The sequence below is a fragment of the Asaia sp. W19 genome, from assembly GCF_003994335.1.
Classification (GTDB): Bacteria; Pseudomonadota; Alphaproteobacteria; order Acetobacterales; family Acetobacteraceae; genus Asaia.
In genome coordinates, this window is sequence record NZ_PNQZ01000015.1 from 1 (window position 1) to 47,041 (window position 47,041).

61 protein-coding genes and 1 pseudogene are annotated in these 47,041 nt (G+C 58.6%); 42 read left to right on the top strand and 20 right to left on the bottom strand.

Annotated features, from left to right (window positions below; translation table 11 throughout):
• The 10 genes from C0V97_RS03520 to C0V97_RS03565 all read right to left on the bottom strand — a co-directional run.
• Positions 1-519 (bottom strand): 3'-5' exonuclease (locus C0V97_RS03520; RefSeq protein ID WP_233581952.1); only part of this gene is annotated, 519 nt, incomplete at its 3' end.
• Entirely contained in the window at positions 516-1,247 is a 732-nt protein-coding gene (locus C0V97_RS03525; protein WP_158625323.1) for a recombinase RecT, read from the bottom strand. The genes C0V97_RS03525 and C0V97_RS03520, both read right to left, overlap by 4 nt.
• A 50-nt stretch (positions 1,248-1,297) precedes the next feature.
• Positions 1,298-2,233: a YqaJ viral recombinase family protein gene (locus tag C0V97_RS03530; RefSeq protein ID WP_127100782.1), complete on the bottom strand. Its 936-nt coding sequence runs from the start codon at positions 2,231-2,233 to the stop codon at positions 1,298-1,300.
• Positions 2,230-2,541 carry a hypothetical protein gene (locus C0V97_RS03535; RefSeq protein WP_127100784.1) on the bottom strand — a complete coding sequence of 104 codons (312 nt, stop codon included), beginning with the start codon at positions 2,539-2,541 and terminating at the stop codon, positions 2,230-2,232. Before C0V97_RS03535 ends, C0V97_RS03530 begins: the two co-directional genes overlap by 4 nt.
• A 169-nt stretch (positions 2,542-2,710) precedes the next feature.
• Entirely contained in the window at positions 2,711-2,944 is a 234-nt protein-coding gene (locus C0V97_RS03540; protein ID WP_127100786.1) for a hypothetical protein, read from the bottom strand.
• Positions 2,944-3,222: a hypothetical protein gene (locus C0V97_RS03545; protein WP_127100788.1), complete on the bottom strand. Its 279-nt coding sequence runs from the start codon at positions 3,220-3,222 to the stop codon at positions 2,944-2,946. The genes C0V97_RS03540 and C0V97_RS03545 overlap by 1 nt, the downstream gene beginning before the upstream one ends.
• An 80-nt stretch (positions 3,223-3,302) precedes the next feature.
• Positions 3,303-3,494: a hypothetical protein gene (locus C0V97_RS03550; protein ID WP_127100790.1), complete on the bottom strand. Its 192-nt coding sequence runs from the start codon at positions 3,492-3,494 to the stop codon at positions 3,303-3,305.
• On the bottom strand, positions 3,491-3,823 hold the full coding sequence (locus C0V97_RS03555; protein ID WP_127100792.1) for a hypothetical protein: 333 nt from the start codon (positions 3,821-3,823) through the stop codon (positions 3,491-3,493). The genes C0V97_RS03550 and C0V97_RS03555 overlap by 4 nt, the downstream gene beginning before the upstream one ends.
• 120 nt (positions 3,824-3,943) lie before the next feature.
• Positions 3,944-4,741, bottom strand: coding sequence for a DUF1828 domain-containing protein (locus C0V97_RS03560; RefSeq protein ID WP_127100794.1), 798 nt, complete (start codon positions 4,739-4,741; stop codon positions 3,944-3,946).
• A 580-nt stretch (positions 4,742-5,321) separates the two neighbouring features.
• Positions 5,322-6,071, bottom strand: coding sequence for a S24 family peptidase (locus C0V97_RS03565; protein WP_127100796.1), 750 nt, complete (start codon positions 6,069-6,071; stop codon positions 5,322-5,324).
• An 84-nt stretch (positions 6,072-6,155) separates the two neighbouring features.
• Between C0V97_RS03565 and C0V97_RS18855 the strand changes: the two genes are divergently transcribed.
• The 3 genes from C0V97_RS18855 to C0V97_RS03570 all read left to right on the top strand — a co-directional run bounded on the left by C0V97_RS18855 (position 6,156) and on the right by C0V97_RS03570 (position 7,651).
• A complete protein-coding gene (locus C0V97_RS18855; RefSeq protein WP_370264958.1) occupies positions 6,156-6,377 on the top strand; it encodes a carph-isopro domain-containing protein in 222 nt (73 codons plus the stop codon).
• Positions 6,378-6,480: 103 nt separating this feature from the next.
• A complete protein-coding gene (locus tag C0V97_RS18265) occupies positions 6,481-6,963 on the top strand; it encodes a hypothetical protein (RefSeq protein ID WP_158625324.1) in 483 nt (160 codons plus the stop codon).
• A gap of 100 nt (positions 6,964-7,063) precedes the next feature.
• Positions 7,064-7,651: a sigma factor-like helix-turn-helix DNA-binding protein gene (locus C0V97_RS03570; protein WP_158625325.1), complete on the top strand. Its 588-nt coding sequence runs from the start codon at positions 7,064-7,066 to the stop codon at positions 7,649-7,651.
• Between the two features lie 5 nt (positions 7,652-7,656).
• On the opposite strand, the gene C0V97_RS03575 is transcribed toward C0V97_RS03570, so the two are convergent.
• The gene (locus C0V97_RS03575; RefSeq protein ID WP_127100800.1) at positions 7,657-7,872 is read right to left on the bottom strand and encodes a hypothetical protein; all 216 of its coding nucleotides are present in this window, start codon (positions 7,870-7,872) and stop codon (positions 7,657-7,659) included.
• 114 nt (positions 7,873-7,986) lie between these two features.
• On the opposite strand from C0V97_RS03575, the gene C0V97_RS18270 reads away from it, so the two are divergent.
• The 7 genes from C0V97_RS18270 (at position 7,987) to C0V97_RS03610 (ending at position 11,224) form a co-directional block, all read left to right on the top strand.
• Complete coding sequence (locus C0V97_RS18270; protein WP_158625326.1) at positions 7,987-8,316, top strand: hypothetical protein; 330 nt, start codon at positions 7,987-7,989, stop codon at positions 8,314-8,316.
• Between the two features lie 109 nt (positions 8,317-8,425).
• Positions 8,426-8,644 (top strand): hypothetical protein, encoded by a 219-nt coding sequence (locus C0V97_RS03585; protein WP_062164661.1) that lies wholly within the window; start codon positions 8,426-8,428, stop codon positions 8,642-8,644.
• Entirely contained in the window at positions 8,637-8,909 is a 273-nt protein-coding gene (locus tag C0V97_RS03590) for a DUF2312 domain-containing protein (protein WP_062164662.1), read from the top strand. The genes C0V97_RS03585 and C0V97_RS03590 overlap by 8 nt, the downstream gene beginning before the upstream one ends.
• Positions 8,903-9,112, top strand: a complete 210-nt coding sequence (locus tag C0V97_RS03595) for a hypothetical protein (protein ID WP_127100804.1) — start codon at positions 8,903-8,905, stop codon at positions 9,110-9,112. The genes C0V97_RS03590 and C0V97_RS03595 overlap by 7 nt, the downstream gene beginning before the upstream one ends.
• Before the next feature lie 83 nt (positions 9,113-9,195).
• Positions 9,196-9,522 (top strand): hypothetical protein, encoded by a 327-nt coding sequence (locus C0V97_RS03600; protein WP_233581953.1) that lies wholly within the window; start codon positions 9,196-9,198, stop codon positions 9,520-9,522.
• Positions 9,519-10,388 (top strand): helix-turn-helix domain-containing protein, encoded by an 870-nt coding sequence (locus tag C0V97_RS03605; RefSeq protein ID WP_127100808.1) that lies wholly within the window; start codon positions 9,519-9,521, stop codon positions 10,386-10,388. The genes C0V97_RS03600 and C0V97_RS03605 overlap by 4 nt, the downstream gene beginning before the upstream one ends.
• Positions 10,385-11,224 (top strand): hypothetical protein, encoded by an 840-nt coding sequence (locus C0V97_RS03610; RefSeq protein WP_127100810.1) that lies wholly within the window; start codon positions 10,385-10,387, stop codon positions 11,222-11,224. Before C0V97_RS03605 ends, C0V97_RS03610 begins: the two co-directional genes overlap by 4 nt.
• A 525-nt stretch (positions 11,225-11,749) precedes the next feature.
• On the opposite strand, the gene C0V97_RS03615 is transcribed toward C0V97_RS03610, so the two are convergent.
• Both C0V97_RS03615 and C0V97_RS03620 read right to left on the bottom strand, forming a co-directional pair.
• Positions 11,750-11,989: a hypothetical protein gene (locus C0V97_RS03615; protein ID WP_127100812.1), complete on the bottom strand. Its 240-nt coding sequence runs from the start codon at positions 11,987-11,989 to the stop codon at positions 11,750-11,752.
• A 1,108-nt stretch (positions 11,990-13,097) separates the two neighbouring features.
• Positions 13,098-13,778, bottom strand: a complete 681-nt coding sequence (locus C0V97_RS03620; RefSeq protein ID WP_127100814.1) for a hypothetical protein — start codon at positions 13,776-13,778, stop codon at positions 13,098-13,100.
• A gap of 296 nt (positions 13,779-14,074) precedes the next feature.
• On the opposite strand from C0V97_RS03620, the gene C0V97_RS03625 reads away from it, so the two are divergent.
• From C0V97_RS03625 to C0V97_RS03700, 16 genes are all read left to right on the top strand, one after another.
• On the top strand, positions 14,075-14,548 hold the full coding sequence (locus C0V97_RS03625; RefSeq protein WP_127100816.1) for a hypothetical protein: 474 nt from the start codon (positions 14,075-14,077) through the stop codon (positions 14,546-14,548).
• Positions 14,549-14,999: 451 nt separating this feature from the next.
• Complete coding sequence (locus C0V97_RS03630; protein WP_199751610.1) at positions 15,000-15,461, top strand: hypothetical protein; 462 nt, start codon at positions 15,000-15,002, stop codon at positions 15,459-15,461.
• Between the two features lie 3 nt (positions 15,462-15,464).
• The gene (locus C0V97_RS03635; protein ID WP_127100818.1) at positions 15,465-16,772 is read left to right on the top strand and encodes a phage terminase large subunit; all 1,308 of its coding nucleotides are present in this window, start codon (positions 15,465-15,467) and stop codon (positions 16,770-16,772) included.
• Positions 16,773-16,781: 9 nt separating this feature from the next.
• Complete coding sequence (locus C0V97_RS03640; protein ID WP_127100820.1) at positions 16,782-18,272, top strand: portal protein; 1,491 nt, start codon at positions 16,782-16,784, stop codon at positions 18,270-18,272.
• A gap of 34 nt (positions 18,273-18,306) precedes the next feature.
• The gene (locus C0V97_RS03645; RefSeq protein WP_127100822.1) at positions 18,307-18,885 is read left to right on the top strand and encodes a phage scaffolding protein; all 579 of its coding nucleotides are present in this window, start codon (positions 18,307-18,309) and stop codon (positions 18,883-18,885) included.
• Between the two features lie 88 nt (positions 18,886-18,973).
• Positions 18,974-20,332 (top strand): DUF4043 domain-containing protein, encoded by a 1,359-nt coding sequence (locus C0V97_RS03650; protein ID WP_127100824.1) that lies wholly within the window; start codon positions 18,974-18,976, stop codon positions 20,330-20,332.
• The gene (locus C0V97_RS03655; RefSeq protein ID WP_233581954.1) at positions 20,332-20,559 is read left to right on the top strand and encodes a hypothetical protein; all 228 of its coding nucleotides are present in this window, start codon (positions 20,332-20,334) and stop codon (positions 20,557-20,559) included. Before C0V97_RS03650 ends, C0V97_RS03655 begins: the two co-directional genes overlap by 1 nt.
• Positions 20,544-20,966 carry a hypothetical protein gene (locus C0V97_RS03660; RefSeq protein WP_233581955.1) on the top strand — a complete coding sequence of 141 codons (423 nt, stop codon included), beginning with the start codon at positions 20,544-20,546 and terminating at the stop codon, positions 20,964-20,966. Before C0V97_RS03655 ends, C0V97_RS03660 begins: the two co-directional genes overlap by 16 nt.
• A gap of 8 nt (positions 20,967-20,974) precedes the next feature.
• Positions 20,975-21,370, top strand: coding sequence for a hypothetical protein (locus tag C0V97_RS03665; RefSeq protein WP_127100826.1), 396 nt, complete (start codon positions 20,975-20,977; stop codon positions 21,368-21,370).
• A 5-nt stretch (positions 21,371-21,375) separates the two neighbouring features.
• Positions 21,376-22,077, top strand: a complete 702-nt coding sequence (locus C0V97_RS03670) for a hypothetical protein (protein ID WP_127100828.1) — start codon at positions 21,376-21,378, stop codon at positions 22,075-22,077.
• 1 nt (position 22,078) lies between these two features.
• On the top strand, positions 22,079-22,969 hold the full coding sequence (locus C0V97_RS03675; protein WP_127100830.1) for a hypothetical protein: 891 nt from the start codon (positions 22,079-22,081) through the stop codon (positions 22,967-22,969).
• A 64-nt stretch (positions 22,970-23,033) separates the two neighbouring features.
• Complete coding sequence (locus C0V97_RS03680) at positions 23,034-23,309, top strand: hypothetical protein (protein WP_127100832.1); 276 nt, start codon at positions 23,034-23,036, stop codon at positions 23,307-23,309.
• Positions 23,310-23,312: 3 nt separating this feature from the next.
• Positions 23,313-24,839, top strand: a complete 1,527-nt coding sequence (locus C0V97_RS03685; protein ID WP_127100835.1) for a phage tail protein — start codon at positions 23,313-23,315, stop codon at positions 24,837-24,839.
• Complete coding sequence (locus tag C0V97_RS03690) at positions 24,839-25,267, top strand: hypothetical protein (RefSeq protein ID WP_233581956.1); 429 nt, start codon at positions 24,839-24,841, stop codon at positions 25,265-25,267. The genes C0V97_RS03685 and C0V97_RS03690 overlap by 1 nt, the downstream gene beginning before the upstream one ends.
• Positions 25,264-25,602, top strand: a complete 339-nt coding sequence (locus C0V97_RS03695) for a hypothetical protein (protein ID WP_127100837.1) — start codon at positions 25,264-25,266, stop codon at positions 25,600-25,602. Before C0V97_RS03690 ends, C0V97_RS03695 begins: the two co-directional genes overlap by 4 nt.
• A 132-nt stretch (positions 25,603-25,734) precedes the next feature.
• On the top strand, positions 25,735-26,220 hold the full coding sequence (locus C0V97_RS03700) for a hypothetical protein (protein WP_199751612.1): 486 nt from the start codon (positions 25,735-25,737) through the stop codon (positions 26,218-26,220).
• A gap of 21 nt (positions 26,221-26,241) precedes the next feature.
• Here the strand turns inward: C0V97_RS03700 and C0V97_RS03705 are convergent, their stop codons facing one another.
• Positions 26,242-26,421: a hypothetical protein gene (locus C0V97_RS03705; protein ID WP_127100839.1), complete on the bottom strand. Its 180-nt coding sequence runs from the start codon at positions 26,419-26,421 to the stop codon at positions 26,242-26,244.
• Positions 26,422-26,656: 235 nt separating this feature from the next.
• On the opposite strand from C0V97_RS03705, the gene C0V97_RS03710 reads away from it, so the two are divergent.
• Complete coding sequence (locus C0V97_RS03710; RefSeq protein ID WP_127100841.1) at positions 26,657-27,838, top strand: hypothetical protein; 1,182 nt, start codon at positions 26,657-26,659, stop codon at positions 27,836-27,838.
• 70 nt (positions 27,839-27,908) lie between these two features.
• Positions 27,909-29,240: a hypothetical protein gene (locus tag C0V97_RS03715; RefSeq protein ID WP_127100843.1), complete on the top strand. Its 1,332-nt coding sequence runs from the start codon at positions 27,909-27,911 to the stop codon at positions 29,238-29,240.
• 164 nt (positions 29,241-29,404) lie between these two features.
• Here C0V97_RS03715 and C0V97_RS03720 read toward each other — a convergent pair whose 3' ends face one another.
• A complete protein-coding gene (locus C0V97_RS03720) occupies positions 29,405-29,965 on the bottom strand; it encodes an Arc family DNA-binding protein (RefSeq protein WP_127100845.1) in 561 nt (186 codons plus the stop codon).
• 339 nt (positions 29,966-30,304) lie between these two features.
• On the opposite strand from C0V97_RS03720, the gene C0V97_RS03725 reads away from it, so the two are divergent.
• Both C0V97_RS03725 and C0V97_RS03730 read left to right on the top strand, forming a co-directional pair.
• Positions 30,305-30,574: a hypothetical protein gene (locus C0V97_RS03725; protein WP_127100847.1), complete on the top strand. Its 270-nt coding sequence runs from the start codon at positions 30,305-30,307 to the stop codon at positions 30,572-30,574.
• Positions 30,571-31,434 (top strand): phage antirepressor N-terminal domain-containing protein, encoded by an 864-nt coding sequence (locus C0V97_RS03730; protein WP_127100849.1) that lies wholly within the window; start codon positions 30,571-30,573, stop codon positions 31,432-31,434. The genes C0V97_RS03725 and C0V97_RS03730 overlap by 4 nt, the downstream gene beginning before the upstream one ends.
• Before the next feature lie 227 nt (positions 31,435-31,661).
• On the opposite strand, the gene C0V97_RS03735 is transcribed toward C0V97_RS03730, so the two are convergent.
• Together C0V97_RS03735 and C0V97_RS03740 are read right to left on the bottom strand one after the other, a co-directional pair.
• Positions 31,662-33,089, bottom strand: coding sequence for a Hint domain-containing protein (locus C0V97_RS03735; RefSeq protein WP_127100851.1), 1,428 nt, complete (start codon positions 33,087-33,089; stop codon positions 31,662-31,664).
• A 442-nt stretch (positions 33,090-33,531) separates the two neighbouring features.
• On the bottom strand, positions 33,532-33,816 hold the full coding sequence (locus tag C0V97_RS03740) for a hypothetical protein (RefSeq protein ID WP_127100853.1): 285 nt from the start codon (positions 33,814-33,816) through the stop codon (positions 33,532-33,534).
• Between the two features lie 70 nt (positions 33,817-33,886).
• On the opposite strand from C0V97_RS03740, the gene C0V97_RS03745 reads away from it, so the two are divergent.
• On the top strand, positions 33,887-36,031 hold the full coding sequence (locus C0V97_RS03745; RefSeq protein WP_127100855.1) for a hypothetical protein: 2,145 nt from the start codon (positions 33,887-33,889) through the stop codon (positions 36,029-36,031).
• Positions 36,032-36,113: 82 nt separating this feature from the next.
• Here the strand turns inward: C0V97_RS03745 and C0V97_RS03750 are convergent, their stop codons facing one another.
• The 3 genes from C0V97_RS03750 to C0V97_RS03760 form a co-directional block, all read right to left on the bottom strand.
• Positions 36,114-36,794: a DUF4145 domain-containing protein gene (locus C0V97_RS03750; protein ID WP_127100857.1), complete on the bottom strand. Its 681-nt coding sequence runs from the start codon at positions 36,792-36,794 to the stop codon at positions 36,114-36,116.
• Positions 36,795-36,872: 78 nt separating this feature from the next.
• Positions 36,873-37,205, bottom strand: a complete 333-nt coding sequence (locus tag C0V97_RS03755) for a type II toxin-antitoxin system HicB family antitoxin (protein WP_127100859.1) — start codon at positions 37,203-37,205, stop codon at positions 36,873-36,875.
• On the bottom strand, positions 37,202-37,456 hold the full coding sequence (locus C0V97_RS03760; RefSeq protein WP_127100861.1) for a type II toxin-antitoxin system HicA family toxin: 255 nt from the start codon (positions 37,454-37,456) through the stop codon (positions 37,202-37,204). The genes C0V97_RS03755 and C0V97_RS03760 overlap by 4 nt, the downstream gene beginning before the upstream one ends.
• 1,115 nt (positions 37,457-38,571) lie before the next feature.
• Here C0V97_RS03760 and C0V97_RS03765 point away from each other — a divergent pair.
• From C0V97_RS03765 to C0V97_RS03815, 11 genes and pseudogenes are all read left to right on the top strand, one after another.
• Entirely contained in the window at positions 38,572-39,021 is a 450-nt protein-coding gene (locus C0V97_RS03765; protein WP_127100863.1) for a Panacea domain-containing protein, read from the top strand.
• 510 nt (positions 39,022-39,531) lie between these two features.
• Positions 39,532-39,915, top strand: a complete 384-nt coding sequence (locus tag C0V97_RS03770) for a hypothetical protein (protein WP_127100865.1) — start codon at positions 39,532-39,534, stop codon at positions 39,913-39,915.
• Positions 39,916-40,039: 124 nt separating this feature from the next.
• Entirely contained in the window at positions 40,040-40,396 is a 357-nt protein-coding gene (locus tag C0V97_RS03775; protein ID WP_127100867.1) for a hypothetical protein, read from the top strand.
• 42 nt (positions 40,397-40,438) lie between these two features.
• Entirely contained in the window at positions 40,439-41,359 is a 921-nt protein-coding gene (locus tag C0V97_RS03780) for a hypothetical protein (RefSeq protein WP_127100869.1), read from the top strand.
• Between the two features lie 11 nt (positions 41,360-41,370).
• The gene (locus C0V97_RS03785; RefSeq protein WP_127100871.1) at positions 41,371-41,577 is read left to right on the top strand and encodes a hypothetical protein; all 207 of its coding nucleotides are present in this window, start codon (positions 41,371-41,373) and stop codon (positions 41,575-41,577) included.
• Complete coding sequence (locus C0V97_RS03790) at positions 41,574-42,746, top strand: hypothetical protein (RefSeq protein ID WP_127100873.1); 1,173 nt, start codon at positions 41,574-41,576, stop codon at positions 42,744-42,746. The genes C0V97_RS03785 and C0V97_RS03790 overlap by 4 nt, the downstream gene beginning before the upstream one ends.
• Positions 42,739-43,398 (top strand): phage baseplate assembly protein V, encoded by a 660-nt coding sequence (locus C0V97_RS03795; RefSeq protein ID WP_127100875.1) that lies wholly within the window; start codon positions 42,739-42,741, stop codon positions 43,396-43,398. The genes C0V97_RS03790 and C0V97_RS03795 overlap by 8 nt, the downstream gene beginning before the upstream one ends.
• Positions 43,395-43,757, top strand: coding sequence for a phage tail protein (locus tag C0V97_RS03800; RefSeq protein WP_127100877.1), 363 nt, complete (start codon positions 43,395-43,397; stop codon positions 43,755-43,757). The genes C0V97_RS03795 and C0V97_RS03800 overlap by 4 nt, the downstream gene beginning before the upstream one ends.
• Before the next feature lie 97 nt (positions 43,758-43,854).
• Entirely contained in the window at positions 43,855-44,979 is a 1,125-nt protein-coding gene (locus C0V97_RS03805) for a baseplate J/gp47 family protein (RefSeq protein ID WP_127100879.1), read from the top strand.
• The gene (locus C0V97_RS03810) at positions 44,972-45,601 is read left to right on the top strand and encodes a hypothetical protein (protein ID WP_127100881.1); all 630 of its coding nucleotides are present in this window, start codon (positions 44,972-44,974) and stop codon (positions 45,599-45,601) included. Before C0V97_RS03805 ends, C0V97_RS03810 begins: the two co-directional genes overlap by 8 nt.
• 14 nt (positions 45,602-45,615) lie before the next feature.
• Positions 45,616-47,041 (top strand): annotated as a pseudogene (locus C0V97_RS03815) (hypothetical protein); the annotation flags it as partial.

Genomic DNA, 47,041 nt, shown 5'->3' on the forward strand with positions numbered 1-47,041 from the left:
AGCGCCGTCCAGTTCTTCGCCATAGAAATGGCGGATGCATTCGGCCAGGCTCGGCGCTTTGGGCTTGTCGCCATACCCTGCAGCAATCATTCGCTCGGTCGGGGGCAGGTTCACGATCGGTGAGGCGTTCATCATCGTGCAGGCCTGCCGCTCGGGCAGCTTCCAACCACGCCCAGCGCGCGCGAACATCGTGCCGACAATCTGCCGGTCAAACTTGATGTTGTGCGCTACGATCGTATCGGCAGCGCAGCACAGATCATACATCGCCCCGGCTGCGACCACTTCGCGGATACCGTATCGGCTCGCCTTCTCTGTCGTGATGCCGTGCACCCTGGCTGCGCCTTCAGGGATCACCCATCCGTCAGGCTTGATGATGACGCTCAACTGCGCCTGCTCTTCGCCTCGCTCATCCGTCAGGATGGCCGCAAGCTGAACGACATGCGGCTGGTCCTCGTGGTTGGTGGGGAGGCCATAGTTCGGCAGCCCCGTGGTTTCGGTGTCGAAGAAGAGGATACTCACGCTGCTGATCCTTCCAATTCGCGGGTTTCCTCGAGTACAACTCCATCGTCATCATGCTCGAGCGCGTCGAGCTTGGAAGGCGCTTCCGCCTCAACCCGGATCGTCGGCGCAGCGACATCCTGTGCATCGTTCTCGTCGTCCCGGCGCATAAGGTCCTCGGCCTCGGTATCCATCGGCAACCACTTGGAGAGACGACGAAACACTGTCTTGCGGGCCATCTCGTCCCACCACTGAACCCAAGGCCCGCTCTTGCCGGCGCGGCTGACTGCGCGAACCTTTTCGATCGCGGCTACATCCATGACCTCGAACTGCGGGTCACTGCCGTCTTTGAACTTGGCTACAGCATAGGCGCCGATTGCCTTTCCGCGATCGCCGGGAAAAAGCGGACGGTGCTCGATGCTCGCATCTATGCCCTGGTGCCAGATGAAGTGATCGTTCTCGTAGATGACATGTGCCTGAATGCTTGCGATCTCACCGCTGTTGCGGATGCGCTTCTGAATACCGGCCAGCATCGGCATATACTGGACCTGCTGCCCAAACATCACGAGCGCGGCTTCGCGCCCATCTGGGATCAGTCCGTCCGCCGCACACTTCAGGCACGATGCGAGCAAAGATTTGCGGTCGGCGTTCATCAACCCCTGATTTTGCTGCACAACGGTCATCACGACGCGCTGAAATTTCTCAGGCTTGATGTGCGACGGAAGCGCGTTGCGAAACTCGCCCGTCATGCTCGTAATCTGGGTACGCAGCTTCTCAGTGGGGGTTGCGAGGGCATTGCTCATGCGTTTGCTTCCTTGATCTCGTAGCGGCGCGCTTCCTTCCGGCCCGGGATCATTTCTCCCGGCAGGGCAGCGCGCGGCGCCTTTTCTGGTGTGACTACGGTGCTGATGAAAAAGCCTTGGCTCCTGGCCTTCTTGGCCGTGCCCAGCTTCTCAATCAGGCGATTTTTGAAGCCCTGCTCTTCGCGTTCGATCTCCTTGCGCTTGGCCGCTGCGTGGAGCAGGCCTGAGCAGATCTCCGGCAGTTCGTTGTCGCCTTCCATGTCCGCAATCTCGTCGCGAACGGGCGAATTCATGGCGCGAAGGATCGCTCCCGTCTGGGTCGAATTATCGACCGGCGGCTCATTGCCCTCATCTATCGATTTCCAGAATGCTGCGACCTTTTGCCGGATTTTGGCAATCAGCTTGGTACGCGCCTCATAGCGGTAGATGCGCAGGTCATTCCCGCCGATCAACTCCCCGACCGCACCCCAGGTAAATCCCGAGCAGGCAAGCTGGTGCTGAAGCTGCAACAGGATATGCAGCGGCGGCTCACCATCGACCCATGACTGCTTATGCACTCGGTAATCGACGTTCTTGATCTCAAGAGCGCCCGGTGTGGATCGCCCTTCTTCGCCGCCCTCAATGACAAAATCGAGCGTAGCACCCAGCCCGCGACACGACAGATCGGTGAAATGGCCACCTTTGCGGATCTTCCAGCCTTCCTGTTCGGCGCAACCATACGCGATTGCCTCTTCCAGGCGGGTGCCCCAGCGCGTGCGCGGATTATCGACTTCCGGAGCGGGTGCACGACCGGATTTGACGAGCCAGAGTCCATGCAGGCCCAGTGCGTAATCAGGCTGCGCGTCGAACAGGGCTGCGATCTCGGAGCCTCCGACATGCCTTGCGCGCAGGGCGTGCCATTCCTCGCCGGTGATTGTGAGGACTTCGCTCACGCCCCCTCTCCCTTCGCCTTGGCGAGCACGCTAACGGCGCGCGTCAGGAGATCGCGATCCTCCGGGGACATCGTGAAGATGTCATGCCCGAAGCGTTCGACCATCGCATCCAGAACCTCGGCCAGTTCCGGCGAGGCGGCGATCAGGCGGGCATCTTCTGGCGTAGCCTCCATTCCGTATCCGTCATACGGAACTATCGGTGTGGTGTCAGACGGGCCGTCAATCGTGAAAAGCCACTCTTTTGCTTGTTCGGATTGTGGGTAAACCATATTGACCACCCAAGGCCCCGGCGTCCATTTCCCGCTCATGAGCGTTCCCCCCACAATTCAGAAATCATCCGTCGATCGGCCTCAGTCCGCTGAGCCTCCCACTGCTGGATGAGGCTCTTGCGGAGCGGGGTCGCATCGAGCCCCCAGGCTTCGTTGCGTAGGTGCTTGAGGACTGCATTCGCCCTGGCGAGGTCGTGCTGCGCGGGCGTCATTGTGCGGCCTCCTGCACAACCGGCACACTTGCCGTTACCCCGAAGCTCTCCACTGACCAGCGCAACGACTTGGCCGCAGATCGGTCTCCGTACGCTTGGCGTATCAGGGTATCGGCTGCGTCTTTGTCAGTATCCTGCAATGCCTCTGCGGCTTTGATGTGCAGCTCGGCGGAGGCCATGAGCCTGTCATGCACGTCCATCAGGAACGGCGCGTAAATCCCGTTGCCCATCACCCTGCCCTCTGCTCGAGAACGGCACGGTTCGGCAGCGCCTCACCAAGGCGACAGAACAGGCAATCGAGCTCGTCCGTATCGAACGCGCCCCGGTCATTCACGCGGGACAGCTTGGCGTTCACCTGCTGCTCTGTACGCGTGATCAGTTCGCGGATCTCGTCTGCGATCTCTGCGTCCTGGCTGACCGCCGCCTGATAGTTGCTCATCGCATTGGCGCGATGATACGGGCTGCGGATATCGCTGCTCCGGAACTGCATTCCGTCTGGATATGCCATCTTCTCTCTCCATCACTGGAAACACTGGCCGGAAACCCGGCTTGTTCGGCCCCGGCGTACCGGGGTCGCGTCAAGCGGGGTCAGAGACAGCGGTTCAGGTGCTCGATGATCTCGGCGACTGTGAACGAGGCAATCTCTTCGTCCTCGCTCACGAGGTCTTCCAGGTAGGAACAGGTGTGCTTTGCGCGATCGACCGATACGCTCTCGTATTCGTCGCGGGATGCCTCTTCGAATGCGTCATTGAAGGCGTCGGCTTTATCGTTGGCCATCATTTCGCCCCCTGCGCTTCGGCGATCAGGGCATCGTTTGGCGCAGCGAAGCGCGGGCGAAAATGGCCGGTTAGCTTTCCCGTTTCGCGGTCGAGATGCTTCCTGATCCCAGCAATGTCATGGAGAAGATCATAGCCATCCGCTGCAGCCATGTCTGAAAGCCGAAGTGGCGTTCCGTTCGCATGGGTGGCAGCGATATCCATAATGATATCTAGAGGATCAGGGGAATTTTCCCCTGTTCCAAATTCGAGGATCAGGTCAATCGCCTTACCCGCGATGACGTTGATCGTCGTCTGATCTGCGAATGATATATCGAAGCTTACGGTTGCCATCTGGCTTCCCCATCGGTGGTGATGGGGTCAATGCGCGTCGTTTCCGCACGTTGGTCAAGCGTTTTTTCCGCACATCGCGCACAAAAAGAAACCCGGCTGGGCCGGGCTTCGGGAGTGTAGCTAAGCAGCTACCGGCAATTCCGCCAAGCGCACAATGCGGTCGAGGGCCGCTTCTTCATCTTGTCGGTATACAATAAGCCCTTCGATCCTGTTTAGCGCCCTCGCCACCTTGCGATTTGCAAAGCTGAGTCCATCGCCTGTGTCGCTGACGGCAGCTATCTTAGCAGCCCGCTCTCCGCGTATCCTCATTTCTTGAGCCAGTAGGGTCGCCTCGTTCAACCGCTCGACCGTTTGAGCCAGGAACATGGCGACAGGAATGCCTCCATTATAAGGCTCAAGAAGGATATCCGCCGGGAAATCCATGAGGCTATCGTTAATCGTAGCATTTCGCCTGAGCCTCGCACGGCTCGAGACACGCGCATCAAGGGCGTTGTAAAAGTCCTCGGCGAAGGTGCTCTTGACCCGCTCTTTGCTCCAGAAAGCAACATCTTGCGCCCTGACGAGGGCAGAGAGGAAGCGTGTGATCTCGAGCGGTGAAGGTTCGCTGTCGAGGTCGGGGGTTCTTATTGTCATGGTGCTGTGATCGACGAAGGCATTCCCGGTCGCTAGTACACTCGCCAAGAATTTGGCTCGAGTTCCCCCCAAGGTATCGATGCCAACCGACTCTAGGTCACTGAGGAATGATCCGTCATCAGTGAGATAAGGATTTTCGCGATCCCGAATGAGGTAGCCGGAGACTCTATCGCCGTTCAGGTCTTCAAACAGGCCGCTAAAAGCCAAGCCCGCAGGCACTTCATGGACAGAGAGTTCGGAGCAAAATGCTCGGCATAGCTCCTTCTTGAGGTACTCAGCATTCATACCTCTAGCTCTCCCTGCGATGTGTTACGCGGCGAGATTCTATAGATCTTGCAGGCGGTATTCCAGAACAATGATAATGTCTCGCCTTGAACGGTTCTCCTCCCCCCACGATTGGGGACCTTAAAAAGTTTTTGACCGGTTGGCGCCGACCTTATGGAGTCAGTTCCTGCCTCTGGGATCTCATCCCCGCACGCAGAGTGGATGTGCAACCCAGGATGACTGCCATGGTCTTCAAGTCTACTCATAAGCGTTAGACCCCCTGCAACTTCCATTAGAAGCCATGCCTGATAGTTTCCGACGCGCATGTTCACCCGACATAGAAGGACGTAATCGTTCCCAGTGCTCGCGCAACGCAGGGCACGCCATGTCCAATCAACGCTGGGCAACCTCATTGACCGAGTAAATGGCGTGTAACGGGACGGGGCGGGGTCAATTGACCATGACTGAGCGGCATCGGTATAAAACTTGGGTTCGCCGATTAGCCTCCGCACCCGACCTAATACCTCCATAGCAAAAGCTCCCCATTCATCCTCATATCCTCACCAAACCGCAATGTTCCCGCGCTTGAAATGTTCTCGCGTCACTTCCACAGCCATTTTCCGACCACGCGACCATTGATGTGAATATCAGCAAGATCCACCTCGTCGCTTGGATATGTCGGATTCACGCTGATGATACGCACGCGCTCTGGGGCTGAGTTGGGGACCAGTTGAAGCTGCTTGATCACTACGCCATGCCCATTCCATAGAACATAGACTCCATCATGACTGAGTTGCCGGTGACGGGTATCGACCAGAACTCGTTCGCTGGGGAGGAAATCAGGTTCCATCGAGTTGCCGATCACCCTGACCACTGCCAACCCGGACGTATCCGGAAGATAGTTTTCGAGAAACCCTTTTGGCATTGCCCACGATGCCACAGGGGCATGCCCTTCACCGTCTCCTGCGCTCTCGTCGATTAACGCGCCGGCTCCGGCCTGCGGAGAGATGTCGTATTCATTGACGACTACAGTGCCTTGCATTGCGTGCGTGACGGCCTCTACCCGTTTGGCGCGCTCGATGCCTTCGCGAATTCCCATCTCGCCTGGGAAAACACCAGCAAGTTCCCATACCTCTCGTAGTTCGATAGGCGGTTCACCTCTATCTACAAGCAAAGGCACGGCCTTCTCTACGAAGTCGATCGGAAGGAACGGCTTCTTATAGGTGTCCTCATAGGTTCGATAAGAGGACTGCTTCTCGCCGTATCCCATAGCATCGGCAAAAGCCCTTACAGTCCACCCAGCGCGGTTGCGGAGAGCTTTGAGCTTGAGGCGCGGTAGTTCGTCTGTCATGGGCGCATCGTGCGACAAAAACGCACAGCAGTCAGTGCGGAAATTCCGCTTGCTATATGTGCGGACATGGCGCACATTCCGCACATGACAATCGCTACCGATATCATAACTCGACTAGGTGGCACGCGCGCTGCGGCCAAACTGCTCGATAAGCCGCCCTCGACTGTCCAGTCATGGAAAGGTTCAGGGTTCATTCCTGCTCGCTATCAGGGAGAAATTCTCGAGAAGGCTCGACATGCCGGGATCGAAATAAACGCTGCGGATCTCGTAGGCGCTGACCGCACCCCTACGGAGGCCCGCCCATGAGCCTCCTGCACTTCCTCGAAATCATCATTCCCGCCTGCGCTGCCATTCGCCTGCTCGTCTGGGCGTCCGGCGTGACGCGGGCTGCAAGCTCGGAGGAACGCCCATGAGCATGATCACCCGCATCATTGCCCTGCACTGCACCTGCAAGATCCGCGACGTGACCCGCGAAGGACTATCACGAACCCTGGAATGTGCTTCCGCCTTGGATGAGTGGTTAACGGGTCATCCATCCCTTGGGATTGGCTGGTTGTGCGTCCCCAAGCGGTTCGCCAGGTCCTTTTTTCTTCGGGCCGTCTACGAGGTCTCTCGTATGCCGAAAAAGCTCGGACAGGTAAGCCCGGTCACATCCACTAAAATGGCTAGACGCATGTTTTCCCTCAACCGAGGCGATCGTCGTCATAAGGCGCCAGATCAGAGCCTCTCTCGTGTTCGGCAGTTCACTCATATGGCCTCATCTTCTGGTTGTGCAGATGGTGAAAGCGTGGGGGAGCTTCCGACTCCCTCGCACACTGATGATGCTCTTCTGCTTAACTACGCAGCAAACGTGTCGGTGTTCCGCGACACAAAGGAAGGGGAACGCCCATGAGCGCCCCAGCCGCCAAGCCACCCTTCTCTCTGACCGGCACCGTCTCCGCGCTCGACCTGCAGAGCATTGCAAGCCGCCTCGAACGCAAGGGAGGCCAGAAATGAGCGATACGAAGCCCTGCGCCTATTGCGGCGCCCTCATCATGCGCGAGGATCACATCACGAAATGGAGTTGGCAGAAGCGCCGGTTCTGTCGTGCGTTCTGCGCGGCGCAGGAAACCTCCGGCGATCGTATGGTCACGAAGGATGAGGCTGAGCGCTTCCTCGTTCTGGTGAACAAGGGCGCGTCTCAGACTGCGGCGGCCAAAGAGATCGGGCGGAAACAGTCGAGCCTCCTGAATGCGGCCATCAAGCATGGACTGCTCAACGCACGCATTCCTGCCGCCAACGACCCGTGCAGCACGTCTCCGGAGGAGATGCTTGCGCTTTTCCGGAATGGGCTGTCGTACAGCGAGATTGCTGCGCGCTGCGGCATTTCGGTCAAGGCCGTCTCTGCGAAGGTCAATCGGGCGAAGAAGCGCGAGGTTCCGGCGCCTGGGCAGCCGCGGCTCCCTGTAGAGGTCCCTGCCTCCACCCTCAACACAAGGGGGCCAGAGTCAGCCGGGTCTGATGTAAGCTGGGGCGCGCTCGGGCTTGGAATTCCCTATTTCGAAGCCCTGAAACTGACGCAGAACATGCGCGCCCTCTGACCCCATCAAATGACAACCACGACCCCCACCGCAGCCGCAAACTGCTCAACAAGACGTTGGCGCGTCTGGCCCGTAGCGTGCGGGTGCAGCACCGACCAGAGCCGGGCGGCGCGCAGAATGTCGAGAGCGATCACGGGCGTATCCAACCGCTGCGTGAACCTTCTCGCATCTGCCTCAACCAGTGGCTTGTCGTGCTCGTGGGTGGTGGTGTCGTCGTCCAATTCTGAACTCCCTCAAACTGCTCGTGACAAGGCAGATGATGGAGGAAAAACATGTGCAAGGTTGGGGCATTTCGCTGCCCAAAAATGCCAACTGTTGACCCAAAGTTTCCGCGAATGATGGCTGCGACCATCCCCGTTCGCGATCGGCTGCTCGATGCGATCAAGCGCGAGTTCATGCCCTTTCGCTTTGCAGCAGAAATGCTCGCCCGGGCGTCGAAAAAGTCACCCAGGGCGGCTCGTAACTGGCTGTCAGATCGCAATGCTCCCGATGCGGAAGCACTGATCGAACTGATGGCCTCGTGTTCATCCATAGCCGACGAGGTGGAGCGCCTCGTTGCTGAGCGCCGTGCGGCGCGGGAGCAAGAATTATGCCTTGGTTCAAAATCAAGGTCGGTCGGTTTGGCATCGGTAGAGATGCAGGCCCTCCACCTTCATACCGACTGACGTTTCTGCGGATCGTCTGGAAAGACTGGGATGCCTTTGAGGCTTGGGCGCTGGCTGAGGTCGATCGCTACAAGCGGGCGCTCGAGGCTGCGCGGAAGGAGCTTCAGAAATGACCCAGCCGCTCCCGTTCGCAAACCTGCGAAATTACTTGGCCGATCAGATCGAAATGGAAGGAAGCCTTTCGCGCTGGGCTGACCGGCACGGCTTCCACAAATCGACCGTCTCCGAAGTCCTGAGCCAGAAGCGTGAAATGCCAGACACCATGGCGAACGCGCTTGGCTTTGCTGTCCAGAAAATTGCCATTCCGATGCGAGGCCAGAATGTCTGAGTTCCCGAACGATCACAATTCACGCGCCCAAGAAGGCGGGGTCGCTGCGGATCGTCTGCGCTCCATTATCGAGCGGCATATCCGGCTTGAGGAAGAGGTTAAGGCCCTGCGCGGCGACCAGAAGGACATCATGTCCGAGGCCAAGAGCGCTGGTTACTGCCCCAAGACGATCAAGCAGGTCATTCGCATCATGAATGCGGATCCTAAGGACGTGCAGGAAGCAGAGCATCTGCTCGACACATATCGGAGGGCATTGGGATGCTAGATTTCCTCTTCCCCCGTCTCCGCCGCCTGGAAGCCGAGAACGAGCGCCTGCGCGTCCTGCTCTGGGAGGCCAAGGCTGAACCTGCCCGCACACTGGCCCTGATGGCCGCCAAGGATAAGGAAATCGCCACCCTCAAAGCGGAGAACCGCGTCCTGAAACGGGAGCGGGACCGGGCTGGGAGGTTTGCGCCATGCGAGAAATAACCTTCACCCTCCCCGCGCCCTTCCCGCTGCTCAATCACAGCATTGGGCAGAGCCGTTTTACGCTTACTGGAATGCGCCGGAAGATGGCCCGGTCTGTCGCTATGGCGTCAGCGGGTCTGCGGCCTCCTGAGCCGTTCAGCAAGGCGCATGTCGTGATTGAGCGATACTCCGTGGGTTCGCCGGATAATGACGGCCTCCAAGGCGGTGCAAAGTTCCTGATCGACAGCCTGACGACGCCGCGCCGGCTCAACGTCCGCACTGAGGGCGCTCGTCCGCGCACGAAGAACAAGCGCGGCCTGGGCTTCATCATCGACGACGCGCCGCAGTACGCCGAAATCGAGGTCATCGGCATCAAGTGCAAGCGCGCCGAACAGCGCACGGTCGTGACCATTCGCGAGGTGGTGGGATGAGCATACGCGCCGTCAAATGGGCGTGGTCACTGGGCGTCCCGTCCACGGTCAAACTCGTTCTCGTCGCGCTGGCTGACCATGCGGACGAAGACGGCGATTGCTGGCCTGCGCAGTCTCGTATTGCCGAGATGACCGGTCTGACCGACCGCACCGTTCGCTATGTCATGCACGGATTGCGCGCTTCGGGACTGATCAAAACAGACGGTGGCAAAGGCCGCCGCGGACAAATTTCCCTATCGTTGGATGTGACCGAAATGACGCCAGAGATGACGAAAATCGTCGCGTCGGAATGCGCCTCAACAAGCAAAAAACGGGCCATTTCTGACGGAGCAAATCGGAACGAGATTCCTAAAAATCGGAACGAGATTCCTAACTTCGACCGGAACGAGATTCCTAAAGATAGGAATTTGGTTCCACTCAACCGGAACGAGATTCCTAACCACAGAACCATCAAGAACCATCAAGAACCATCATTACCCCCTAAGCCCCCATCCGATGCTCCGGTGGTCCGCGTGGTGAAGGATGAGAGGGACATGACCTTCCGATCGGCGGGCGGGTCCGAGACGATCCGCATCCCCGACTTCGTGCCTCTGGACGCATGGACCGGATACCTTGAGATGCGCGACCGGAAGAAGGCGCCCCGAACGGCCTATGCCCTGCGGAAGATTATCAACGAACTCGAGCGGTTCCACGTCGCAGGGCATGACATTCGCGGCATCCTCGACACTTCGACCATGAACGGTTGGAAGGGCGTATTCGGGCCGAAGGGGCAGGTAGCAGCGCGACCGGCGTTTGCGAAGCCGAGAGACCCACTGTCGCAGCAAGCCGAGCGGATGCGCGAGAAAATGGCGGGGTGGCGCTCATGACCGATCTGGCAACCTATGCCGGGCAGCGCGTCCCGGCCCTGAGCCATGCGCTCGAGACGGCAATCAGCGGCACGAACGTTTCGTTCTTCGGGCAGCGTGAGACGGCAAGCGAGAGAGAGGCCAGACTGAACGGCGGCGAGCCCGCTCCCGGTATGGTCATTGCGGCTGGCCCTCGAGTGCCGCCGTCCGGTGCGGTGATTGCTGAAGCACGGCGCATTCTTCCCGACCTCGAGCGTGCTCTCGACCCTCTGCCGGCCGATCGGCTGCGCGCTGAGATCGATCGGTTCCTCGACATCCTCAATGCTTCTGTCGCCCGGCCGCAGGAAATGGACGCGCTGGACATGCGCAAGGCCGCACTCGAGGTCGCACTCGAGGGAACGCCCGCCATTGTCTGGACGCCCGCCACGCTGCGAATGGCCCAACGCCGGTTTAAGTTCTTCCCCTCGGTCGCTGAGCTTGCGGAGTTGCTGGACGAGGTGGCTGCGCCTCTGTGCGACAAGGTGGCGCATGTCCGCATCGTGTCGCGTCAGGAGGCTCGAGAGCCGGAACGCCCTCGCCCGACCGATGCCGAGCGCGAGGCCGTGGCTGCGATGATGGCGGCTCGCCGGGCCGAGGTAGCCAAACGCGAAGCCCACGAAGCGAAGATCCGCAAACATGGCACCTACACACCACCCGGCGCTGAGGGTCTGACCGGCTGGGCCCTGCTCGATGCGCTGAAAGCCGATCTGCCGAACCTCGACGGGGATTTGCTGGCCGTGACGCAAGAGCGGGTCGAGGAAATGCAGCGCCGGTTCGAGGCGGCTGAACGGTTCATGACGTGCGAGGTGCAGGCATGAAAAACCCAGCAAATCCGGGCGATTTCAGTACAAACGGGACTCGGGGTGTGGTAGGATCGGGCATGAGCGAAACGACGAATTCCGCTGACTGGCCGATTGGGGTTTCCGTCTCCATCACGCAGACTTGCGGCAAACCGGCGACGGAATTCGAGATGCTGACTTACGCCTGGTACACGCTAGGAGCCAAAATGCGGGCCGCTGAGGGCTGTGTGGGGGATTTTACACCCACTCGGAGCGGAAACGTCGGAACGGCCAGTGAGGCGCATACGTCGAGGATTGTCCAAGGGTGCGGATGTGATCGGTGCCAGTCCTCCCGTCCGGGGTTCCCGGGACCATCAAAACCAGGCTGGCGCTATGGCTGCGAACGGTGCGGCAACAAGCGATGTCCCCACCATGAGTGGCATGGCTTTGAATGCACGGGCAGTAATGAGCCGGGGCAGATCGGGGATGAGCGTAGCGCAAATTGTGAGACGATAAACTCACCGGCTGAAATTGGTACGGGCTGTACGGGGCGCAGATCAGGTTTCAAGCTCTTGCGCCAAAGCATTCATCGTTCTGGTTGAAGCGCCAGACCGAAGTCGGTAGCTCACCCGCATCTTGGGTCACATAACACCAGGTTCCCGTGACTGACGGTTCATCATCATCCAAGGTCAAAGCGCTTCCGCACCATGTCCGCGCAAGAATGAGCGATTGATAGAGCTGCAAGGCCTCCGCAACGGCGTTTAAGGCTTTCAACTCTGCGATCCGGCTCTCGAACTCATCCATGCATCGAGGCTAACGCAAGTACGGTTAATGATCCGTTATGCGAGTGTTAAGTAAATTCGAGCGTAGAGAGATGTTGCGGGGAGGCGCTACTTGTCTCCTCTGGCGCTTGCGCAAAAACGATTCCTTAACCTTTTCGACATCACCTACGGAGTTTAATTCAGCGAGACCTATCATGTCTAGATACAATATTATTGCACTGTCGTTATTATTATCAATCCTTGCAGGTTGTCACAAACAAGACCGGAATATCGCGCAAGTATCTCTACATGAGGCCCATTGTCATGTCGTCGCCCTTGAAAGCTATTGCGAGGAGAACGGCGGCGGTAGGCGATTTGAAATCGCCGACATTCCCGAAGAATTCAGAGACCGGTTCATAACCGCATGTAGCGGTAACTTGCATTGCGACGTAGTCTTGAGCGTACCGCGACTAGAGGCTCGAGACCGCAAGCTCTGCAAGATCGTAGACATTTCTTGGTCCGATGCTCGGGGGGGATCACCATATGAGCATATCTATGGCAAGTGGTTAGCCGCGATACACGTCCCGCAATGGGGAGGCACGAACAAGAAAGTTTGATGAATTGTTATCGAATCGTAATCATGCTCTTTCGCAAAGTTACAATTCGATGTAAGCGCCCACCCATGACGATATCGAAATCAATTTTCGCCGCCACTGCGTGCGCGTGGGTAGCATTTTTCGTGCTGCAATTCCTCGATCTACAAGGAACATGCGCCCTGCAGGATCACGCTCAGTTGGTTGCAGACATCATGGCTGTGTTGTGCATCTTCGTGCTGCTCGGCAAACTCGTCAGGATGCATAAATCGCGGTCAGCTCACTGATTTCCCAACAACTGACGGCTGTAATTTCCTGTGTACCTAGAGGGCGGGGTTGGCGATAATCGGGGTATGGCCATATCCCCCGAAATCGCAGCAACGATCTCCGAAATGTCCAAGCCCAAGCTGGACGAAAGGACGTTCATCGCTCGGTCTGTAGAGCCGCTTGGACCGACACCCGAACGCGAGGCAAAGGCGGACTATTTCGGCGCTTGTGGCAGTCGGAAAATTTAACCACTCCTACGCGATTTCATCCGCAAGAGTGGCGTCGGCTCAACTACTGCACAGGGATTGCCCGTTCCACCTTCGTGGATCTTACCAAGTTTTTGTGTTCGCAAACCATAGTAGGGGTCCCCGTTGATACAGCGCCTGATTCAGACTTTTTATCGGGAAAGAGCAATTCGCTACATTCATGGAATCCAGCAAGAGGCGCAATTATCGCGACGGCGATGGCAAGTAATTGCCGGACTTTGTTGACTGAGGCGGCGAGATACCTCTCGCCACAACTTGGCGTCCTGTCCCTTTCCTCCAGCGACATAAATGGTCTGTTGTGCAACCCTTCGAGTATGCGTTTCAGATAATGTTTCCATGTGGGATGATTCTCCTTCTCCTTCTCCTTCTCCTTCTCCTTCTCCTTCTCCTTCGTGGCAGGCGTGCGCACAGGTTCACCATCGTATGCCAAATTATTATGGAAAACGCAGCTTGAGGTAATTAGTGTAAGAAATAATATTACTATGGTAATGTATATGCAATTTGAAATCCCGTATTCTATCCAGTATTTTTCTATAAAATTTTTGTAGATTAGACATAAAATATAAAAACTATACGCCACCTGTATAAGTACGCGTACAGCCCTCCCAAACTTCATAGAACTTTCGTTTACTTCTAAAAGCTCTCTCATGCCATCGTACCACGCATACAGAGCCGCCGCTGCAATTATAGTTCTGTAGTAATCCATACATAGTCTCCATACCATTGTACTGCTTGATATCACTCAAAAGCAGACCCCAATTTATCCCGTCGCGACTTATTTGATCGCTGGAACCGACCGAAATGATGATACACAAAATATAATAAGGCCCATCACAATTGCCTCCATTTTCTCTGTACCAACTCAGCCTATTTTGATATATTTTAATCATGACGACAGCCCCGAAAATCCACGAAACTGTTGCTCAAATGGCGAGACCGAAAGCGGCCAAGCGCCCGTCGGCTCCGAGACTCGAAACGGGGCTCGTCGCAACGATGGAGCGCGTGGGCAAGGACGATTACCAAGGCCCTATCGGCAAGCGCTCGCGATGCAACCACCTCCTGACCCTGCGTAAGGCCGGCGAGCTCGATGCTGAGGCCGAAACCTTGGCTGAGCGCTGGTTGAGCGATTACCAATTTGGCGTTTATGGCTACACCGACGCCATGCACAATCCGCTGCCGAGCGATTACATTCGCGGCGATGCCATTACTTTCGCCACGTCACGCGGCATCGCCAGTGAACGGGTGGGTTTGGTGCGCGACAACCTGGGGGATGATGCGCACGATATGCTCGTCCGGCTCCTTTCTCTCGACCAGTCTTTCGCCTCGATTGCGCGTGAGAAGTTTCCTGCACGTAGCAAAACGAGCGCCGAGAAGGCCATCCGGGAACGCGCTGTCGTGCTGCTGCAAATTCTGCCAAGCGCCTACAAATCAGCCTGTCGCCTTCAGAAGCAGCGCAAGGAACAGGCGCGCAGATAACGCTGTACAATGGCCATGCAGACGGATAATATCGGATAAATCCCTAAATCTGCGCGGTTCACAATGCTCCCACAATCAACGCGATTGTCGGTGGGCGATATTGTGCAGTTCGGCGCGGTTCGGTTTTTCTTGGTTGGGCTGGGCTCTAATACCGCTGTTCTCTGCGAAATCGTTGGGTCTTCGGCGCCCCATCATAGGGCCGATATCCCCCTGTCCTGGCCTGAGACTTTGCGGATGGGGGTCGCTACGCGCAGTCATATCAGATGCGCGCCACGGCTTTTTCGGAATGCCAGGCGACTTATGAAAATCGGCGCTGGTGATGTAGCTGTTTGGGCACGTGTCAGGGCAGCCGTTCGGATTGAGCTCGACGTGCAGAGACGCGAGGACGAGTGGCTTTTTGCTCGGCGTCTTTGTGGCTGAATTCCCATAAACATAATTGCCTGGAGGTCGCATGGCTGGGCGCAAACGTCCGGCAAAGAGCCGGGCCACCACAAAAACCACAAAGCCAAAGCGCGATGCGCGAGATGTCTTTCTCGACCATCTGCGCAAAACGTCGAATATCTCGGAAGCGGCGCGCGTTGCCGTTCTGGATCGAACAACCGTTTACAGATGGCGCTCGGAAGATCCTGGCTTCGCTGCCGCCTGGGACGACGCAGTTGACGAGGCGACAGACGCTTTAGAGGCGGAAGCCAGACGCCGCGCAGTTGATGGGCACGAAGAATATGTGGTCTCAATGGGCCAGATCGTCCTCGACCCCAATACCGGCGAGCCCTTGAAGCAAAAGCGTTTCAGCGACTCACTGACCGCCTTGCTGCTGCGCGCGCACCGCCCCGAAAAATACCGAGAGCGGCATGACGTGAAGCAGTCGGGATCGGTCGCAATCACCATCACACCGGACGACAGCGCGCTTTGAGGCATGGTCGCAACGCTCAATCCTGCGCAGGCTGAGGCCAACCGGCTCTTGGGCTCGCCTGCAACGCACATCCTGCTGCGTGGCGGGTCGCGTTCGGGAAAGACGTTCCTGCTAGTCCGGGCAATCGTTATCCGCGCCGTTATGGCCCCGGGTTCGCGGCACGGGATTTTCCGACACCGGTTCAACGCTCTCAAACACACGATCATCGGCGATACCTTTCCGAAGGTCATGCGCCTCTGCTTTCCCGATCTGCCATACACGCTGAACAGAACTGACTGGTTCGTGAGCCTGCCGAACGGCTCCGAGATCCTGTTCCACGGTCTCGATAGCTCGGACAGGACCGAGAAGATCCTGGGTCTGGAATTCGCCACGGTCTACCTGAACGAGGCGAGTCAGATCAGCTATGGCGCTCGCAACATGCTCCTGACGCGTCTGGCGCAGAAGACGAAGCTGGTCGCCAAGGAATATATCGACGCCAACCCGCCAACGACCTCGCATTGGCTCTACAGCCTGTTCGAGCGTCGGATAGAGCCGAAAGGCGGTGAGCCCCTGCCCGATCCGGCGTCTTATGCGACGATGCAGATTAACCCGGACGCGAACCGGGACAATCTCTCGCCTGAGTATCTCGCCCAGCTGGAGGCATTGCCGGAGAAGGAGCGCCAACGCTTCCTATTCGGGAATTATCAGACGGCGATTGACGGCGCGCTCTGGACGCTGGATCGGATCAAGCGGGCCCCTGCGGTCACTGATGCCGATCGTGCTGCCATCCTTGCGGATATGCGTCGCATCGTCGTAGCGGTCGATCCCTCCGGCTGTTCGGGTCAGGAAGATTATCGTTCGGACGAAATCGGCATCTCTGTTTGCGGCATTGATCGTGAGGGTTGCGGCCATGTGCTGGCTGACCTGACCTGCCGCGCTGGGCCTGCAGGCTGGGCAAAGGTTGCGCTTGATGCGCTCGATCTTTGGAAAGCCGACCGGATCATCGCCGAACGCAATTTTGGCGGCGCGATGGTCGAGCAGACAATACGATCACTTAGGGCAACCGCGCCGATCAAGATGGTGACGGCTTCTCGCGGCAAATACGCCCGCGCTGAACCGATTGCCGCACTCTACGAGCAAGGCAAGGTCACACATCACGGGCGATTTCCCGATCTCGAGGATCAGATGTGCCAATTCTCGGCCTCTGGTTTCCAAGGCGCTCGCTCGCCTGACCGGGCGGATGCGCTGGTCTGGGCACTGACGGAACTGATGCTCGAAAAACAGAGCGGCCCCGCCGCCTGGGCGCCCGCACCACCTATCTTTGGACGATAAGGTATTCGCATGGACTGGCAGTCTCTCAGGGCGCGCTATGATACCCCACAGGGCTTGCCTGCGCGGGCGGCTTGCCTGCTGGGCTTTGGCCGCGTCCTGGATGGCACGCTCTATGACGTGCTGCCCCATGATTTTTCCGAAGAGCATTCGGGCGCAGGTGAATATATTCCCCTCTCCCGCCGCCGTCCCTCTGTGCGTACCAACCTCTGCCGCACGGTAGTAGATGACAGCGTGTCTCTGCTTTTCGGGGATACTCACTGGCCGAGTTTCAGGGCGACAGACCAGAAGACGAGCGAGGCGCTCAACGCTTTCGCGCGCTGCGTCAGTCTTCGCCCGCTGATGGTCGAGGCTGCAACACGCGGATCGGTCGGCTCTGTAGCGATCCTGGTGGAGGCAATCGACGGCCAATTGGCTCCTACGCTGCTTGACACAGCCTATCTCACGCCTCAATGGGACGCTCTCGGGCGCCTTGTCTCGGTTCGGGAGCGGTACATTGTCTCGGGCAAGGATCTTGCTGCGTCGGGGCATGCGATCCCGAATGACATGCAGGGTGCGAAATATTGGTGGCAGAGGACATGGACGGCGCAGGATTGCGAGATCATGCAACCCCATCCGGTCGCAGATACCAAGGCGCCTGCCGTCGATGACAAGCTATCAAGCAGGCACGGCCTCGGCTTCGTGCCGATCGTCTGGATCAAGAATCTTGGCGGCGCGTCTGGCGACATAGACGGCGCCTGCACATTCGAGCGTGCAATCGATACCGTCATCGAGGCCGATTACCTGCTCTCTCAGGGTGGTCGCGGCCTGCGATACGCGTCCGATCCGACGCTCGTGCTCAAGGCGGGCTCTGACCACTCAGGAGCCCCGGCGCGACAGGGTGGTGCTGCTTCGGCTTTAACCCTGCCGCCTGACGGCGACGCCAAGCTGCTCGAGATCAACGGTGCGGCGGCTGATGCGGTCCTGACCCATTACCGGGAGTTGCGTGCGCTTGTGCTCGAGCAGCTGCACGGCAACCGAGCACATTCTGACAAGCTTTCCGCAGCGCAGTCAGGCCGGGCCATGGAGATGATGTGTCTGCCGCTGATCTGGCTGACAGATCGGCTCAGGCAGTCCTACGGTGAGGGCGGGCTGCTTTGTCTGCTTCGTATGGTCTGTCAGTTTTCCTCGGCTCTGGCTGATGGCGTGCTGATCAATGGCGAGCGATTCAAGGATCTCGATCCTGCTGGTCTCTGCCTGCATTGGCCGCCCTGGTTCGACCCGACTGAGCCCGAATTGCTGGCGCTGGCCCAAGGGCTCGTGACGGCGGTGGATGGCGGGCTGATCGCAAACCAGACTGCCTGCATGATCTACGCCGCCCGGATCGGCGTCGCCGACGCATCCGAGGAGTGGGCGAAAATCAAAGAAGAAATTGCGAATGGAGAGCGCGTGGCCAAGCCCGCCGACACGGTTCGCAAGGATGCCACCACAGGCAAGACGCTCTCGCATCAGGTCGAGGCGTAAACGCGGCTGATGCCGCACCCCGAAAGAGAGACAGATGTCTGAATCGACCGAAATCGACCCGAACACCGTTCGGGAGCTTGAGCGCGCACGCGCCGACCTCAAGACGCTGCGTGCTGAACTCAAGGGCGTCCAGGAAGACGCCGACCGCGCCCGTAAGGAGCGTGATGGCTTCAAGGGCCAGATGGAGAAGCAGCGCGCAGAGCATGACGCCAAGCTGGCCGAAGCCACCGCTGCAAATGACGCTCTTCGCGCCGAGAACGAGACGGCCATGACCGAACTGCGCTCGGCTGGCGACAAGGCCCTGATGCACGCGAAGGCCGAGGCGATTGCGACCCGTTTGGGCGCTCATGACCCGGCTGACGTGGTGCGCCTGCTCGATCTCTCTGCCGTCAAGCGCAGCGAGGATGGCGCGTTTGAGGGGCTGGCCGAAGTCCTCGAGGCCGCCAAGGAGAGCAAGGCCTATCTGTTCGGCGAACCACCCAGAACCGGCGCAGAGCAAGGAACGACCCGTACCGCTCCCGCGCCCCAACCGGGCAAGCCCGAGCCGGTCAACGCTCGCACAATGGCGACGCAGGATTACGAGGCGCGGAAGCGCCAGTTCCTCGCGTCCTGACACTTCCTTTCCCCGCTTGGCTGATGCTGGGCGTGACTGTGCCTGATGGCACGCCCTACCAATTCAACAGACACAGGAACACGCCCCAATGGGTATCGAAAATTTCCCCGCCAATCTGGCGGCGGCCATTCAGCAAGGCTTTCTCGCTCGTGAATTCCAGAACGGGCTGCAATCCAAACTCGGCTTCCGTGCGGTCGCGGATCGCGAGCTCTTCCCGGTTCAGATCGGTGAAACTCTGACGAAGACACGCAAGAGTCTCAAGACACCAGTAACCACGCCGCTGAACCCGGCCGCCAACACCAATTTCGATAACGGCCTTACTCAGGGCGGCTGGAGCGTCGAGCAATACACGCTGACGATCAACCAGTATGGCGACACGATCGACCTCAACATGGTTACGTCTGGCGTCGGCATCGCCAATCAGTTCCTCGCGAACGCCCATACCAATGGCATCCAGGCGATGCAATCGCTTGATCGGCTTGCGCGAAACACGCTGTTTGGCGGCGGCCAGAACGGTGTCGGCGGTTATCTCGGCGGCAACACGCGAGTGACCACCACGCTTGGGGCCGCTGGCAGCACAGTGAAGGTCGACGATATCCGCGGCTTCCAGAATGTGCTGCTGAATGGCCAGGTTGTGCCGGTCAGCGCGACCAATGGCATGACAGTGACGGTCGGATCTGGCGTCTATACCCTGGTCGGTGTTCTGCTTGATGCACCCTCTGTCTCAACTGCGCCGAACGGTATCTCGGGCTCCCTCGTGTTCTCTGCGAATGTCGCTGTATCTGATGGCACCGCAGGTCAGGCGGTTCGCGCCGCAACTGCCCCGCTGGTGCTACGCACGAACGGGCGCGCCACTTCCGCAGCATTCAAGTCTGGCGATACGCTCGGCATTCAGGATGTCAACGCAGCCGTGGCTACGCTGCGCTCGAACAATGTGCCGACAATAGATGGTCTGTATAACTGCTATCTGGACCCGATCCAGAGACAGGCACTGTTCCGTGATCCAGACTTCAAGGAGCTGTATCGCGGCGCTTACAACTCTGATTCCTACCGTGACGGTCAGATCATTGAGCTGCTGGGCACTCGATTCATCGATACGACTGAAGCGCCGCAGCAGGCGTCTCTTGGTGCAGGCCCGATCCACCGTGCATTGATTGTCGGAAAGGGCGCGCTGGTCGAGGGCGATTACCAAAACACGGGCCATTCCGACATTCCCGGCATGGAAGAGGGGCTGATCGAGATGATCGATAGCGTCGCAATGGTGACGCGCGAGCCTCTTGATCGACTGAAGCAGATCATCGCGCAGTCGTGGTACTGGATCGGCGGCTTCGCTTTGCCGACCGATACTACCGCAACGCCGGACATTATTCCGACTGCCACCAACAGCTACCTTAAGCGCGGCATCGTGATTGAGAGCCTCGGAACTGACCAGATCGTTTCAGACTGATGGCACGGCGTCCGCGCAATCTGTCAGAGCATGGGGAGGCGTCGGAAACGGTGCTTCCTCAGTCTCGGGCCATTCGCCTGACCGCGCCGCACGGCTTTATCGAGAGCGTCCATAACAAGGGCGTCTTTCACTGGCCTGCTGGCGAGGTTGTCACCAATCCCGCCACGGTTGCGCTCCTGATCGAGCGTGGCGCGTCCTGGGAGATCATGGAATGTCAGGATCACTGACCCCCATTCCGGCGCCAGCTTTTGTAACAACTCCGTTTACCGGCGATGAGCTGGTCATGTGCCGCCGCTTCATGGGCTATCCAGCTCTTGGCGGCATCAGTTCGGGTGAGCAGTCGTGGCGCTTCTTCGCCGCCTACGGGTTCAACGAGTGGCGTTTCCAGAACATGTCACCCGCCGAACTGGCGCAGGTTCGATCCTACCTGACGAACTGCATCAGCCTCGAGCAGGCGATCTACGGCGCGTCGGATAATCTCGATACCGATCAGGCGGCGGTCTGGAAGCACAACCGGTTCGAGGTCGCCGACCGGGTGGCCCTTTACAATTACTGGCGTCAGCAGCTTTGTGCGTTCTTCGGTGCCCCGGTGGGGCCCGGCGTTTACGGGCAGGCGGGGCGCATCATCGTGTGAGGTCGAGCATGGACTATAAAGACGATCCCATCATCACGAACGCCAATGGCTTCGCCCTTCCCCGCATCGCCTGGGCACTGGTCGAGGATGGTACGGTGCGCGCCGTTGCTCATACCTACGACGATCGCGCAGCGCCGTTCGAAAATGCGCCTGTGGCTGTTGTCGGCAAGGTGCCGCTCACTGGGCGTTGTGCTCTCAAGGTGACTGGCGCTGGGGCCATGATCGGCCATCTGGTTGATCGCAACGGCAATGTGTCGGCGTCTGGCGGACGCGAGGCGGCACTCGGACCAGAGATGGCGGCCTATCACGACGCTTGGCCCGCACCGGTCGCCGCAGCCGCATCCGACGCCGAGCCCGAAGAACTGCCGCCCGAATTGCCGCCGCCTGACCAGCCTGAAGAGTAAGCGCCATGCCACCCATCAACCAGGGCGTATGCCAGACCGCTATGCAGCGCCATGTAGCGCGCGGATACGGGCAGGCAGCAAAGCGCCTTGGGTCAGTGGCGCAGCAATACCGGCCATCCTGTCTGACGATGCCCTGCGAGCCCGAACCTTATGCGCTCGTGATGGCAACATTCAACGATGACCCGGAATTCGCGTTCCGGCGTCCCGTCCAATGGGGCAAGCCGGTCGCGTATGGCCTTTTCGATACGACTGATGTCGCACCGGGCGATGTGTTCGTACTGCCCAACGAGGGTACGTTCTTCATCACCCGGTTCGAGCCTTTCCGACCAGCACAGGCCATTCTGAGCAATGCGACGGTCACTCTATCGGGCGCACCGGGTGCAGGGTCAGGGCCATCCTCAGGAGGCATCTCTTGCCCGCTGGCAGGGTATCAGCCGGGATATGGCGGGGCGACGGCCGGGACTGTGGTTTTGGCCACCGGCTGGCCTGCATGGTTCGGTGAGCCCGGTCGTGGCTATGTGCCTCAGACGGGAACGCCCGGCGCGCTTCCAGCCGCTGCGCTTCTCATGCGGCTACCGGTCATGCCTGACTTCTTCCCGACCGCCTACATGACGGTCGCGACCCAGGCGGGGCAGGCCTACACGATCACCGGCGTTGCTTCCTCGCAATACGGGCATGAATGCCTGATGGTCACACAGCAGGTCTGACATGTCTGATATTTCGAGCGTTGCGACAGGGCTGGCACAGCTTTGCGCGAGCGCGCTCTACCAGAATGGTACGAACGCCGCTTCGCTCTCTGGACGCCGAACGATCATCCAGCGTGGGTGGCTGACCGAGGCTGTCATGTCCGGCATATGCGGGCCTCAGGGCGGGACTGACTATGTGCTCGTCATGCCGGTGCAGGGCGCGTATCGGACCATTCCAGAGCCTCTGGGTTGGCCTTGCGAAACGGGGCCGATCACGGCGCCTACTGTATCGCTGAATGTCCGGGGCAACACAGCGACGGTGTCGATCGCAGCCGGGTCGGTGCCGGGCGGCAATGTTGGGCTTCAGGTTCGCGCCGATGCGAACGCACCCTTCCCCGACCGGCTGGCCGCTGTTCATGCTGTGCAGCCATCAGACACATCTGCAACAATTGCAGCCGCTCTGGCCGCTCTCTTTCCCGGTGCAACGACGCAGGGGCCAACCCTCACCATTCCGCATGCGTTCGGCCTTACGCCAGCCACGGGCGGGACCGGCACGGCAATGCGCATCACCAGGCGTCAGCAGCAACTCTTTCTGGTCACGCTCTGGTCGGGCGCGCCTGAGGGGCGCGATGCGCTCGGCTCGGCCCTCGATGGGGCGCTGTCTGGCGTGACGTGGTTTACAGCCTCGGACGGGGCGCAATGCCAACTCAAATTCGCCGGATCCGCTGACATCGACACGATGCAGGCGCAGAGCCTCTATCGGCGCGATATGCGCTTCAACGTGATTTACGACACCACGCAGACCCAAGCCGCAGCGCAGATGCTCTTTGGCGCGGGTGTGGTGCATGTCCAGACGCCTGATGGCCCTGTGATCCAGACATTCGGGTCTGTCATCCCTGACGGCCTGCAATGACGCCTCCTGAGGGACGGTACTGACGCCCCTCGCCTCTTTCTCACTCACCCTTCGAGGATAATTCATGAGCGGCACAACCACGCTATCGAGCGGGGGCAGCGGGGCTGCGTCTGCCGATCCGGCGGCCAGCACGACCGTATCGGGCGCGACAACTACCAAGCCCGCAGCTGTCAGCCCGGCGCCTGACTACGCTTACATCCCCCGCGAGCCCCTGACCGTGTTCGGCAAGGACTGCCTGGCTTTTGCGCCGATCACCGACGCTGCGACGATCGCTGAAATCGAGGCGACCGGGCAGGTCAATCACTGCACGCGGGTCAGTGCCGCATCCCTTGGAGGCTGATTCATGTCGAGGATCTATCAAAGCGGTCAGTTGAACACGACCGCACTTACTGTGCCCGATCTCTATGTCTCGATCGTGCAGCCGCAAACGCTGCTCAACGGCGTGACATCGGGGCGCGTGGGCATTGTCGGCACGGCCTCATGGGGCCCGGTCAACACGCCCGTCATCATTGGCGGCATGGGCGACTATCTGGCCGCCTTCGGCCCCAAGCAGGCAGCCGCGACCGATCTGGGGCTGGCGGTCAATATCGCCTCGTTGCAAGGCGCCTCTGACTTCCGCTGCGTGCGTGTGACCGATGGAACGGACACGGCGGCCACAGGCACGTTGACGGGCTTGCTGAACCTCACGGCGCGATACACCGGCACATCGGGCAACGCCCTGTCGATGACGGTGCAGAAAACCGCCACTCAGTATCAGGTCACGCTCAGCGCGCCGTTTGCCCAGACTGCCGAGGTCTATTCGGTCGCTATCCAGACCAGCGTTCTGGCCTCGATGCAGGCGATCGTCAGTGCGGTGAATGCTGCGAGCAAGCTGGGCATCCTTGCGGTTGTTGCCTCACCCGGTACGGAGCCTACCTATCCTGCGACAGTCGCCCTCACCGGTGGAACCAATGGCGTAACTCCAGGCACAACCGCCTTCATCGGTTCGGATGGTTCGGTATCCGGTGCCGGAACGGGCATGTACGCCCTGCGCGGTCAGGGTTGCGCCCTGGGCGTGCTGCATGGCCTGACCGACACGAGCTCCTTCTCGACGCAGGCGGCGTTCGGCCTTGGCGAGGGCGTTTACATGGTCGGCAGCATGCCAGCCGGCATGAGCGTTTCCGCCGCGGTCTCGGCTATGGCGGCCTCGGGTGGCGCCTCCTACGCGCTCAAGGTCATGCACGGCGACTGGCTGTGGTGGAACGACGACACGAACGGGCTCATGCTTGCCCCTCCGCAGGCTTTTGCAGCCGGCGTGATCGCCAATTTGGGTCCGCAGAATGCCAGCCTGAACAAGCAGCTTGCGGGCGTTGCCGGAAGCCAGAAGGCAGGCCAGACCAGCGCAGGCGGCACGACGACCTACTCGACGGCAGAGCTCTCCGCCCTGATCGGTGCCGGTCTGGACGTGATTGCCAACCCCGCGCCGGGCGGTGCCTATTGGGCGTGTCGATCGGGCCACAACACCAGCCTGACAGCCACCGTGCAGTCCGACAGCTACACGCGCATGACCAACTACCTTGCCACGACGCTGGCAGGCGGCATGGGTGTTTATGTGGGCGCTGTCGTCAATGACACGCTCTTTTCAGAGATCCGCGCGACCATTCTCGGGCTCTTGTCCGGCATGTTGGGTCAGGGTCAGCTGGCGACGGTCAATGGCGCCCTGCCCTACACCGTGATCTGTGATCGCACGAACAACCCCGTCACCCGCACCGCACTCGGCTACGTCCAGGCCGATATCGCCGTGCAGTACCAGGGGATCAACGAGAAATTCATTCTCAACCTTCAGGGCGGCGCCTCCGTGCAGATCGCCTCGGCTAGCGGGAGCGTCTGATGGCCAACATGTTCAATGTCGGGCGGGATTGTCAGGTTGTCCTGCTCTGGAACGGCACCAAGATCAATATGCCGATTGTCACTGGCTTCCAGAGCCAGCAACAGACCCATCAGGTCAACAGCACTCCTCTCAACTCGCCTCCCATCTTCACGGATATCGAGAACGGCTGGCGCGGTCAGTTCGACGTGGATCGCAGTTCTGCCGATCTGGACAGCCTTATCGCCGCGAAAGAGGCTGCGTTCTGGAACGCGGGCACGATCGGCCAAGGAACCATCTATCAATACATCACCGAAAAGGATGGCTCCACGACGACATGGGAGTACGCGGGTTGCACGGTCAGACTCTCGGATGCCGGTCGCTGGCAATCTGAAAATAAGACCTCCCAGCGCCTCGAATTCAACGCCAGCACAAGGACGAAGATCTCGTGACCGATACCATCAAAGACGCCAAGGGGCGTGAAATCGAAGTGCGTGAGGTTGTCGGAAGCGCCATGTCGCGTCTGGCGCGCCTCAGTGGCGAGGCATTCGGCGCCAATCTCTGGACCACAGCCACGATTGCCCGAGCGAGCGTCGTGGCGATTGATGGCGTTCCCCTGCCGCCGCGCATTTCGTCACTCAACGACATCGACGGCCTGTGGGACAGCGTGGATGCAGAAGCGGCTTCTGCTGCGATCGAGTGGATGCAGGCTCGTCAGGAAAAGGCTGCTGAAGAGGCAAAAAACTCTTCGGCGCCCCAGGCTTCCGAGACCGGCTCTGGCTCGTAAAGAATGGGGTGCCTTACCTCACGGCAACTGAAGAACTGACCGACGCTGAGGTTATGGCCCACGCGATTGCCTTCTCTGAAATGGAGGGCAATCGCTTTGATTGGGACCAGATGCAGTTCGAGAGGCGCGACGATGCGTGATTTCACCCCTGAGGCCTTTGCCGCCTTTCTAGGTGAGGCCGCTCTTGCGGTAGAGCATCGCACCCGGAACGCACTCGAAGAAGCCGCACGCATTGTCGAGCACGAGGCCAAGGCCGAGATTGGGCATTATCAGGAGCAGGCAGGGCCATTCGTGCCATGGGCGGAACTGGCGGATGCGACCAAGGATGATCGTGTTCGCCAAGGCTTCACCGAGAATGACCCTGGCCTGCGCTCCGGCACGATGCGCGACAGTATCAACCACCGGGTTGAGGGCTCCGAGGCCCGTATTGGCTCGGACGATCAGAACCTTGTCTATTTTGAGCTTGGAACTGAGAAGCAGCCGCCCCGCACGGTTCTGGCTGGAGCTCTCATCAGAAAGACCGACGAGGTGGTCGAGACCCTTGGACGGCGCTTTGTTGCCAGCCTCACTGGTGACGGGGTGGCGAATGGGGCTTTGCCGCTGGATGGGGAGCGGTGAGAGATTGGTATGTAACGCACGCTAAGCGTGAAAGCGGGCCGGTATGCCGGGACCGCGATCGTCGCCGTGGATGCACACCTCGTTAACCCCATCCTCCAGCGACAGGAAGGCACCTCCGGCGTACCTGATCGCGTTGTCGAGCAGGTTGTCGATCGCGTCACGAACACTGTCGTCAGCTTCCACCACAACGATCCGCGCCACGCTATCTTCCATATCTTACCGTAGATTGAGATTTTATTGCGATCGTGTCTCGAAAATGACTTAGGGTACCAAGGCGGCACAGGCAAAATACATCTACGCGCTAGAGACCTCCAACCAAGGAAGGAAATGCGGGCAAGTGCGTACTAAAAATCATCGGCAGCTATGGTGTACGATCGCTGGAGTCGCTGGGTGTATCGCCGCTTCTGCATCGGCGCAGTCCATGTCAGGTAGCAGTATGAAGGTGGCAAGCGAGGCCATCACCGAACAGCATGACTTATGTCAGCACGATGCCGGCCGGCTATGGGGGCTGAGCATTTGCGGACCGATCATGCTCGTCGATCCCGAAACGCGAACTCTCTATGCGGACAGGAATACGACTGAGCATGATTTGCGGGCAGAGGGCTCGCTGTTCACCGGGACGCTCCCCCCGGACGTCAGCATCGCCAACACCTCGATCAACTGGGCCGGAATTCGCTGGATAATGGTCTTGCTGCCGCTGCCGTCGGACATGGTCGCGCGTGACACGTTATTGATGCATGAATCGTATCACCGCATCCAGCCCGCCCGCCTCCCTCCGCCGAAGGCAGACCTACCGGATCATCTCGACACGTATGATGGGCGCATGCTCCTTCGCCTCGAATGGCGGGCACTGGCGTTGGCGCTACGAACTGATGGCGACGCACAGCGTTCCGCGATCTGCGACGCGCTCGCTTTCCGAAAGCTCCGTCGCGGTTTGACGAAGGACGCGGCCGAACGGGAGAATGCGTTGGAGATGCTGGAGGGCATCGCCGAATATACCGGCAAGCGTCTCGGCGCCGGCAGCAAGGCGGTACCATCAACGATCGACACCCTCTCAACATACGATCAGCGCGACGGGTATGTGCGGAGTTTCGCCTATGCCTCTGGCCCAGCCTACTGCCTGTTACTGGACCGCCTCTCTCCTGCTTGGCGGGAAAAGGTGCGGCCGGGCAGCGATCTTGGTGAGATGTTGCATCGTGCCATTGGCAACGTCGCTTTGCCGCAGGTGATGTCGATCCGCGATCGTTACGGCTATGCGGACATTCAGCGCCAGGAGACTGCGAAGGCGGACGCTCATGCCCGCCAGGCCGCAGTGTGGCAGTCGGCTCTGGCCGACGGCCCCGTGTTGCGAGTGCCGTTGATTCACATGAAGATCGAGTTCAACCCGCAGACTGTCTTTGCCTTGCCGCCGTCGGGCACAGTCTACCCCACCGCAATCATTCGTGACGATTGGGGCACCCTTACAGTCCGGCAAGGAGTGTTGATTTCGAACGACTGGAAATCGGCATCCGTCGCTGGTCCCTCAACCATTAAGGGCGACGACTATACTGGAGACGGTTGGCTTCTAAAACTTTCGCCCGGTTGGATTTTGTCGAACGGCAGTGTTCGTCATCGATGACGACCACAATTTATTTCTCTCGTGCCGGCAGCTTTTCACCAGTGGGTCTGAACTCGCCCTTGGTTAGGGCGTGCCGGTCGAGGGTGTGGCGGGTAACGTCCAACGCGGCGTGGGCGAGACTGTTGGACGCCGCTTTCTTGTCAGCCTGACTGGTGATGGCGTAGCGGATGGATTCTACCGTTGGATGGGGAGTACCCGTTACTCCTTTCAGACCGAAGGCCTAGGTGGCATTCTCCGCATGAAGAGGGAGAAAGACGTGGGCGCAAAATTCAAGAAGGCTTCGACCATCATACTGGCCAGCATTGCGACCATGCTTGCTGGGCTGTGCATATTTCTGATCGGCCAATCGCTCTGGCCGCAATCCGGGCCGGCGATTTCCGATGAACGTCAGGCCGACGCTGCTCAACCTACACGACCCACTGAATCAGTGCTTGTCCGCCATCACGATGAGGAGGCACCCCAAGCGGCGAGTCCGTCAGTTACCTATGATGTCACCCAAGGATCCGATTACACCGCGCTTTATCGTGGGGTGCCGGACAATTCGTTGATCGTGTGCGCAAAGCGAGAAGATCCGCGCTATCCCTCAGATTTCCAGTCGCAGTTTGACCACGGCAAGATCGTTGTTCCGAAGGGAGCCGTCTTCCTGTGGGGCGGTCATTACTTCGGGCCGCCAGAAGATCCTCGGGATGACAAAAACCTCGCTGAGAATTCCCATCCCCTGTCATGGTCCGGTACCGACGCTGCGGAACAGGCTCGGCGCAACAATATGATCGATATGGATATGTCCGTAGCGGCACCAGGCGCCGCCGTTGTCACCACGGTCCCGCTCACACTCACCGAGGAGCGCCTTTGCGGTTCGGTTGCTGCACGTACACTTCTCTCTAAGGATTGGAAATTTAGGCAGGCGACAGTCACTCAGGCCGATGCGGTCTATTACCAACTCTACGGGATTTTGAGGGGCAACAAGCTTGATACGTCCTTCGATCACGACACCATCCCCATCAAATGGGCGGGATCTGCCGGATCGCTCAATGCTGTAATAAAAGGAACCATTGAGAACCCGTTATCTCTGCCTTCTGACGCCGAGAGCCGAAGTGCGATTGATGCTCAGGCCACCAACCTTCTTGCATCTGGTTTGAGCTCCAAAAGCGCGTGCAAAGACCTACTCGGTTTCATCGACGCGCATCAGGCGAAGACCACCGAAGAACGACATGGCAATCTGGTGTTCCTAATCTCGGTTTCGGTCGAAGCTGGCATCGACCCGGAGGCGATTAGACAGAATGCGCCTGACTTGTTTGCCGAGACCATTGCTCAATGTCATGCCACACCGGAATCATTGATAAATGACGCATCGCGACGGGCCGCCTCGAAGCTGGGCCTGGCGTTCCTCGCGAATCCGTGAGCCGGTAAGATGCCAAATGAGTGTGCGGGCCTGGCGGGATGTATCCCGCTTTGCACCTCGTTAGGATTTTTACGGGCGGAGTTGAGTCGACGCCATGCCTTGGCATCAATTGCTAGCTTCAGGCCAAAAGAGACGAAGACGGTAAGTGGCCAGCGTCAGGCGGATCAGCCGATACGGACCGCCTCACTAGTAAACGTGTACTCAGAGGCCCTACCGCTGGCGTGAGGGCCGTCGTCAACCGTTTCCCACTCAACAAAATACGTACCGTCCGGCAAGACTGAGTGCGTCACAACGCGCACGCTCCGGCCTTTAAATTTGTATTCTGCAGATAGTTGAACTGATTTTTCTTTCCTAATTTTTTCGTAAAGCTCGAGTAGCCCCTGGTATCGCCTAGCTGCTCGACGTTCATCGAGGCGTGCAAATTCTTTCTCAAGATCGCTAGCCTCGTCGGAGGCTAGGGTTGCCGCGCAATGCTCTTTAGCCGCTTGTAGAGAATGCTCGGCCATCTTTAGATTAAATCTTGCGTCATCAACGTCTACGAATACTTGCGGCGCATACTTTTGGAACACTTCTAAAGAATTCTGAGGCTCGAACGTCTCCTCAAGGCGGCGGATTATCTCGGCATTCATCGAATGCGACCGCTCATCAGCGCCGGATTTCAACTGCGCAGTTAATGCCTTCGGTATACGTAGCGTAATCCGGGTATATCTGTCTTCGTCACTCATAAGCTCGATCCTGCTGCAGTGACGGCGATAGCACTATTTTCGTGTCGTATCTAGTTGACACGAGTATGGTGTCGTGCGAGGAAAAGACACGACAATGGTGTCGCGAGATGGGAGGTCCAAATCACTACCCCCTTCAAAGAATGTCCTCGAATGACATTGAGGCTGAGGCCAGATGTGTACGAGGCGTTGCGTAGATCGGCTGCCGCCAGTGTGCGTAGCCTGACTGCGGAGATAAATGAGCTGCTTGGCGCGGCTCTTACGCAAAAAGAAAAGGCGACGGGTCCGGCCCTGGAAAGCAGCCCCGTCGCCTCTGAACAATGCCCCTGAAAGGACACTGCGATGACCGCAGATAGCACAAACACGCCTGATGGCGCAAAGCCTTTGGCGGATGCAGACTGGCTCGCCTCCCTGTCGCATGAGGCGCTTACCAAGGAAGCCATACGCCGCAACCAGGTGATCGCCGAGATCGTGGTGGCCTGCAAGATGAGGGCTGAAGGCAAATACGCTGCCGCTGACTTCGATAAGGAGGTCGCAGAGATCCTTGAGGGTGATGGTTGGTTTTCATCTGCTGTTCTGCTCGAGCGCTTTCGTAAAGGAGACGTGGCATGACCAACGCTCTCACCACCATCGACTTCCACGGCGCGAAGCTCGTCGCAATTGCGGGCGACCGGCCTGAAAATACCCTCGTAGCGATGAAGCCCATCGTTGAGAGTATGGGGCTGGATTGGAGCTTTCAGCGCAAAAAGCTGAACGCTCATCCCGTCCTCTCCAAAGGTGTGGCTGTTACAGCCATACCTTCAGACGGTGGTGAACAGGACGGCACCTGCCTCTCTCTCGACCTTCTGAACTTCTGGCTTGCCACCATCCATCCCGACCGCCTCAAGGATGAGGTGAGGACAACAGTCATCCGCTACCAGACTGAATGCGCCCGCGTCCTGTTCAATCACTTCTTCGGCAAAGTGATCGCAGCTGGCGATCATCTTACCCGTAGCGAACACGGTGGCATCACGAAAGCCGTGATAAATCGCGCTTTGCTGCCGGTCACCGCCCGGATGGACGCCCAAGAAGCGCGCTTGGCCACGCTGGTCGAGCGACTTGAAACCGCGATGACGGCGTATGACCCATCGGCGGGCTTCACCACCGATTATCGCCCCATGCGCTTTTTCGTTGAAAACGCCGGGGTGCTGCAAAAGGGCCGCGGTGACCTGATCCGCAAGATGTCACGCCGCTGCGTTAATTGGCTCCTGCGCAACGACATGGGCGGATCGATCCGATGGAACCGCGACAAGGAACGCAAGTTGTTCCACGTTGATGTCGTCCCCCGCTGGATGCAGTTTGAGGGCGCAGAGATGATCCGCGCTCACATGGACAAGATGACCGGGCAAGGCACTCTTGCCCCCAAGGGAAAGAAAGGCCGGACGGAATTGTCACCGCGCCCTTTCTCCCGCCCGAAGGAGGCAGCGTCATGAGCGAAATCGAGGAAGAATGCGCGCTGCTTGAACGGATGTAAAGGTTTCTCCACCGCGCCGCTGCGCGAATGGAGCGACGCAACGCAAAAAAGCGCCTTGCAATCGCCTGACGTACATACCTGCGTCGAGCTTGCGGGACGCAGGTATACCCCGCTCTCATCGACCTTACGTCTCAATCTGATCTGCCACCTTGGTAGCGATCATTGCGATGCCGATACTGGATCTGCTCAGTTTCGAGACAAATTCTGGTAAGCCACGGTCGCTGCGACGGAAATTCGAATGTCAAGCCAGTCAGCTGAGGTGCTGCGCGCAAGAGGTAAAACTGCGTGGCCGTTAGTCCATCTTAGGCCTGCGTTGTCAGAGAGGTGCCATCCGTCCAACCCTTCTTCTAGGAAATCAAGTTCAGTGATGGAGTTTGTTGCTGGATCCGAGACCCGTATACCTGAGACCAGGACACCGAGATCTCGTCGATCATCCAGAAAAGGTCCTACAACGTCACATGGCCTCGAGCGGCGGCTGTCGATCCACACCTGTTCTCCTGCCGGCACTCGGAAGACATACTCATGGCCATGCCGTTCACTCGGCTCGATCGTCGTATTTTTGGTTGATAATCTCAAATCTGGTTCTTCAGAGATAGATGTAACCGGGGTCTTCAAGTTCATCGGAGGCGCCCCAGCAATAGCATTCAACTCTCGCCAGATAGGCTCAACGAAAGCACGCTCACAACATAGTGGAGCAGCAGCATCGGTTTCCCAACCCTGAGCGGGAGCTACGACCGGTGAGCCGCCATGCTGCTCATGAAATTTCCAGACGTTTTTATCATCCGGCAAATAGGTTTCACTCCACACACCGTCAACTGAGACTATGCCATGCCTCGAGGTCATGAAATGATAAACAGGGAAGGATATTTCGCTCTTATCGTAAAATATGGAATTACCGTTTACTAACATGCGTGCCGGGATAAAGTGTCCCTTGAGGTATATGCAGTGCTCAGCGGTAATCCTCATGTCCTTGAAAGGTATTCCTGCGCCCAGCGCATTTTGGCTGATGACGATTGGAAAGCCTGACATGTCCGTTGGCGCGTGTTCCCTGACACGCACCATGGACATACCCACCCAGATCACCGGCGAAGCAATTTCTAGCTCTCCCGATTTGACCAATACGGACGTGCCAGGCTTCAGCTCCGCTACGTCGATAAGACCGCGGTCCGTTCGCACCATCGAGCCGCGCAGGTAACAGGGGGTAAATGAAATCGGTGCAGTCCCGGTACCGTCCTGTGTCAGACTATATTGCTTTCCACCGTATGAAAGCGTGAAGTAGTTTTGACTACCGGTACTTGCTCCTTGACCAGTGTACTGAATGCTCAAGGCGTTCCAATCGACGACCTGATCGCCCATCACGAGCACATGATACGCTCCGTGTGTATCTCCTAAGATGATTATTCCAATATCGGGATTTCCCCAGGAATAGTCGTAGTCCCAACGCACTGTGACCCCCGGGGCATTCTTACTCGCGAAGGTCAGAGACCACCCATTTACCGTTGCAGAAACGATATTTTCCGGGTCTCCTTGCTTTATCTGAGCACTTCCACCACTCACGGTGAAATAGGTACCAGAGAGTGTATAGACACCATCAGAAAATATCTGGTTCGGCATTTTGAGTTCTCGCTTCCGGCATATTTTTATTAATGTTTCTGCGCAGGGACACCTTATCGAGATCACGGCTCTATCATCAGATGAGCGTGGGGTCGTAACTGGTTTTTCTTATCCTATACTTTGTTAATTCCGATAAAATTTGTTCTTAAGAAACTTGAAGCGGCTCTCGCCGTACAGACGACACGCGTTGGTTCTTTCTCGCGAGCGAAGATCTCCGAGCCTGCCGATCCTGCTAACCAACTGTTTTTCCTTGAAAATTCCACAAACTGCGTTGGACGCCTAGGACAGGTCGCTGCAAGAAAGTGCGATGCAGACGTTCAGGAAGCGCCTGAAAGTCGGGCGAAGCCTGGCTGCGGTCACGCGAAGGTGAGGCATCCTTGATAGGTATACGCCCCCATGGTTCGCCTTGGGGGCTTTTTTCGTTTTGGAGCCCTGACGGTTCCTAGAACCCAAGCCACGAGGTTATCGCGTCGTTGATCATGATGTAGCCGATCACCGCGAGCGTAGCGAAGAACAGGAAAATAAACGGTCCGAACAGGATAAGCAGCAATATCCTTACGAACGCTTCGTTCGGGTCTCTGCCTCTCGGAATGTGCCTCTGCTTCGGCACAGCAATAACGACCTGCCTCACCTGACCTGTTGGCTTTCGTATAGACGCCACCTTCCGCTTGCGGGTCGGTAGCTGCGGCATTTCGGCGGCCATGTCGGCCTGCATCTGACGCCACATGGGCGTTCCACCATCATCGAATTCGTCGTCTGTTTCTTCACGGGATGGGCGCATGACAGGAGTATAGCATATGGCTGACGTCTATCGCATCGGTGTCGCGATCGGCATGACCGACAATGCCACGCAAGTACTGCAGACGCTGGCATCAAAAGTGCTTGGCCTCAACATGGCGGCGAAGGATCTCGAGCGCGGGCTGAACCGCGCGAAGCTTGCCGCAGTTGGGCTAGTGGGAGTTCTTGGCGGCTCGGCAATTTTGCACGGCGTCAATTCAATGGCCGAGGCAGGAGCCAAGCTACAGCGCGCCCAGACTGCCATGCTTCAGGCGGGCATGACCCAGAAGCAGATCGCACAGGAAACGGCGGTTGCCTACAACTCGATGAACCAGGTGCGTGGCCCGGACATCGTTGACCGCGTGAATGCCATTCGCGAACTGCGTGGCATCGTGGGCACAGGTCCAAACGGCAACGATTACCGCGAGGTCAACGCCGTCCTTCCAAACTACCTGCGCGTTCGCAGTCTCTATGGTGAGCATGGATCGCAAGAGATATTCCGTACGATCGAGATGCAGGGCGGCGCGCGCTACGATGATAAAGGAAACTTCGACGAGGCGCGCTTTGCGCAATATCTCGACGCTTCGTTGCGTACCCTCCAGGCGTCGGGCGGAAACCTCAAGCCGCAAGACCTGCTAAATGTCATGCAGATGGGAGCAGTTACGGCGCGTGGTATGACGCCTGACGCCTTCTGGAATATGATGATGACGCCCGCAATGGAAATGCGCGGCTATCGAGCAGGCACAGCCGTAACCGCGATGTCGCGTGTTTTTTATGGCGGCATCATGCCTGATCACAATGCACGGGAGTTGGAACGGCTCGGTATCTTAAGCGGTGGCTCGATCAAGAAAATGGGTTATTTGACCCCGGAACAGCGGGCCGACCTCAAAGCGCATGGCTACCATGTAGGCCGTGGAGGGGTCGTCACTGTCCGGCGTGACGGCGTCAAAGGCGCAGACGAGTTGAATGACCCGAACCGCGGATTTTTCCCGTGGATCAGGGACGTTCTCGCGCCCGCCATACGTCATGACTACGACACGAACATCGCCACCCGCCCGGGCAATACTGAGACCTACGACGCTTTTGTCAGGAGGGAGATTCTAGAGGCGCTGCCAACAGAGACGGCGCGGAGGTTCTCAGCACTGATGGTGCAGCAGATCACCAGCGTCGAACGTGACGCGACCCTGCGCCAGCAAGCGACAGGAATTGGTGCATACGATCTCGCGCAGCAGAACTACACCCAGCAGCTTGAGAACATGCGCCACTCATGGGCATCCCTTATGGAAACCCTGGGGCTGCCCGCAGCACAAGATGGCGCGCACCTCCTGCAAAGCATCAGTCATGGGCTTGATACGCTCACTCAGGCGGCTGCAAAATCGCCTGAGGCAACGCGAATGATTATAAGACTTGCTGCGGCGATAGGAGCTGTAGCCGTTGTCGGGGGAACGATCGCTGTTGGCGTCGCGTCATTAGGGATGGTTGCGACTGGCTTGGGAGCATTGGGCGCCGTGGCTGCGGGCGGGAGCTTGATTGCCGCCGCCGCAGGCATCACCGCGGTCTCTACCGCACTGGTCGGACTCGTCGGCATTGCCATGCTTTGGAAAAATCAGGACCAACTCAAAGCCGACCACGCCGCACAACTCAAGGCGCATCCTGAGATGCAGGCGCCGAAGTATTTCGACGCCCCTTACGAGCTTTCTGATTTCAATCCATTCAAATGGATGCAGCACCACCGCGCGCGAAGGCCGCTATGGCGCGAAGCCGACCCCGAGTATCACGCTCAATTTGGTAGAGATGAACTTAACCGCCAGCTAGGGATAGACGGCTACACACCAACGAAGCCCGGCCCGCGCCAAGTCTCAAACGAGAATGTTCCAATCATCGACCGCCTGAATGCGGCGCGGGTCTTTCCTGAGAACGCCGGGTCAACGCGCCGTAGCGATCGGACATCGAACGGCGCAACGCATTCAGGATATGGAACGGAGCAGCGCACCCAGAGCCAGACGCTTCACCTCACAGTGCCCCTCACCCTCGACAAACGCGAACTCGGGCGAGCGATGCTGCAGATCAATCTGGACGATGCTCGGCGCGCCAACCGGGCTCAGTCCGGGGCGTTCGACGGGCTGGCGAATGCCCAGGTGCCGGGGATGAGTGTGGGGTATTGAGGGGGGTACGCTCAGCTTGTTACCAAGTTGGAAAATCTGACTCCCCTCACGTAGATCAGGCCTCGACTGCGATAAGTCGTTCTCACTTTCTGGCTGGAATCCGGGCCTTGAGATTATCGAGGCACGGGGCTTGCGTTAGACATCTCACCACGATGGGATTGATCACCTGCAATAGCGCATCAATGTCGCCCAACGTTGGCTGCCACCCACGGTGCGCGGTGGCGTTACCGGCGTCGACCAGCGTGGCGATAGTGTCTTTTTCGTGTTCGTTCAAACCTAACGATGCCGACATCTGCTCGATTTTCTTCTTGAAGGAGGTGTCTTTCGGAGTAGAGGTTTTGAGAGCGCAATAGTCGAACAATGTCCGTATGAGCACCGAAGCTGATCTACACATACCCATGTTGAAGGCCATGTAAATTTCCTCAATTAGATCTACAGCGTCCGGGTGATCAGAACGGATAGCGTTAATATAGGATGGCAGAGGGTATCTTTCCCGCTCAGGAAAATATTCGATATGAGGGATGGGATAATCATATAGCTCGCCATCATCTGCGCGCTGCACCTCAGTCTCATCCTCGGAGAAGTGGAAGATCTTCTGCACGTATGTTTGGTCCGAGCATCCATTACACTTTAGGATGTTCCAGTCGGTAGTCGTCCAAAGCGTGTCGTCATCCCATCTCTCGCGATAATGCGCTTTAATCGTCGCTCTCGTACCGACCCCGCATTTCGGACAATTCCCCTCGACGATAGTTTCAACAGTCATGATGGTTTCAAGCTCCTACGCAGCGTTAGAAATCGGCCTTTGATCGTTTTTCCGCTTTGGTTCAGACGCTCTCGCCGCTCACCGTGCCGCCTGCTCGATCGCATCCTGCACAAACTGGTTCAGACTGACCCCACGAGCCGCGGCCGCAGTCACGGCCTGCGCATGAACACCCTCCGGCACGCGCACCTGAAACTTTCCGGAATAACGCCGCACCGGCTCGATCCCCTTTTCTGCACACATCTCAAGGAATACGCGGAGAGACGCTTCACCCTCAACTGCAAGCCCCGCAACACTGTCGGAATAGAAGTCCGCACCGCCGTTCAGCCCGACGAACTCGCCGCGGAACATGCCGATCTCAGGGTCAAACTGAATGACGGCCTGATGGCCGCCGATGGTCATCGTGTTGTTCATGGCGTTACTCCGTTTGCTTCGAGCCACTTCCGCACCGATGCGACGGCCCCTTTGTCGGTGTCCGGCTTGGGGTGCGGACGGTGGAAGACCCGGATTTCCCCAAACAGGAACACACCGATACGAGAGCCTTCCCGTTCGGAAATCTCGGCACCCAGCACGACGAACAGAGCCTCGATTTCACTCCATGCGACGTTTCCCGAAACCGGGCGCCTGAAGATCAGCTCGAGGGTGCGGCGATGCTTGGCTTTCATACCTGAAGTGATACCAAAATACGGTACTATATCCAAGCAGATAATTTGGGATCTATGCCTCTAGACGGGTGGACGCGAAGAGCCCTGCCCTCGCGCAACGGTTGCCCTGCCCCGTTCCTCACGCTATTGTGAGGCGTCTGTGGTAGACATTCGCCCCCGTGTCATCCGCGGGGGCGTTTTGCGTCCTGGCTCAGTTCGTCTGGTTCTCGACCGCGTCTCAGAGTGGCGCGATCGCACCAGCTTGCGTTTCTGCACCATGCACCGTTCATACTCTGCCGTACGAAATCCAGCACAAGCATCTCAGGGCTCTTGTGTATCATATTTGTGATGGTGCTAGGCGTGGGCGAAGAGGCTAGAGAGAAGTTCTGTACATCACTGGGTAATCTTGCCCAATGCCAAGAGTGCTCAAGGCGCAGATCATGATCAGCTTTACTTTGACGATCCTGAAAGTGACGATTTTCTCGTTCGTTATCCACTATAGCTAGTGCGTATCAATCTGCCGTTCACTCGGTAGCCTCGCCGCTTCAAGCGCGTAGTTAACCTCGCCACTGCTACTTGCACCCACCATTCGGAGGGTTCAGGCCATGCTCTTAGTTTGTCGGGTTTTCGGGCGCGTCCGGCAGTGGCGCGTTCTCGCCCGGCTCGGGTGCTGGATGGCTGGGATCGTATGTCGGCGTCGGTTTCGAGGTCATGCGGGCTTTCCTCCGTCCTCTGGATGATCCGGGTGCTCAGGCGCGTCGTCCTGCTGCGGGCTCGTGTCGGGATACGGCTCAAACGGCTCGTCGCTCCCCGGCTTGGCTGGGTTCGGCTTGTTTGTCATCGTCGTTTTCCAGAGGTGAGATGACTCAAGGCAGGCGGGGCGCAGGAGTTCCGTTAGCCGCGTGAAAACCTGCATTTCCAACGATGTTGCTATTTTGTCCAATTCGAATCAGTGAATTCATTTGCCAAAATGGAAACATACGCCCATATCAGCGATAGATCGGAAACAAGCGACGCGGCCCTCGACATACGAGGTGTGTTCGCGTTTGTGCGAACGCTGATCATGTTTGAACCCTAGCCGGAGGAAAGAGCATGTCCTACGTGTTCAACCATAATCCCCGCGTGAAGGGGGGTGTATGATGGCAGTAAGCGTATTGTCCGCCGCACGCAGAGTTTGCGAACAGAGCGACTGGACGTTTACCAATCTGCAACTGCAGAAAATCCTTTACCTCGCTCATATGATGCATATGGGCGAGCATAATGGGCAACAGCTTATCAACGGCTCATTCGAGGCTTGGGACTACGGTCCTGTTCAGCCAAACGTTTACCGTTGTGTTTCTCTATTTGGCCGCAGACCGATCCAAGATGTCTTCGGCGCGGTTGCAGATATTTCGGGAACTAGCGAGGCCGATACTATCGACCAGTGCGTAGCGGCACTTAGAAATAAGACCGCCTCTGAATTGGTTTCGATTACCCACTGGGAGAATGGCGCTTGGGCGAGGCATTACACCCCTGAGCTTCGGGGCAGCGTTATAGACGACGCAGACATCCTTGAAGAGTATCGCGCGCGGGCGAATGCCACATAGAGCTGAAAACTTGACGAAACAGCCGGCCCCTAATTCGAAAACAGAAGCAATGCTGGGAGTGGGCCAAGGAAAGCCCACTCTGAAGCTTGCCGATACATCGGCAGAATTAGAGCAGGTTCTAGAAAAGGAGAGAGCAGACCGGAAACGGGAACGATTTGGTTGGATAGGCGGAATGGCAGTCCTCAGCCTACCGCTCATCTATCGGCAAGTTGACGGCTCCATCATCGCTTTTTGCATCATCGCAGTGATTCTCATATGCGTGCTGATCGTGGTTGCGAGAATGTGCGGATGTGAGGAGGTAGCCATATTGTTAAGCGCACTGGCGAAGCGCCTTACTCGGGTACAGTCAGGCTCTGACGATAAGCCCCACTGACACCCTTCTCCTTGCCCCGTTTGGTCAAACTCCCTACCGTGATCTGGTCTGATGCCAGACTGACGCCCCCATGGTTCGCCTTGGGGGATAGGCAATGTCGTTGACATAGCCCCTGCCCCAGCGCCAGAATCTCCCCCATGAAATCCCCCCGTGCTCTGTTGCTTCTGGCGACATTCCCCCTCCTCAGCGGCTGCTACTTCCATAGCAAAAGCCCTGGCGAGACCGATGCGCGGTGCGTGAATCGTATGCTCGGCTCAACGCCTTTTACCGAGATCGCAGCGAAATGTGCCTCAGGCCCGATGACGGCGAGCGGGCTGCGGATGCTCGATGTATGGCAGGATGGCTATGCGACCAACGTCGCCGCCTCGCAGCACTGGCCCATGGTCATCCCCTCGCGTGAACAGATCAAAGCGTATCTGGATGGCCGTTACGGTGTGGCGCCGGGCGGCTTCCGACCTCCCTCGGAGGAAAGCTGGGACAAGCACCTCATGGCTGTCGAGGCAGGTGAGAGTGCGTTCTGATCCTGATTTCCTTGTACTGCATGGCCATATGGGATAGGGATGTGTGGTTCGTGAAAGACCTGCGCCCATCGCCAAATGCAGGCCGCCCGGACAATCGGGCCTCTCTGAATGACAGGCAAGTTCAATGCTGAGATACCTTCCCCCTCTAGCACTTGCGGCGCTTCTCTCCGGCTGTGCTGGCCTGGGTCGCCTTCCGGGTACGACCGACGCCCAGTGCGTGCGCCAGCAAATGGCGCATGGCAGTTCAACGAATGGCACGCTGCCTTTCGACATGGCGGCCGGTCACTGCATACAGGTGGCTGGACCTGACGGTGGGAGTATGGGCGGTCTTGGTGCACGGTATCAGCCACTCGATCTGCGGTCTGACCCGGAACTCCAACGCATGATCGAAAGTCCTGCGCTCAACATCCCGGGATACCCCTACATTCCTAGCAACTCGTCGGCGCCGCCTGTCGGTAGGCGTTGGCAGTTGGTGCAGTAATCTTTCAGGCCGCTTTCGAGCGGCTTTTTTATTGGACGCATCATGGCGAACACGCTTCTGAACATCGAAACGATGCTCGGTTCCTTGTCGCGCCTCGGAGCGACTGCGCCGGTAAGGATTGGTTCGTTAACCCTCACTGGCATGGAAGTGCCAAGCGGCGTCACGTTCGGCGGCCAGCAGCAAATTACCATCCATCGCCTACCGGGTGGCGATCGGGTGATCGATCTGGGCGGCAATGACCCCAACCGAATCGAGATGGAAGGTATCTTCCTTGGCCCTTCTGCCCAGACGCGCGCAGAGGCCTTGGCCAGGATAAGACGCGACGGACAACTCGTGCCCTTGCAGGTAGCAGGCTTGTCGATGCGTGTCTGGGTGCAGGCCTATCGCTACACCTACGAGGCAAAAGGCGCGATCTGCCGCTATTTCCTCGTGCTCGAGCTTCCCGGTGAGTCGGCGAACACGAATACCGTTTCCACCTCCGCACTTTCGCATCTGATTGGAGACGACGCAACGAGCGCCTTGACCTCTATCACCAGCACGGTCGGCACGATTTCCCAGAGCGTCTCAAACTTTGCAGGGCAGGTGCAGACAGTCGTCGGCCAGGTTGCCCCTATCGCCAATCTGATCGGCGCTGGCGGCGCGTTGGCTCAGGTGTCTGACAAGCTGCAAATTGTACGAGGCGCGGCCACGGCCGGAACGAACCTGTCAGCCCTGCCGAGTGCCGCCTCATCCGTGATTGGTGGGCTGCAATCTGCTGAAAGCGGCCTGATGGATCTGGTCACACAGACCGGACAGAACATTGAGGGGATCACCCTCAACAATTCTGCCTCTCTTACCGCCCTTTCGCAGAACGCACAGCTGGCCAGCACGGCCGTTGATGCGGGCGGCGCCGTCAATCGGGCCGCGATCAACGCAGCAACCGCGACAAATGCGGCCATTCCCTCTCCCGCCGTTCATGGCTGATCGGGCGCACCATGCAGACAATCCAGGTCACGGCGGCCGATGTGTCGCTCTACCATGTGGCGGCCAGCCGGCTGAATGATGCCACGCAATGGTGGCGCATCGCCCAGCTGAACGGGATGACTGATCCCGACCTCACATGGCTCCTCTCACCTGTATCCCTGCAGCTACCCAACATCGATCCGACGCAGAATAGCGGTGTGCCAGGGCTTGCTTCATGAGTGAGACGATCACCGTTTCCGCAGGGCGCAGGATGGCCCGCAAGCCCAGGGCGCAAATTCTGGTCAATGGCCGCGCCGTCCCGGAAACGCGCCTCGAGCGGTTCGCACTTTCGCGAACGCGGTACAGCCGGGCCGACACGGCAGAAATCAACCTTGCGGTTGATCGTGCGGCGCTTGCGAAGATCACCGGCAATTACTGGTTTGATCAGGCAGTCACATCCGGCACTGCGACCGCCGATACCGATGTGCAAATCCAGATGCGGGACGAGGCCACGGCCGGCGCGCAATGGGTGACGGTTTTCCAGGGCCTCATGGATCACGTCGAGTGGACCCCGACCGGTACCGCCCTTGTCGTCGAGTGCCGGGATTACCTCGCGAAACTGCTCGACCTGCGCGTGCAGGATGCGTGGCTGAACAAGACCGGAGCCGAACTCATGACGACGCTGATCTCGGCTGCTGGCCTCACGCCTCAGGTCTCCTTTCCCGCCAGCATGACCGGACAATACTGGCAGATCGAACACAAGCGTCTGTCACACAGCGCACATGGCCGCTTTCAGACGGCGTTCGATCTGGCCCGGTATATCGCCAATTCGGCGGGGTGCGACCTGTATGCTTCAGGCAAGATAATCATCTGCAAGCCCTATCCGACCAGCAATGACGGTTCGGCGACGACACATACGCTGAAATATCAGGATTCCGGGCCGGACAAGGCGATCGTCTCCAACGCCCTGTCATTGAGCTTCAAGCGTGACTACCAGATCGCCAAGGGCGTGGTCGTGCATGTCATGTCCTGGGACAGTCGGCAGAGGGCCAAGTTCGAGTTTTACTGGTCAGCGGAAGGCGGGTCGCCGAAGAAAGCTGCGAATGCTGGCACGCTGCACTCCTTCAAGGTGCCGGGCCGCTCGATGCAGGACGTGCAGAACACGGCCAAGCAGAAATACGATGAGATCGTGGCTCACGGGCGCGAAGTCCATATGACGATCCCTGGGCGCATTTCGCTTCAGCCGCGTGATTTCTTCACTCTGTCCGGCACCAACTCGACATGGGATGGCCAGAGCTACACGGTTGACGCTGTTTCGAGCACGTTCTCATGGGAGGGCGGCTTCGAGCAGGATGTGACGCTGCGAAATCGCGATGTGACACAGGACGAGGCTGCTGACGATGCATGACGCAAGACAGATTGCCGCCGCTGCGAGCGGCATGATTGCCAAGACCGTGCATGGCATCATCGCCTCGATCGACCCGGTGAACCACGCCGCCAAGGTGCTTGTGCAACCGGAGGGGATCGAGAGCGGCTGGCTGCCAGTCGCTGCCTTGGCTGCCGGTGATATCCGGATTGCTCGTCTGCCGAATATTGGAGAGCATGTCCTGCTCATCCCGATCGAGGGCGATGCCGAGCATATGCAGATCAACGCCTTTCAATACGATACGGCCGTCACGCCCCCTGTTTCACCGCAGACAGGCAAGCCAGCCCAGGCCGGTGAATTGTTGATCATGGCCGGATGCGGCGCGCCGCCGTCTGGCGCGCAAACCGGTTCAGGTTCTCAGGCTGCAGGGGCCGCAACGCAAAACGCACCCTGGTGGCATATGACGCCGCAAGGCCTCTATTCCGGCACCGGGCAAACGACCGAAACGATGACGAATGCGGGGCTGGTCTGGCGAATGGGGAGCGTGACGATGACGCTCGGGCCTTCAGGCCTGTCCATCACAGGGGGCACGGTCACATCGGATCGAGACGTGCTGGCTGGCGGCATCAGCGGCAAGTCCCATATCCATACGAACGGCAATAACGGCGGCAATACGGGAGCGCCTGTTGCATGAAGGCTATCTCACATTTCTGCGGTGGTGATCTGAACCTCGATACTGCCGGTGGTCTCGCTACGGTCAGCGGCGCGGATCAGACCAGGCAAGCCATTATAAGACGGCTATGCACCAATCCTGGCGATTATATATGGCAGCCGAATTACGGCGCGGGCTTGCCGTCAAAGATCGGTTCACCCGCTAATCTCGGCGAGATACAGGCGCTTGTTGCTGAACAGATGGCACAGGAAGCGGCTGTCGATCAGACCCAGCCAATCCGTGTTACGGTCGATAACCCGAGCGTCGGCGTTTATATCTGCAATATCCAGTATGTGGACCTGGAAACGCAGTCCGTGCAGGCGCTTCAGGTCACGAATTAGCTTGTACATAGCCACATGATATGAGATTTTCGGCAATCATGGCCCTGGCTGGCCAGGAGGCGTCCTTCGGGGCGCCTTTTTTGTTTCTGAGGCTTTGATGGCGCTCTCGCTTCGCTCATTCACGACGACCGTTTCGACGGCTGTCACAGCGGCGCAGGGCGCGGCATCGTCGCTGCTCGATCTGTCAGTCGGAACGCCCGGCCGCGCGATCCTGGAATCAGTATCGGGCATGGGGCTGTGGCTGCAATCCGTCGCCCTACAGATCCTCACCCGCAACCGTCTCTCTACGTCTGAAGGCGAAGACGTTGACAGCTTCATTGCCGATTTTGGCCTGACACGCGAGCCCGGCGTTGCCGCAACGGGCAATATCCTGTTCTCGTCGTTTTCGCCTGCGACGGCCTCCGCTACGATCCCAGTTGGTGCGCTCGTGCTGACGATCTCCAACATCAGCTACGCGGTCGTTGCAGACAGCACGAATGCCGCCTGGAACAATGCCGCCAACGGCTACATTCGCCCTGCTGGCGTTCAATCCCTGGCGCTGCCCGTGCAGTGCACGCAGACCGGTACGGCAGGCAATGCTTCCGCAGGTGCTATTTGCCTTCTCGGAACAGCCGTTTCCGGCATTGATACCGTTACGAACCCAGCCGCCCTTACGAATGGCGGTGACGGGCAAACCGACGCCGCAGTGCGTGCGGGGTTTGTGACATGGCTCAATTCCCTGAACCGCGCCACGCTTGCGGCGATCGAGGGGGCGGTCGAGGCGATTGCCACCAACATCATGGTGCAAGGCGTTGAGAACGCTGACACAGCAGGCAATTTTCTGCCCGGCAACATCGTTCTGTACGTGGATGATGGGTCCGGTGCCGTTTCAGACGCTTTGATTGCGCAGGCTTATGCGGTCGCGAACGAGTACCGCGCCTCGCCTGTCTCAATACAGGTCGTCAGGCCTTCGGTCTCGACCCCCACCGTGAGTATGACACTGACCCTGGCACCGAACAGCAATGCATCGTCGGTGCAAGCGCTGATAACCGCTGCGATCAGCGGATACTTTAATGCCCTGGATATCGGGCAAGGCGCAGTTTACTCGCGCCTGAGCGTTCTTGCCTACGGCGCCTCGTCATCTGTCGTTTCCATCTCGAACTTGCTGCTCAACGGCGGCACCTCCGACATTCCTGGGGAAACGGGCGTGGCCATCCGCGCCGGATCGGTGACCTATGGCTAGACCGGGCAATGTGTCGCAAGGACAGTTCGCAAGTAGGCTGCGGGCGCTGCTTCCAGCGGGGTGGTTCCCCGGCGCGCCCAGCGAGGCCGAAGCCGAACAAGCGCCGGTCCTCAACGGCATGTTGCAGGGTATCGCTTCGGTGTTTTCTTGGGTCTGGGGGCAACTTCAGGGCGCCTACGATCAGCAACGCCTTGCGACCGCGACTGGCGGAATGCTTGACATCTACGCCGAGGACTTCTTCGGCGAGGCGCTTCCCCGCTATACAGGCGAGAGCGACGACGATTATCGCGCCCGCATAAAAGCCGCCCTCTTCCCTACTTTGGGCACCAGGCAGTCTCTTGAGCGTGCGCTTGCGGCCAATTGGGAAGTAGGCTGGCGCGTTGTCGAGCCCCGGAATGCAGCAGACACCAAGGGATATGGTTCTGCGGCCACGCCCGGGGCTGGCGGCGGTTACGGGTACGCTGTCTCCGATCTCCGCTACGGGACACGGCTCACGCCATTCCAGGGCTTCGTACTCCTGAGCGACAATTCTGTTTCCACACCACCCTCAAACGTACTCACCGGGATCGAAGAGATCCGGGCGGGCGGTGTTGTAATCTGGGTTGGCAACGCTGCTTCCTGACACAAGGAAATCCCATGGATCGGAAGATCATCTACCCCGGCCAGATTCCGATGGTCGAGGACCAGCTTCAGGCTGCCCGCTTCACACAAATCAGCGTCGGGCGTTTGGCTGGCGCGCTCTATGATGAGAGCGGGACTGGCGCGAGCGGCTTAGCCTGTACGCCCGGGTCCGGGTTATCAGTTACGATTTCACCTGGCCAGATAACCCAGCCTGGTACGATTGACGCCACCGCTTTCGGAGTGCTGCCTGCCTCAGCAAGTGCACTGCCGCGCCAGTACATTCTGGCTGACCCGGTAAATATTGCCATTCCCGGAGCGGGCGCGACGTATGTCGTTTATGGAACACCGGGTACGACCGACACGGCAAATGCCGTCCTGCCGTATTATAACTCCGCCAACCCGGCGCAGACCTTTGCCGGCACGTCAAACAGCGGCCAGACCCAGCCAACCGTGCGTACTGATGCGGTTACTATAGGAATCGCTGCGTCAGTCCCTGGCGGAAGCATTCCACTTTGGAGCATTGTCGTTCCAAGTGGTGCGACAGCGATTACATCGGCGATGATCTCGGCCGCGTCTGGTGCGCCGCTTTATCCGAGCCTTCGCCGGCTCGCTATGAGGATCGTCGCGCCATTCAATGCTGCTCTGGCCGCCGCATTCGGCGGCTACCCCTCCAAAACGATCGTCGCCGACCCCACCACCACCGGCCTCTTCTGGGTATCCACCGCCGACAACAACCTGATCACACCCGGTGAGTCTGGCGCGTCGTGGGTCAATCTGTTCGCAGGACTGGCGACCGAGACGTATGCGGCACAATTTAACCCCGGTCGTTATCTCAATACGACCGTCATTACATCGTCCCAGACTTACACAGTCCCGGCTGGCGTCTATAAAATTCGTGTTCGCCTCCAGGCGGCGGGCGGGGCGGCTGGGGGGAGCGCTGATAACACCGGCGGCAATGGATCTTCCTGCGCTTCAAGCGGTGGCGCGGGTGCCTATGTAGAGGCGATCTTCCCCGTCACTCCTGGTCAGCAGATCCCGATCAGCATCGGCGTTGGTGGCGTTGGTGTGACTGGCAAGGCGGGCGGGACCGGAGGCGCCACCACATTCGGCCCGTTTGGCTCGTTTGCTGCGCTCTCATGCCCCGGTGGGCTTGGCGGCTATGCCGGAACACAAACATCCTCCAGCGCTGCGTCGTCAATTCCGGGATGCCCTGGCAATGGACCGCCGAGCGGCCCGAATATCGTTTACGCGGTTGCTGCAGCGGGCGGTTTGCCCGGTGTCGCTGTACTGGGAACAGCCGCTGCTCCCCCTGGTAGCAACAGCCCTATGGGTGCGGGTGGGGCCGGTATCACTGGCTATAATGGCAGCACATCGCAGCCGGGCGGGAACGCGGGCGGCTGGGGCGGAGGCGGCGGCGCTCATGCGAACCAGCAAGCAGCCC

Bases quoted from the DNA above. Each gene is read 5' to 3' on its own strand.
- C0V97_RS03525 (WP_158625323.1), bottom strand. From the start codon at position 1,247: ATGACGGGCGAGTTTCGCAACGCGCTTCCGTCGCACATCAAGCCTGAG.
- C0V97_RS03535 (WP_127100784.1), bottom strand. From the start codon at position 2,541: ATGAGCGGGAAATGGACGCCGGGGCCTTGGGTGGTCAATATGGTTTAC.
- C0V97_RS03540 (WP_127100786.1), bottom strand. From the start codon at position 2,944: ATGGGCAACGGGATTTACGCGCCGTTCCTGATGGACGTGCATGACAGG.
- C0V97_RS03545 (WP_127100788.1), bottom strand. From the start codon at position 3,222: ATGGCATATCCAGACGGAATGCAGTTCCGGAGCAGCGATATCCGCAGC.
- C0V97_RS03550 (WP_127100790.1), bottom strand. From the start codon at position 3,494: ATGATGGCCAACGATAAAGCCGACGCCTTCAATGACGCATTCGAAGAG.
- C0V97_RS03555 (WP_127100792.1), bottom strand. From the start codon at position 3,823: ATGGCAACCGTAAGCTTCGATATATCATTCGCAGATCAGACGACGATC.
- C0V97_RS03560 (WP_127100794.1), bottom strand. From the start codon at position 4,741: ATGAATGCTGAGTACCTCAAGAAGGAGCTATGCCGAGCATTTTGCTCC.
- C0V97_RS03565 (WP_127100796.1), bottom strand. From the start codon at position 6,071: ATGACAGACGAACTACCGCGCCTCAAGCTCAAAGCTCTCCGCAACCGC.
- C0V97_RS18855 (WP_370264958.1), top strand. From the start codon at position 6,156: ATGACAATCGCTACCGATATCATAACTCGACTAGGTGGCACGCGCGCT.
- C0V97_RS18265 (WP_158625324.1), top strand. From the start codon at position 6,481: ATGAGCATGATCACCCGCATCATTGCCCTGCACTGCACCTGCAAGATC.
- C0V97_RS03570 (WP_158625325.1), top strand. From the start codon at position 7,064: ATGAGCGATACGAAGCCCTGCGCCTATTGCGGCGCCCTCATCATGCGC.
- C0V97_RS18270 (WP_158625326.1), top strand. From the start codon at position 7,987: ATGATGGCTGCGACCATCCCCGTTCGCGATCGGCTGCTCGATGCGATC.
- C0V97_RS03585 (WP_062164661.1), top strand. From the start codon at position 8,426: ATGACCCAGCCGCTCCCGTTCGCAAACCTGCGAAATTACTTGGCCGAT.
- C0V97_RS03590 (WP_062164662.1), top strand. From the start codon at position 8,637: ATGTCTGAGTTCCCGAACGATCACAATTCACGCGCCCAAGAAGGCGGG.
- C0V97_RS03595 (WP_127100804.1), top strand. From the start codon at position 8,903: ATGCTAGATTTCCTCTTCCCCCGTCTCCGCCGCCTGGAAGCCGAGAAC.
- C0V97_RS03600 (WP_233581953.1), top strand. From the start codon at position 9,196: ATGGCCCGGTCTGTCGCTATGGCGTCAGCGGGTCTGCGGCCTCCTGAG.
- C0V97_RS03605 (WP_127100808.1), top strand. From the start codon at position 9,519: ATGAGCATACGCGCCGTCAAATGGGCGTGGTCACTGGGCGTCCCGTCC.
- C0V97_RS03610 (WP_127100810.1), top strand. From the start codon at position 10,385: ATGACCGATCTGGCAACCTATGCCGGGCAGCGCGTCCCGGCCCTGAGC.
- C0V97_RS03615 (WP_127100812.1), bottom strand. From the start codon at position 11,989: ATGGATGAGTTCGAGAGCCGGATCGCAGAGTTGAAAGCCTTAAACGCC.
- C0V97_RS03620 (WP_127100814.1), bottom strand. From the start codon at position 13,778: ATGGATTACTACAGAACTATAATTGCAGCGGCGGCTCTGTATGCGTGG.
- C0V97_RS03630 (WP_199751610.1), top strand. From the start codon at position 15,000: ATGGCTGGGCGCAAACGTCCGGCAAAGAGCCGGGCCACCACAAAAACC.
- C0V97_RS03635 (WP_127100818.1), top strand. From the start codon at position 15,465: ATGGTCGCAACGCTCAATCCTGCGCAGGCTGAGGCCAACCGGCTCTTG.
- C0V97_RS03640 (WP_127100820.1), top strand. From the start codon at position 16,782: ATGGACTGGCAGTCTCTCAGGGCGCGCTATGATACCCCACAGGGCTTG.
- C0V97_RS03645 (WP_127100822.1), top strand. From the start codon at position 18,307: ATGTCTGAATCGACCGAAATCGACCCGAACACCGTTCGGGAGCTTGAG.
- C0V97_RS03650 (WP_127100824.1), top strand. From the start codon at position 18,974: ATGGGTATCGAAAATTTCCCCGCCAATCTGGCGGCGGCCATTCAGCAA.
- C0V97_RS03655 (WP_233581954.1), top strand. From the start codon at position 20,332: ATGGCACGGCGTCCGCGCAATCTGTCAGAGCATGGGGAGGCGTCGGAA.
- C0V97_RS03660 (WP_233581955.1), top strand. From the start codon at position 20,544: ATGTCAGGATCACTGACCCCCATTCCGGCGCCAGCTTTTGTAACAACT.
- C0V97_RS03665 (WP_127100826.1), top strand. From the start codon at position 20,975: ATGGACTATAAAGACGATCCCATCATCACGAACGCCAATGGCTTCGCC.
- C0V97_RS03670 (WP_127100828.1), top strand. From the start codon at position 21,376: ATGCCACCCATCAACCAGGGCGTATGCCAGACCGCTATGCAGCGCCAT.
- C0V97_RS03675 (WP_127100830.1), top strand. From the start codon at position 22,079: ATGTCTGATATTTCGAGCGTTGCGACAGGGCTGGCACAGCTTTGCGCG.
- C0V97_RS03680 (WP_127100832.1), top strand. From the start codon at position 23,034: ATGAGCGGCACAACCACGCTATCGAGCGGGGGCAGCGGGGCTGCGTCT.
- C0V97_RS03685 (WP_127100835.1), top strand. From the start codon at position 23,313: ATGTCGAGGATCTATCAAAGCGGTCAGTTGAACACGACCGCACTTACT.
- C0V97_RS03690 (WP_233581956.1), top strand. From the start codon at position 24,839: ATGGCCAACATGTTCAATGTCGGGCGGGATTGTCAGGTTGTCCTGCTC.
- C0V97_RS03700 (WP_199751612.1), top strand. From the start codon at position 25,735: ATGCGTGATTTCACCCCTGAGGCCTTTGCCGCCTTTCTAGGTGAGGCC.
- C0V97_RS03710 (WP_127100841.1), top strand. From the start codon at position 26,657: ATGAAGGTGGCAAGCGAGGCCATCACCGAACAGCATGACTTATGTCAG.
- C0V97_RS03720 (WP_127100845.1), bottom strand. From the start codon at position 29,965: ATGAGTGACGAAGACAGATATACCCGGATTACGCTACGTATACCGAAG.
- C0V97_RS03725 (WP_127100847.1), top strand. From the start codon at position 30,305: ATGACCGCAGATAGCACAAACACGCCTGATGGCGCAAAGCCTTTGGCG.
- C0V97_RS03730 (WP_127100849.1), top strand. From the start codon at position 30,571: ATGACCAACGCTCTCACCACCATCGACTTCCACGGCGCGAAGCTCGTC.
- C0V97_RS03735 (WP_127100851.1), bottom strand. From the start codon at position 33,089: ATGCCGAACCAGATATTTTCTGATGGTGTCTATACACTCTCTGGTACC.
- C0V97_RS03740 (WP_127100853.1), bottom strand. From the start codon at position 33,816: ATGTGGCGTCAGATGCAGGCCGACATGGCCGCCGAAATGCCGCAGCTA.
- C0V97_RS03745 (WP_127100855.1), top strand. From the start codon at position 33,887: ATGGCTGACGTCTATCGCATCGGTGTCGCGATCGGCATGACCGACAAT.
- C0V97_RS03750 (WP_127100857.1), bottom strand. From the start codon at position 36,794: ATGACTGTTGAAACTATCGTCGAGGGGAATTGTCCGAAATGCGGGGTC.
- C0V97_RS03755 (WP_127100859.1), bottom strand. From the start codon at position 37,205: ATGAACAACACGATGACCATCGGCGGCCATCAGGCCGTCATTCAGTTT.
- C0V97_RS03760 (WP_127100861.1), bottom strand. From the start codon at position 37,456: ATGAAAGCCAAGCATCGCCGCACCCTCGAGCTGATCTTCAGGCGCCCG.
- C0V97_RS03765 (WP_127100863.1), top strand. From the start codon at position 38,572: ATGATGGCAGTAAGCGTATTGTCCGCCGCACGCAGAGTTTGCGAACAG.
- C0V97_RS03770 (WP_127100865.1), top strand. From the start codon at position 39,532: ATGAAATCCCCCCGTGCTCTGTTGCTTCTGGCGACATTCCCCCTCCTC.
- C0V97_RS03775 (WP_127100867.1), top strand. From the start codon at position 40,040: ATGCTGAGATACCTTCCCCCTCTAGCACTTGCGGCGCTTCTCTCCGGC.
- C0V97_RS03780 (WP_127100869.1), top strand. From the start codon at position 40,439: ATGGCGAACACGCTTCTGAACATCGAAACGATGCTCGGTTCCTTGTCG.
- C0V97_RS03785 (WP_127100871.1), top strand. From the start codon at position 41,371: ATGCAGACAATCCAGGTCACGGCGGCCGATGTGTCGCTCTACCATGTG.
- C0V97_RS03790 (WP_127100873.1), top strand. From the start codon at position 41,574: ATGAGTGAGACGATCACCGTTTCCGCAGGGCGCAGGATGGCCCGCAAG.
- C0V97_RS03795 (WP_127100875.1), top strand. From the start codon at position 42,739: ATGCATGACGCAAGACAGATTGCCGCCGCTGCGAGCGGCATGATTGCC.
- C0V97_RS03800 (WP_127100877.1), top strand. From the start codon at position 43,395: ATGAAGGCTATCTCACATTTCTGCGGTGGTGATCTGAACCTCGATACT.
- C0V97_RS03805 (WP_127100879.1), top strand. From the start codon at position 43,855: ATGGCGCTCTCGCTTCGCTCATTCACGACGACCGTTTCGACGGCTGTC.
- C0V97_RS03810 (WP_127100881.1), top strand. From the start codon at position 44,972: ATGGCTAGACCGGGCAATGTGTCGCAAGGACAGTTCGCAAGTAGGCTG.